This is a genomic window from Streptantibioticus silvisoli (assembly GCF_027947535.2).
GTDB lineage: Bacteria > Actinomycetota > Actinomycetes > Streptomycetales > Streptomycetaceae > Streptantibioticus_C > Streptantibioticus_C silvisoli.
On sequence record NZ_JAAGKO020000026.1, the window covers coordinates 57,672 to 115,342 of the forward strand.

General features: G+C 74.5%; 52 protein-coding genes and 1 riboswitch (2 of these 53 cut by a window edge). Of the genes, 41 read left to right on the top strand and 11 right to left on the bottom strand.

Going from position 1 to position 57,671, the window contains the following annotated elements:
• The 3 genes from POF43_RS18540 to nusB all read left to right on the top strand — a co-directional run.
• Positions 1-189 carry the 3' end of an aminopeptidase P family protein gene (locus tag POF43_RS18540; protein WP_271313200.1) on the top strand. The gene continues 918 nt to the left of window position 1, outside the view, so only the last 189 of its 1,107 coding nucleotides appear in the window; its start codon lies beyond the left edge, outside the window; the stop codon is at positions 187-189.
• Between the two features lie 63 nt (positions 190-252).
• A complete protein-coding gene (gene efp / locus POF43_RS18545) occupies positions 253-819 on the top strand; it encodes an elongation factor P (protein WP_271313201.1) in 567 nt (188 codons plus the stop codon).
• 2 nt (positions 820-821) lie between these two features.
• Positions 822-1,247, top strand: coding sequence for a transcription antitermination factor NusB (gene nusB / locus POF43_RS18550; RefSeq protein WP_271313202.1), 426 nt, complete (start codon positions 822-824; stop codon positions 1,245-1,247).
• Between the two features lie 137 nt (positions 1,248-1,384).
• Here nusB and bldD read toward each other — a convergent pair whose 3' ends face one another.
• Complete coding sequence (bldD, locus tag POF43_RS18555) at positions 1,385-1,885, bottom strand: transcriptional regulator BldD (protein WP_271313203.1); 501 nt, start codon at positions 1,883-1,885, stop codon at positions 1,385-1,387.
• 188 nt (positions 1,886-2,073) lie between these two features.
• Between bldD and pyrR the strand changes: the two genes are divergently transcribed.
• The 14 genes from pyrR (at position 2,074) to POF43_RS18625 (ending at position 19,038) form a co-directional block, all read left to right on the top strand.
• Positions 2,074-2,643, top strand: a complete 570-nt coding sequence (pyrR, locus tag POF43_RS18560; protein ID WP_271313204.1) for a bifunctional pyr operon transcriptional regulator/uracil phosphoribosyltransferase PyrR — start codon at positions 2,074-2,076, stop codon at positions 2,641-2,643.
• A gap of 90 nt (positions 2,644-2,733) precedes the next feature.
• On the top strand, positions 2,734-3,747 hold the full coding sequence (locus POF43_RS18565) for an aspartate carbamoyltransferase catalytic subunit (RefSeq protein WP_271313205.1): 1,014 nt from the start codon (positions 2,734-2,736) through the stop codon (positions 3,745-3,747).
• Positions 3,748-3,749: 2 nt separating this feature from the next.
• Positions 3,750-5,036 (top strand): dihydroorotase, encoded by a 1,287-nt coding sequence (locus POF43_RS18570; protein WP_271323647.1) that lies wholly within the window; start codon positions 3,750-3,752, stop codon positions 5,034-5,036.
• Positions 5,033-5,599 carry a PH-like domain-containing protein gene (locus POF43_RS18575; RefSeq protein WP_271313207.1) on the top strand — a complete coding sequence of 189 codons (567 nt, stop codon included), beginning with the start codon at positions 5,033-5,035 and terminating at the stop codon, positions 5,597-5,599. The genes POF43_RS18570 and POF43_RS18575 overlap by 4 nt, the downstream gene beginning before the upstream one ends.
• Positions 5,596-6,735 (top strand): glutamine-hydrolyzing carbamoyl-phosphate synthase small subunit, encoded by a 1,140-nt coding sequence (gene carA, locus POF43_RS18580; protein ID WP_271313208.1) that lies wholly within the window; start codon positions 5,596-5,598, stop codon positions 6,733-6,735. The genes POF43_RS18575 and carA overlap by 4 nt, the downstream gene beginning before the upstream one ends.
• Positions 6,728-10,045, top strand: a complete 3,318-nt coding sequence (gene carB / locus POF43_RS18585) for a carbamoyl-phosphate synthase large subunit (protein ID WP_271323648.1) — start codon at positions 6,728-6,730, stop codon at positions 10,043-10,045. Before carA ends, carB begins: the two co-directional genes overlap by 8 nt.
• Positions 10,046-10,128: 83 nt before the next feature.
• Positions 10,129-11,247, top strand: coding sequence for a quinone-dependent dihydroorotate dehydrogenase (locus tag POF43_RS18590; RefSeq protein WP_271323832.1), 1,119 nt, complete (start codon positions 10,129-10,131; stop codon positions 11,245-11,247).
• On the top strand, positions 11,244-12,092 hold the full coding sequence (pyrF, locus tag POF43_RS18595) for an orotidine-5'-phosphate decarboxylase (protein ID WP_271313211.1): 849 nt from the start codon (positions 11,244-11,246) through the stop codon (positions 12,090-12,092). Before POF43_RS18590 ends, pyrF begins: the two co-directional genes overlap by 4 nt.
• A gap of 251 nt (positions 12,093-12,343) precedes the next feature.
• Positions 12,344-12,667: an integration host factor gene (locus POF43_RS18600; RefSeq protein WP_271313212.1), complete on the top strand. Its 324-nt coding sequence runs from the start codon at positions 12,344-12,346 to the stop codon at positions 12,665-12,667.
• Between the two features lie 60 nt (positions 12,668-12,727).
• Entirely contained in the window at positions 12,728-13,324 is a 597-nt protein-coding gene (gmk, locus tag POF43_RS18605) for a guanylate kinase (RefSeq protein WP_271313213.1), read from the top strand.
• Positions 13,325-13,375: 51 nt separating this feature from the next.
• Positions 13,376-13,645 (top strand): DNA-directed RNA polymerase subunit omega, encoded by a 270-nt coding sequence (rpoZ, locus tag POF43_RS18610; protein WP_271313214.1) that lies wholly within the window; start codon positions 13,376-13,378, stop codon positions 13,643-13,645.
• Positions 13,646-13,779: 134 nt separating this feature from the next.
• Positions 13,780-14,991, top strand: a complete 1,212-nt coding sequence (gene coaBC, locus POF43_RS18615; RefSeq protein ID WP_271323831.1) for a bifunctional phosphopantothenoylcysteine decarboxylase/phosphopantothenate--cysteine ligase CoaBC — start codon at positions 13,780-13,782, stop codon at positions 14,989-14,991.
• Positions 14,992-15,279: 288 nt separating this feature from the next.
• Positions 15,280-16,488 carry a methionine adenosyltransferase gene (gene metK / locus POF43_RS18620; RefSeq protein WP_271313216.1) on the top strand — a complete coding sequence of 403 codons (1,209 nt, stop codon included), beginning with the start codon at positions 15,280-15,282 and terminating at the stop codon, positions 16,486-16,488.
• Positions 16,489-16,875: 387 nt separating this feature from the next.
• Positions 16,876-19,038, top strand: a complete 2,163-nt coding sequence (locus tag POF43_RS18625) for a primosomal protein N' (protein WP_271323830.1) — start codon at positions 16,876-16,878, stop codon at positions 19,036-19,038.
• 185 nt (positions 19,039-19,223) lie between these two features.
• On the opposite strand, the gene POF43_RS18630 is transcribed toward POF43_RS18625, so the two are convergent.
• Positions 19,224-19,766 (bottom strand): hypothetical protein, encoded by a 543-nt coding sequence (locus POF43_RS18630; RefSeq protein ID WP_271323829.1) that lies wholly within the window; start codon positions 19,764-19,766, stop codon positions 19,224-19,226.
• Positions 19,767-20,114: 348 nt separating this feature from the next.
• On the opposite strand from POF43_RS18630, the gene def reads away from it, so the two are divergent.
• The 6 genes from def to POF43_RS18660 all read left to right on the top strand — a co-directional run bounded on the left by def (position 20,115) and on the right by POF43_RS18660 (position 29,130).
• Positions 20,115-20,663 carry a peptide deformylase gene (gene def, locus POF43_RS18635; protein ID WP_271313219.1) on the top strand — a complete coding sequence of 183 codons (549 nt, stop codon included), beginning with the start codon at positions 20,115-20,117 and terminating at the stop codon, positions 20,661-20,663.
• A 368-nt stretch (positions 20,664-21,031) separates the two neighbouring features.
• Positions 21,032-21,970 carry a methionyl-tRNA formyltransferase gene (fmt, locus tag POF43_RS18640; RefSeq protein ID WP_282698941.1) on the top strand — a complete coding sequence of 313 codons (939 nt, stop codon included), beginning with the start codon at positions 21,032-21,034 and terminating at the stop codon, positions 21,968-21,970.
• A gap of 93 nt (positions 21,971-22,063) precedes the next feature.
• Positions 22,064-23,530, top strand: a complete 1,467-nt coding sequence (locus tag POF43_RS18645) for an RsmB/NOP family class I SAM-dependent RNA methyltransferase (protein WP_271325367.1) — start codon at positions 22,064-22,066, stop codon at positions 23,528-23,530.
• 270 nt (positions 23,531-23,800) lie between these two features.
• The gene (locus POF43_RS18650; RefSeq protein WP_271325366.1) at positions 23,801-24,631 is read left to right on the top strand and encodes a MerR family transcriptional regulator; all 831 of its coding nucleotides are present in this window, start codon (positions 23,801-23,803) and stop codon (positions 24,629-24,631) included.
• Positions 24,632-24,868: 237 nt separating this feature from the next.
• Complete coding sequence (locus tag POF43_RS18655; RefSeq protein ID WP_282704653.1) at positions 24,869-27,079, top strand: DUF4139 domain-containing protein; 2,211 nt, start codon at positions 24,869-24,871, stop codon at positions 27,077-27,079.
• A gap of 2 nt (positions 27,080-27,081) precedes the next feature.
• On the top strand, positions 27,082-29,130 hold the full coding sequence (locus tag POF43_RS18660; protein WP_308217746.1) for a mucoidy inhibitor MuiA family protein: 2,049 nt from the start codon (positions 27,082-27,084) through the stop codon (positions 29,128-29,130).
• 230 nt (positions 29,131-29,360) lie between these two features.
• Here POF43_RS18660 and POF43_RS18665 read toward each other — a convergent pair whose 3' ends face one another.
• The 3 genes from POF43_RS18665 to POF43_RS18675 all read right to left on the bottom strand — a co-directional run bounded on the left by POF43_RS18665 (position 29,361) and on the right by POF43_RS18675 (position 31,792).
• Complete coding sequence (locus POF43_RS18665; RefSeq protein WP_271324290.1) at positions 29,361-30,179, bottom strand: HAD family hydrolase; 819 nt, start codon at positions 30,177-30,179, stop codon at positions 29,361-29,363.
• Positions 30,173-30,967 carry an HAD family hydrolase gene (locus tag POF43_RS18670; protein WP_271317505.1) on the bottom strand — a complete coding sequence of 265 codons (795 nt, stop codon included), beginning with the start codon at positions 30,965-30,967 and terminating at the stop codon, positions 30,173-30,175. Before POF43_RS18670 ends, POF43_RS18665 begins: the two co-directional genes overlap by 7 nt.
• Before the next feature lie 81 nt (positions 30,968-31,048).
• Entirely contained in the window at positions 31,049-31,792 is a 744-nt protein-coding gene (locus POF43_RS18675) for a GntR family transcriptional regulator (RefSeq protein ID WP_271324291.1), read from the bottom strand.
• 159 nt (positions 31,793-31,951) lie between these two features.
• On the opposite strand from POF43_RS18675, the gene POF43_RS18680 reads away from it, so the two are divergent.
• A complete protein-coding gene (locus tag POF43_RS18680) occupies positions 31,952-32,950 on the top strand; it encodes a Gfo/Idh/MocA family protein (protein WP_271324292.1) in 999 nt (332 codons plus the stop codon).
• The gene (locus POF43_RS18685; protein WP_271317502.1) at positions 32,947-33,810 is read left to right on the top strand and encodes a TIM barrel protein; all 864 of its coding nucleotides are present in this window, start codon (positions 32,947-32,949) and stop codon (positions 33,808-33,810) included. Before POF43_RS18680 ends, POF43_RS18685 begins: the two co-directional genes overlap by 4 nt.
• Before the next feature lie 312 nt (positions 33,811-34,122).
• On the opposite strand, the gene POF43_RS18690 is transcribed toward POF43_RS18685, so the two are convergent.
• Together POF43_RS18690 and POF43_RS18695 are read right to left on the bottom strand one after the other, a co-directional pair.
• Positions 34,123-37,983, bottom strand: coding sequence for a SpoIIE family protein phosphatase (locus POF43_RS18690; RefSeq protein ID WP_271324392.1), 3,861 nt, complete (start codon positions 37,981-37,983; stop codon positions 34,123-34,125).
• A gap of 171 nt (positions 37,984-38,154) precedes the next feature.
• Entirely contained in the window at positions 38,155-38,478 is a 324-nt protein-coding gene (locus POF43_RS18695) for an STAS domain-containing protein (RefSeq protein ID WP_271324391.1), read from the bottom strand.
• Positions 38,479-38,680: 202 nt separating this feature from the next.
• Here POF43_RS18695 and POF43_RS18700 point away from each other — a divergent pair, with 202 nt between their 5' ends.
• From POF43_RS18700 to POF43_RS18710, 3 genes are all read left to right on the top strand, one after another.
• Complete coding sequence (locus POF43_RS18700) at positions 38,681-39,079, top strand: ATP-binding protein (RefSeq protein ID WP_271324390.1); 399 nt, start codon at positions 38,681-38,683, stop codon at positions 39,077-39,079.
• Between the two features lie 170 nt (positions 39,080-39,249).
• Positions 39,250-39,936: a ribulose-phosphate 3-epimerase gene (rpe, locus tag POF43_RS18705; protein WP_271324389.1), complete on the top strand. Its 687-nt coding sequence runs from the start codon at positions 39,250-39,252 to the stop codon at positions 39,934-39,936.
• Between the two features lie 340 nt (positions 39,937-40,276).
• Positions 40,277-41,323, top strand: a complete 1,047-nt coding sequence (locus POF43_RS18710; RefSeq protein WP_271316210.1) for a sugar-binding transcriptional regulator — start codon at positions 40,277-40,279, stop codon at positions 41,321-41,323.
• Positions 41,324-41,362: 39 nt separating this feature from the next.
• On the opposite strand, the gene pspAB is transcribed toward POF43_RS18710, so the two are convergent.
• Both pspAB and htpX read right to left on the bottom strand, forming a co-directional pair.
• The gene (gene pspAB, locus POF43_RS18715; protein ID WP_271316211.1) at positions 41,363-41,941 is read right to left on the bottom strand and encodes a PspA-associated protein PspAB; all 579 of its coding nucleotides are present in this window, start codon (positions 41,939-41,941) and stop codon (positions 41,363-41,365) included.
• Positions 41,942-42,298: 357 nt separating this feature from the next.
• The gene (gene htpX, locus POF43_RS18720; protein ID WP_271313836.1) at positions 42,299-43,201 is read right to left on the bottom strand and encodes a zinc metalloprotease HtpX; all 903 of its coding nucleotides are present in this window, start codon (positions 43,199-43,201) and stop codon (positions 42,299-42,301) included.
• A gap of 208 nt (positions 43,202-43,409) precedes the next feature.
• Here htpX and POF43_RS18725 point away from each other — a divergent pair, with 208 nt between their 5' ends.
• The 4 genes from POF43_RS18725 (at position 43,410) to POF43_RS18740 (ending at position 48,072) form a co-directional block, all read left to right on the top strand.
• A complete protein-coding gene (locus POF43_RS18725; protein ID WP_271313835.1) occupies positions 43,410-44,849 on the top strand; it encodes a GuaB1 family IMP dehydrogenase-related protein in 1,440 nt (479 codons plus the stop codon).
• A 7-nt stretch (positions 44,850-44,856) separates the two neighbouring features.
• Positions 44,857-45,312 (top strand): Lrp/AsnC family transcriptional regulator, encoded by a 456-nt coding sequence (locus POF43_RS18730; RefSeq protein ID WP_271313834.1) that lies wholly within the window; start codon positions 44,857-44,859, stop codon positions 45,310-45,312.
• Positions 45,313-45,525: 213 nt separating this feature from the next.
• The gene (locus POF43_RS18735; protein WP_271322864.1) at positions 45,526-46,323 is read left to right on the top strand and encodes a carbon-nitrogen hydrolase family protein; all 798 of its coding nucleotides are present in this window, start codon (positions 45,526-45,528) and stop codon (positions 46,321-46,323) included.
• Between the two features lie 51 nt (positions 46,324-46,374).
• On the top strand, positions 46,375-48,072 hold the full coding sequence (locus POF43_RS18740) for a flavin monoamine oxidase family protein (protein ID WP_271322865.1): 1,698 nt from the start codon (positions 46,375-46,377) through the stop codon (positions 48,070-48,072).
• A 39-nt stretch (positions 48,073-48,111) separates the two neighbouring features.
• On the opposite strand, the gene POF43_RS18745 is transcribed toward POF43_RS18740, so the two are convergent.
• Positions 48,112-48,801 (bottom strand): DUF5995 family protein, encoded by a 690-nt coding sequence (locus POF43_RS18745; protein WP_271313831.1) that lies wholly within the window; start codon positions 48,799-48,801, stop codon positions 48,112-48,114.
• Between the two features lie 357 nt (positions 48,802-49,158).
• Positions 49,159-49,289, top strand: a riboswitch (FMN riboswitch).
• 417 nt (positions 49,290-49,706) lie between these two features.
• On the opposite strand from POF43_RS18745, the gene POF43_RS18750 reads away from it, so the two are divergent.
• From POF43_RS18750 to POF43_RS18790, 9 genes are all read left to right on the top strand, one after another.
• Complete coding sequence (locus tag POF43_RS18750) at positions 49,707-50,312, top strand: riboflavin synthase (protein WP_271322867.1); 606 nt, start codon at positions 49,707-49,709, stop codon at positions 50,310-50,312.
• Positions 50,309-50,956 (top strand): nicotinamide riboside transporter PnuC, encoded by a 648-nt coding sequence (pnuC, locus tag POF43_RS18755; RefSeq protein WP_271322868.1) that lies wholly within the window; start codon positions 50,309-50,311, stop codon positions 50,954-50,956. Before POF43_RS18750 ends, pnuC begins: the two co-directional genes overlap by 4 nt.
• On the top strand, positions 50,953-52,353 hold the full coding sequence (gene ribB / locus POF43_RS18760; protein WP_271322869.1) for a 3,4-dihydroxy-2-butanone-4-phosphate synthase: 1,401 nt from the start codon (positions 50,953-50,955) through the stop codon (positions 52,351-52,353). The genes pnuC and ribB overlap by 4 nt, the downstream gene beginning before the upstream one ends.
• 55 nt (positions 52,354-52,408) lie before the next feature.
• Positions 52,409-52,894, top strand: coding sequence for a 6,7-dimethyl-8-ribityllumazine synthase (gene ribH / locus POF43_RS18765; protein ID WP_271313826.1), 486 nt, complete (start codon positions 52,409-52,411; stop codon positions 52,892-52,894).
• A gap of 33 nt (positions 52,895-52,927) precedes the next feature.
• The gene (locus tag POF43_RS18770; RefSeq protein ID WP_271313825.1) at positions 52,928-53,200 is read left to right on the top strand and encodes a phosphoribosyl-ATP diphosphatase; all 273 of its coding nucleotides are present in this window, start codon (positions 52,928-52,930) and stop codon (positions 53,198-53,200) included.
• 114 nt (positions 53,201-53,314) lie between these two features.
• A complete protein-coding gene (gene hisG, locus POF43_RS18775) occupies positions 53,315-54,163 on the top strand; it encodes an ATP phosphoribosyltransferase (RefSeq protein ID WP_271313824.1) in 849 nt (282 codons plus the stop codon).
• Positions 54,160-54,654 (top strand): PH domain-containing protein, encoded by a 495-nt coding sequence (locus POF43_RS18780; RefSeq protein ID WP_372516068.1) that lies wholly within the window; start codon positions 54,160-54,162, stop codon positions 54,652-54,654. Before hisG ends, POF43_RS18780 begins: the two co-directional genes overlap by 4 nt.
• A gap of 226 nt (positions 54,655-54,880) precedes the next feature.
• A complete protein-coding gene (locus POF43_RS18785; protein ID WP_271313823.1) occupies positions 54,881-56,209 on the top strand; it encodes a hemolysin family protein in 1,329 nt (442 codons plus the stop codon).
• On the top strand, positions 56,206-57,315 hold the full coding sequence (locus POF43_RS18790; RefSeq protein WP_271313822.1) for a hemolysin family protein: 1,110 nt from the start codon (positions 56,206-56,208) through the stop codon (positions 57,313-57,315). The genes POF43_RS18785 and POF43_RS18790 overlap by 4 nt, the downstream gene beginning before the upstream one ends.
• Before the next feature lie 25 nt (positions 57,316-57,340).
• On the opposite strand, the gene POF43_RS18795 is transcribed toward POF43_RS18790, so the two are convergent.
• Positions 57,341-57,671: the final stretch of an AAA family ATPase gene (locus POF43_RS18795; RefSeq protein WP_271322870.1), read on the bottom strand. Its footprint extends 1,646 nt past the window's final position; the window shows 331 of its 1,977 coding nt (coding positions 1,647-1,977); its start codon lies off the right edge, out of view; its stop codon occupies positions 57,341-57,343.

Genomic DNA, 57,671 nt, shown 5'->3' on the forward strand with positions numbered 1-57,671 from the left:
GAGGACCCTCGGATCACCCCGTCGGCCATGGGTAAACTGGACGCTTGTGTGCCGGTCACCATCGAACCGGGGGTTCACTTCCCCGGGCGGGGCGGGGTCCGGATCGACGACACACTCGTCGTGCGTCCCGTGGCGGACGGCGGTCCCGAGCTACTCACCATCACGACCAAGGAACTGCTCGCGCTGTAAGACGGTAGTGTCAGCGCGTCCCTTCCGGTCCCCGATGCAGCACATTCAGGAGAATCCGCAACCGTGGCCACCACGAACGACCTCAAGAACGGCCTGGTGCTCAAGCTCGACTCCGACCAGCTGTGGTCCGTCGTCGAGTTCCAGCACGTCAAGCCCGGCAAGGGCCCGGCCTTCGTCCGTACGAAGCTCAAGAACGTGCTCTCCGGCAAGGTGGTCGACAAGACCTTCAACGCCGGCGTGAAGGTCGAGACGGCCAACGTCGACAAGCGCGGCATGCAGTTCTCGTACAAGGACGGCGAGAGCTTCGTGTTCATGGACATGGACACGTTCGACCAGATCTACGTCACCCCCGAGGTCGTCGGCGACGCCGCCCACTTCCTGCTGGAGGGTTTCGAGGCGGTCGTCGCGATGTACGAGGGCTCCCCGCTGTACGTCGAGCTGCCGACCGCGGTCGAGCTGCTCATCGAGTACACCGAGCCGGGTGTGCAGGGCGACCGCTCCACCGGCGGCACCAAGCCGGCGAAGCTGGAGACCGGGTACGAGATCGGGGTGCCGCTCTTCATCACCACCGGCGAGAAGATCAAGGTCGACACCCGCTCGGGTGAGTACCTCGGCCGGGTGAACAGCTAACCGTGGCCTCCCGCAGCAAGGCCCGTATGCGGGCCTTCCAGATCCTGTTCGAGGCGGACCAGCGGGGCGCCAGGCCCGGCACCGTCATGGCGGACTGGATACGGCTCGGCCGCTCCGACGACCGTCAGCCGCAGGTGGCCGAGTACACCATGCACCTGGTCGAGGGGTACGAGGCGAACGCCGTCCGGGTGGACGAGCTGATCGCCACGTACGCCGTCGACTGGACGCTGGACCGGATGCCCGCGGTCGACCGCAACGTGCTGCGCCTCGGCGCGTACGAGCTGATCTGGGAGGACGAGATCCCGGACGCCGTCGTACTGGACGAGGCCGTGCAGCTGGTCAAGGAGTTCTCCACCGACGAGTCCCCGGCGTTCGTCAACGGGCTGCTGGCCCGGCTGAAGGACCTCAAGCCGACTCTGCGGCGCTGACGCGCCCGTCCCGCACGAGAGGCCCTGGAGCGCTGCTCCAGGGCCTCTCGCGTGTGCTGCGGTACTGGGCGCCACCGCTGCCGTGCGCGCCGTACAGCGCCCCGGGCGGGACGTTTCTGCGCCGGTGCCGTCCGGGATCAGCCCTCGTCGTGCTGGACCGCGCGGCGGGCGTCGGAGTCCAGCACGCCCCAGCCGATCAGCTGGTCGGTCAGGACCGACGGCGACTGGTCGTAGATCACCGCGAGGGTGCGCAGGTCGTCCTGCCGGATCGACAGCACCTTGCCGTTGTAGTCGCCGCGCTGGCTCTGGATGGTCGCCGCGTAGCGCTGGAGCGGGCCGGCCTTCTCGGACGGCACCTGCGACAGCCGCTCCAGGTCGAGCACGAGCTTCGGCGGAGGCTCGGCCGCGCCGCCGGGGGCGCTGCCGGGCAGCAGCTCCTGCACCGGGACCCCGTAGAAGTCGGCCAGCTCGGCGAGGCGCTGCACGGTCACCGCGCGGTCGCCACGCTCGTACGAGCCGACCACGACAGCCTTCCAACGGCCCTGGGACTTCTCCTCGACGCCGTGGAGGGAGAGACCCTGCTGCGTGCGGATGGCTCGGAGTTTGGCCCCGAGCTGTTTGGCGTAATCGCTGGACATAAGGCTCCCCGGATGGACACGTGGTAACTCACTGTGAGGTTACGCAGCGTAATTCGGGGTCGTCAAGCCGAACGGGTCATACCCCCCTCTGACCAGGCATGTCATGACTGCCTGCTAAAGTCGGGCACGGTAACCCAGACGTCCTTTAACGACCCGTCCCGTGAGGCGGGGAAGGAGGTCCCCGACCCATGGTCGAAGACCCTGTGGAACCGGCCCGTCCGGTCCTCGAAGCGCCCGACATCGCCCGGGTGCTCACCCGTATCACCCACGAGATCGTGGAACGCGCCAAGGGCGCCGACGACGTGGTACTGCTCGGCATCCCCACGCGCGGTGTCCACCTGGCCGACCGGCTCGCCGCCCGGCTGGCGAAGATCACCGGGCGCGACATCCCGGTCGGCTCGCTCGACATCACCATGTACCGCGACGACCTGCGCCTCGGCCCGGCCCGCGCGCTGGCCCGCACCGAGATCCCCGACGAGGGGGTCGACGGCCGCCTGGTGGTCCTCGTCGACGACGTGCTCTTCTCCGGCCGCACCATCCGCGCCGCCCTCGACGCGCTCGGCGACATCGGCCGGCCCCGCGCCGTCCAGCTCGCCGTCCTGGTCGACCGGGGGCACCGCCAACTGCCCATCCGCGCGGACTACGTCGGCAAGAACCTGCCGACGTCACTGCGCGAGACCGTCAAGGTCCAGCTGTCCGAGATCGACGGCCGCGACTGCGTCCTGCTCGGCACCGCACCCGGACACGGCGCCGCCTAGCGCCGCCCCGGGCCCGGCCGCGCGCGGACTCCGCCCGGCCGGGGCCGCTCCGCCGTACCCCCGCACCCGTACCCTCCGGAGTCACATCCGATGAAGCGCCACCTCATCTCGGCCGCGGACCTCACCCACGACGACGCCACGCTGATCCTCGACACCGCCGAGGAACTCGCCCGCATCGCCGGACGGTCCATCAAGAAACTGCCCACCCTGCGCGGCCGCACCGTCGTCAACCTGTTCTTCGAGGACTCCACCCGCACCCGCATCTCGTTCGAGGCGGCCGCCAAACGGCTGTCGGCGGACGTCATCAACTTCTCCGCCAAGGGCTCCTCCGTCTCCAAGGGCGAGTCCCTGAAGGACACCGCCCTGACCCTCCAGGCCATGGGCGCCGACGCGGTCGTCATCCGGCACCCGTCCTCCGGCGCGCCGCACCGGCTGGCGACCTCCGACTGGATCGGCGGCTCGGTCGTGAACGCCGGCGACGGCACCCACGAGCACCCCACCCAGGCACTGCTGGACGCCTTCACCATGCGCCGCCACCTGGCCGGCGGCCCCGGCGGCGGTCCCACCTTCCACCGCGGCCCCGGCGACGGCACCGGGCGCGACCTGGCCGGCCGCCGGATCACCGTGGTCGGCGACGTGCTGCACAGCCGGGTCGCCCGCTCCAACGTGGCGCTGCTGACCACGCTCGGCGCCCGGGTCACCCTGGTCGCGCCGCCCACCCTGCTGCCCATCGGCGTCGAACACTGGCCCTGCGAGGTCTCCTACGACCTCGACCGGGCGCTGGCCGGCTGCGACGCGGTGATGATGCTGCGGGTGCAGAGCGAGCGGATGAACGCCGCGTTCTTCCCCACCGAACGTGAGTACTCGCGCCGCTACGGCCTGGACGGCACCCGGATGGCCGCGCTGCCCGAGCACGCCATCGTCATGCACCCCGGCCCGATGAACCGCGGCATGGAGATCACCGCCGAGGTCGCCGACTCCGGCCGCTGCACCGCCGTCGAGCAGGTCGCCAACGGCGTCAGCGTCCGGATGGCCGTGCTGTACCTGCTGCTGGGCGGCAACGAGCCCGCCGTGACCACCCACCGCACCGAGGAGAGCAAGTAACCGTGAGCACCACTTTGATCCGCGGCGCCCAGGTACTCGGCGGTGAGACGCGGGACGTCCTGATCGACGGCGGACTCGTGGCCGCCGTCGGCACCGGCCTGGCCGCCGACGGAGCCGAGGTTTACGAAGCGGCCGGCCAGATCCTGCTGCCCGGCCTGGTCGACCTGCACACCCACCTGCGCGAGCCGGGCCGCGAGGACTCCGAGACCGTGCTGACCGGCACCCGCGCCGCCGCCCTCGGCGGCTTCACCGCGGTGCACGCCATGGCCAACACCTTCCCGGTCGCCGACACCGCCGGCGTCGTCGAGCAGGTCTGGCGGCTGGGCCGCGAGTCCGGCTACTGCGACGTGCAGCCGGTCGGCGCCGTCACCGTCGGGCTGGCCGGCAAGCAGCTGGCCGAACTCGGCGCGATGGCCGACTCCGCCGCCGGGGTACGCGTCTTCAGCGACGACGGCAAGTGCGTCGACGACGCGGTCATCATGCGCCGCGCCCTGGAGTACGTGAAGGCGTTCGACGGCGTCATCGCCCAGCACGCCCAGGAGCCCCGGCTGACCGAGGGCGCCCAGATGAACGAGGGCGTCGTCTCCGGTGAACTCGGCCTGCGCGGCTGGCCCGCGGTCGCCGAGGAGTCGGTCATCGCCCGCGACGTGCTGCTCGCCGCGCACGTCGGCTCCCGGGTGCACGTCTGCCACCTGTCCACAGCCGGCTCGGTGGAGATCGTGCGCTGGGCGAAGTCCAAGGGCTGGGACGTCACCGCCGAGGTCACCCCGCACCACCTGCTGCTCACCGACGAGCTGGTGCGCACCTACGACCCGGTCTACAAGGTCAACCCGCCGCTGCGCACCGAGGCCGACGTCCTGGCGCTGCGCGAGGCGCTGGCCGACGGCACCATCGACTGCGTCGCCACCGACCACGCCCCGCACCCGCACGAGGACAAGGACTGCGAGTGGGCCGCCGCCGCCATGGGCATGGTGGGCCTGGAGACCGCGCTGTCGGTCGTGCAGCACACCATGGTCGACACCGGCCTGCTGGACTGGGCCGGGGTGGCCGACCGGATGTCGTTCCGCCCGGCCGCCATCGGCCGCCTCGCCGGCCACGGCCGGCCCATCGCCGCCGGTGAGCCCGCCAACCTCACGCTGGTCGACCCGGCATACCGTGGAGTGGTGAACCCCGCCGGCTTCGCCTCCCGCAGCCGCAACACGCCCTACGAGGGCCGTGAGCTGCCGGGCCGGGTGACCGCCACCTTCCTGCGGGGCACGGCGACGGTCAGGGACGGGAAACTCGTATGAACATCACCACATCTCTCGCGGCCTCGGCGGCCAAGCACTCGGTGGGCATCGCCGACCTCAGCGGCCACATCGCGTGGCTCGTCGGCCTGCTGGTCCTCATCGCCGTGGTCTACCTGCTGATGTGGCGCGCCTGGCGCCGCCGCGCGGCGGGCCAGTCCGACCTGCCCGAGCTGCCCGCCGTCCCCGCCGACCCCGGCACCGCGCTGGCCGAGCTGTCCGGCCGCTACCACGCCAGCACCACGGCCGGCGACTGGCTGGACCGCATCGCCGCCCGTGACCTGGGCTCCCGCAGCCTGGTCGACCTCACCCTGACCGGCTCCGGCGTCGTGGTCCGGCGCCCGGCGGCCACCGACTTCTTCATCCCGGCCGCCGCCCTGCGCGGCGCCCGGCTCGACAACGGCATCGCCGGCAAGGTCGTCCCGGAGGGCGGCCTGCTGGTGATCACCTGGGCCCACGGCGACCGGCTGATCGACTCCGGTTTCCGCTCCGAGCACCCGGCCGAGCACGGCGCCTGGGTGCGGGCCCTGACCGACCTGACCAGCACCATGGAAGGGGTCCGATGACCACCGCCCAGCGTGGCAAGCGCGTCCCCGCCGTCCTCGTCCTCGAAGACGGCCGAAGCTTCCGCGGCACCGCCTACGGCGCCGTGGGGGAGACCTTCGGCGAAGCCGTCTTCTCCACCGGGATGACCGGCTACCAGGAGACGCTGACCGACCCGTCGTACCACCGCCAGGTCGTCGTGATGACCGCCCCGCACGTCGGCAACACCGGCGTCAACGACGAGGACTCCGAGTCCCGCCGCATCTGGGTGGCCGGCTACGTGGTCCGCGACCCGGCCCGGGTGCCGTCCAACTGGCGCTCGGTGCGCAGCCTGGACGAGGAGCTGACCGCCCAGGGCGTCGTCGGCATCCAGGGCATCGACACCCGCGCCCTCACCCGCCACCTGCGCGAACGCGGCGCCATGCGGGTCGGCATCTTCTCCGGCGCCGCCGAGGCGCTGGCCGACGAGGGCCTGCTGCTCACCAAGGTCCGGCAGGCCCCGGAGATGGCCGGCGCCGACCTGGCCGCCGAGGTCGCCACCCCCGAGCCCTACGTCGTACCTGCCGTCGGGACCAAGCGGTTCACCGTGGCCGCCCTCGACCTGGGCATCAAGGGCATGACCCCGCACCGGATGGCCGAACGCGGCATCGAGGTGCACGTCCTGCCCGGCACCGCCACCCTCGAGCAGGTCTACGCCGCCGGCCCCGACGGGGTCTTCCTGTCCAACGGCCCCGGCGACCCGGCCACCGCCGACCTCACCGTGGTCCGCGGCGTCCTGGAGCGGCGCACCCCGCTGTTCGGCATCTGCTTCGGCAACCAGATCCTCGGCCGCGCGCTGGGCTTCGGCACCTACAAGCTCAAGTACGGCCACCGCGGCATCAACCAGCCGGTGCGCGACCGCGCCACCGGCAAGGTGGAGATCACCGCGCACAACCACGGGTTCGCCGTCGACGCCCCGCTCGACCGGGACAGCGACACCGACTTCGGGCGGGCCAGGGTCTCCCACGTCTGCCTCAACGACGACGTGGTCGAGGGCCTGGAATGCCTCGACGCGCCCGCGTTCAGCGTTCAGTACCACCCAGAGGCGGCGGCCGGCCCGCACGACGCGGCCTACCTGTTCGACCGCTTCGCCAGCCTGATGGAGGGCCAGCGTGCCTAAGCGCACCGACATCCAGTCCGTCCTGGTCATCGGCTCCGGCCCGATCGTCATCGGCCAGGCGGCCGAGTTCGACTACTCCGGCACCCAGGCCTGCCGGGTGCTCAAGGCCGAGGGCCTGCGGGTCATCCTGGTCAACTCCAACCCGGCCACCATCATGACCGACCCGGAGATCGCCGACGCCACCTACGTCGAGCCGATCACCCCGGAGTTCGTCGAGAAGATCATCGCCAAGGAGCGCCCCGACGCCCTGCTGCCCACCCTCGGCGGGCAGACCGCGCTGAACACCGCGATCTCGCTGCACGAGTCCGGCGCCCTGGAGCGGCACGGTGTGGAGCTGATCGGCGCCAACGTCGAGGCCATCCACAAGGGCGAGGACCGCAACCTGTTCAAGGACGTGGTCGCCGCCGTCCACGCCCGCATCGGGCACGGCGAATCGGCACGCAGCGTCATCTGCCACACCATGGACGACGTGCTGGCCGGCGTCGGCACCCTCGGCGGCTACCCGGTGGTCGTGCGCCCGTCGTTCACCATGGGCGGCGCCGGCTCCGGCTTCGCCCACGACGAGGAGGAGCTGCGCCGCATCGCCGGCCAGGGCCTGACCCTGTCGCCGACCACCGAGGTGCTGCTGGAGGAGTCCATCCTGGGGTGGAAGGAGTACGAACTGGAGCTGATGCGCGACAAGAACGACAACGTCGTGGTCGTCTGCTCCATCGAGAACTTCGACCCGATGGGCGTGCACACCGGCGACTCCATCACCGTCGCCCCGGCGATGACCCTCACCGACCGCGAGTACCAGATCCTGCGCGACATCGGCATCGAGGTGATCCGCGAGGTCGGCGTCGACACCGGCGGCTGCAACATCCAGTTCGCCGTCGACCCCGAGGACGGCCGGGTCATCGTCATCGAGATGAACCCGCGCGTCTCGCGCTCCTCCGCGCTCGCCTCGAAGGCCACCGGCTTCCCGATCGCCAAGATCGCCGCCCGCCTCGCCGTCGGCTACACCCTCGACGAGATCCCCAACGACATCACCGCCTCCACCCCGGCCTCCTTCGAGCCGACGCTGGACTACGTGGTCGTCAAGGTGCCGCGGTTCGCCTTCGAGAAGTTCCCGGCCGCCGACCCGACGCTGACCACCACCATGAAGTCGGTCGGCGAGGCGATGGCCATCGGCCGCAACTTCCCCGAGGCGCTGAACAAGGCGCTGCGCTCGCTGGAGAAGAAGGGCTCGCAGTTCGACTTCAGCGCCGCCCCCGGACAGGCCGACGTCGCCGCGCTGCTGGCCACCGCGGCGATCCCCACCGACGGCCGGATCAACACCGTCATGCGGGCCATCCGCGCCGGTGCCACCCCGGCCGAGGTCTTCGACGCCACCCGGATCGACCCGTGGTTCGTCGACCAGCTCTTCCTGATCAGCGAGATCGCCGACGAACTGGCCGGCGCCGACACCCTCGACCCGGAACTGCTGCGGCACGCCAAGCGCCACGGCTTCTCCGACGTGCAGATCGCCGACGTGCGCGGCCTGCGCGAGGAGGTGGTCCGCGAGGTCCGCCAGACCCTCGGCATCCGCCCGGTCTACAAGACGGTCGACACCTGCGCCGCGGAGTTCGCCGCCCGCACCCCGTACTTCTACTCCTCCTACGACGAGGAGAGCGAGGTCGCGCCGCGCGAGAAGCCGGCCGTGCTGATCCTCGGCTCCGGCCCCAACCGCATCGGCCAGGGCATCGAGTTCGACTACTCCTGCGTCCACGCCTCCTTCGCGCTGTCGGCCGCCGGCTACGAGACCGTCATGGTCAACTGCAACCCCGAGACGGTCTCCACCGACTACGACACCTCCGACCGGCTGTACTTCGAGCCGCTCACCCTGGAGGACGTACTGGAGATCGTGCACGCCGAGACCCAGGCCGGACCGGTGGCCGGCGTCATCGTCCAGCTCGGCGGCCAGACCCCGCTGGGCCTGGCGCAGGCGCTCAAGGACAACGGCGTACCGGTCGTCGGCACCTCACCGGAGGCCATCCACCTCGCCGAGGACCGCGGCGCCTTCGGCCGGGTGCTCGCCGAGGCCGGCCTGCCCGCCCCCAAGCACGGCACCGCCACCTCCTTCCCCGGTGCCAAGGCCATCGCCGACGAGATCGGCTACCCGGTGCTGGTGCGGCCCTCCTACGTGCTGGGCGGCCGCGGCATGGAGATCGTCTACGACGAGACCCGGCTCAAGACGTACATCGAGGAGTCCACCGAGATCAGCGCGGACCGCCCGGTGCTGGTCGACCGGTTCCTCGACGACGCCATCGAGATCGACGTCGACGCGCTCTACGACGGCACCGAGCTCTACCTCGGCGGCGTCATGGAGCACATCGAGGAGGCCGGCATCCACTCCGGCGACTCCGCCTGCGCCCTGCCGCCGATAACGCTGGGCGGCCACGACATCAAGCGGCTGCGCACCTCCACCGAGGCCATCGCGGCGGGCGTCGGGGTCATCGGCCTGATCAACATCCAGTTCGCGCTGGCCGGCGACATCCTCTACGTCCTGGAGGCCAACCCGCGCGCCTCGCGGACCGTGCCGTTCACCTCCAAGGCGACCGCCGTGCCGCTGGCCAAGGCCGCCGCCCGCATCTCGCTGGGCGCCACCGTCGCCGAACTGCGCGCCGAGGGCCTGCTGCCGGCCGCCGGCGACGGCGGCGACCTGCCGCTGGACGCGCCGATCTCGGTGAAGGAGGCGGTGCTGCCCTGGAGCCGGTTCCGCGACGCCTCCGGCCGCGGCGTCGACACCATCCTCGGCCCGGAGATGCGCTCCACCGGCGAGGTGATGGGCATCGACGCGGTCTTCGGCACCGCCTACGCCAAGTCGCAGGCCGCCGCCTACGGCGCGCTGCCCACCAAGGGCCGCGCCTTCGTCTCGGTCGCCAACCGCGACAAGCGCGCCATGGTCTTCCCGGCCCGCGCGCTGGTCGAGCACGGCTTCGAGCTGCTGGCCACCTCCGGCACCGCCGAGATCCTGCGGCGCAACGGCATCGAGGCCACCGTGGTGCGCAAGCAGAGCGAGGGCCCCGGCCCGGACGGCGAGCCGACCGTCGTGCAGCTCATCCACGACGGCCGCATCGACCTCATCGTCAACACCCCGTACGGCACCGGCGGGCGGCTGGACGGCTACGACATCCGTACTGCGGCGGTGGCCCGCGGCGTGCCGTGCCTGACCACCGTGCAGGCGCTGGCCGCCGCCGTCCAGGGCATCGACGCCCTCAACCGCGGCCAGATCGAGGTGCGTTCACTCCAGGAACACGCGCGACATCTGATCGCGGGCCGCGAGGGATGACGTCACGGGAGGGGGACACCGGCCGGTGTCCCCCTCCCGCACGAGAGCCCGCCGTCCCCCGTCACGAAAGCGCCCCCCCTGACATGTATGACATCCTCTTCCGGCTGTTCTTCCGCCGGATGGACCCCGAACGCGCCCACCACCTGGCGTTCGGCTGGATCCGGCTCGCCGCGCGGGTGCCGGTGCTGCGCGGGCTGCTGGCCGCGGTGTTCGCGCCGCGCGACCCCGCGCTGAAGGTGACCGCCTTCGGGTTGCAGATGAGCGGCCCGTTCGGCATGGCGGCCGGCTTCGACAAGAACGCGGTCGGCATCGACGGGCTGGCCATGCTCGGCTTCGACCACGTCGAGATCGGCACCGTCACCGGGGCACCGCAGCCCGGCAACCCGCCCAAGCGGCTGTTCCGCCTGCTGGCCGACCGGGCGCTGATCAACCGGATGGGCTTCAACAACGACGGCTCGGCCGCCGTCGCCCACCGGCTGGCCACCCGCACCCCCGCCTTCCGGCCCACCGTCGGCGTCAACATCGGCAAGACCAAGGTCGTCGCCGAGGACGACGCCGTCGCCGACTACGTGACGTCCGCCGAACGGCTCGCCGGGCACGCCGACTACCTGGTCGTCAACGTCAGCTCCCCCAACACGCCCGGGCTGCGCGACCTTCAGGCCGTCGACCGGCTGCGCCCGCTGCTGAGCGCGGTACGCGCCGCCGCCGACCGCGCGGTGCCGGACCGCCGGGTGCCGCTGCTGGTCAAGATCGCCCCCGACCTGGCCGACGCCGACATCGACACGGTCGCCGACCTCGCCGTGGAACTCGGCCTGGACGGCGTCATCGCCACCAACACCACCATCGCCCGCGACAGCCTCGGCCTGCGCTCCCCGGCCGCGCTGACCGCCGAGACCGGCGGCCTGTCCGGCGCGCCGCTCAAGGACCGCTCCACCGAGGTGCTGCGCCGGCTGTACGCCCGGGTCGGCGACCGGATCACCCTGGTGGGCGTCGGCGGCGTGGACAGCGCCGACGACGCGTGGGAGCGCGTCCTGGCCGGCGCGACCCTGGTCCAGGGCTACAGCGCCTTCATCTACCGCGGCCCGTTCTGGGCCCGGCGGGTCCGCCGCGGGCTGGCCGCCCGGCTGGCCGACAGCCCCTACCCGACGCTCGCCGCCGCGGTCGGCGCCGGGGTCGGCCGTCCCGAGGAGGACCCCCGATGACCCTCGCACCCTTCGGCACCCGGCTGCGCCGGGCCATGGACACCCGCGGCCCGCTGTGCGTGGGCATCGACCCGCACGCGGCGCTGCTGGCCGACTGGGGGCTGCCGGACGACGCCCGGGGCCTGGAGCGGTTCGCGCTGACCGTGGTGGAGGCGCTGGCCGACCGGGTGGCGGTGCTCAAGCCGCAGTCGGCGTTCTTCGAACGGTTCGGCTCGCGCGGCGTCGCGGTGCTGGAGCGCGCCGTCGCCGAGGCCCGGCAGGCCGGGGCGCTGGTGCTGATGGACGCCAAGCGCGGCGACATCGGCTCGACGATGGCCGCCTACGCCGCCACCTACCTCGACCCCGGCAGCCCGCTGTTCTGCGACGCGGTCACCGTCAGCCCCTACCTCGGCTACGGCAGCCTGCGCCCGGCGGTGCAGGCGGCCCGCGCGTCCGGCACCGGACTGTTCGTGCTGGCGCTCACCTCGAACCCGGAGGGCGCCCAGGTGCAGCGTGCGGTGACCGCCGGCGGTCCGACGGTGGCCGGTGCGGTCCTTCAGGCGCTGCGGGCGGAGAACGCCGGTGAGCGGCCGCTGGGGTCGTTCGGCGCGGTGGTCGGCGCCACGCTGGGCGGCACGGTGGCCGGCGCCGGCGTCGACCTCGACACCGGCGGCCCGCTGCTGGCCCCCGGCATCGGCGCGCAGGGGGCGACCCCGGCGGACCTGCCGGCCGTCTTCGGCGACGCGCTGCGCAACGTGCTGCCCACCGTCAGCCGTGATGTTTTGCGCCACGGACCCGATCTGGCCGCCCTGCGATCGGCGGCTCAACAGGTCGCTGTCGAAATCCACGCGGTCACCGCGGCCTGAACCGGCCCCCCGTCTGGCCGGAAACATGCGGTCGATCCGGGTGTTATGTCCGCCGATGTCCGCTAGGATCGCCGCGGGATGGAGTCTGACCAGGACTTTTCGTTCGTTCTCGCTGACGGGGGGCCTCGGGAGCGCTAGTCTCCGACGAGAGAACGCAGGGAAGCGCGTTGCTCGTTGCTCCGTGCGAGCGGAACAACTAGGTTCCACACCGGTCAAGTATCCGACAGTTCTACATCCGAGGTGACGTAGGCGTGGCTCTTCCGCCCCTTACCCCTGAACAGCGCGCTGCCGCGCTTGAGAAGGCCGCCGCGGCTCGCCGGGAGCGCGCCGAGGTCAAGAATCGTCTCAAGCACTCCGGCGCCTCGCTGCATGAGGTCATCAAGTCCGGCCAGGAAAATGATGTCATCGGCAAGATGAAGGTCTCCGCCCTTCTGGAGAGTCTGCCGGGCGTGGGCAAGGTCCGCGCCAAGCAGATCATGGAACGCCTCGGCATTTCCGAGAGCCGTCGCGTCCGTGGTCTCGGCTCGAACCAGATCGCCTCCCTGGAGCGCGAGTTCGGCGGCGGCGCGGCCTGACCGCGCTGCCCGCGCGGCCGGGGATTTTCCGCTCGCGCGGGGAACCGCGATAATCAGTGCATGGCCGCACACACCGGGGGGTCGCAGACCCCCGTGCCCCCGGGCACGAAACCGCGACTGACCGTGCTCTCCGGCCCCTCCGGGGTCGGCAAGAGCACGGTCGTCGCGTTTCTGCGCAAACTGCACCCCGACATCTGGCTGTCCGTCTCGGTCACCACCCGCAAGCCGCGCCCCGGCGAGCGGCACGGGGTGGAGTACCACTTCGTCGACCATGACGAGTTCGACAAGCTGGTCGCCAACGGCGAGCTGCTGGAGTCGGCCGAGTTCGCCGGCAACCGGTACGGCACCCCCCGGCTGGCCGTCGAGCAGCACCTCGCGGCCGGTGAGCCGGTCCTGCTGGAGATCGACCTGCAGGGCGCCCGCCAGGTCCGCGAGTCCATGCCCGACGCCCACCTGGTCTTCCTCGCCCCGCCCGGCTGGGACGAACTGGTCCGCCGGCTCACCGGCCGCGGCACCGAGTCGCCGCAGGTGATCGCCCGCCGCCTGGAGGCCGCCAGGATCGAGCTGGCCGCCGAGTCGGAGTTCGACGTCACCCTTGTCAACACCTCCGTCGAGGACGTAGTGCGCGAGCTGCTAGCCTTGATGACGCGTATCTGAAGGGGATCTGGATCCCCGGAACCCCAGCAGAGACCAAGAGAAAGGCACAGTGTGTCCTCTTCCATCACCACGCCCGAGGGCATCATCAACCCGCCGATTGATGAGCTGCTCGAGGCCACCGACTCCAAGTACAGCCTGGTGATCTACGCGGCCAAGCGCGCCCGCCAGATCAACGCGTACTACTCGCAGCTCGGCGAGGGCCTGCTGGAGTACGTCGGCCCGCTGGTGGACACCCACGTCCACGAGAAGCCGCTGTCGATCGCGCTGCGCGAGATCAACGCCGGCCTGCTCACCTCCGAGGCCGTCGAGGGCCCCCAGTAGCGGCAGACGTCACTTCGGCACACCCCGCGGGTGTGTCTTCCAGGGCCCGGCGGATGTCCGCTGGGCCTTTTGGTGTTCACTGGCGACGACGACGGGGACCCGCAGGCGGGCCCCGAACGACATCGGGAGTCGTGATGGACAAGCCACGGGTGGTCCTCGGGGTCAGCGGCGGTATCGCCGCCTACAAGGCCTGCGAACTGCTGCGGCGGCTGACCGAGTCCGGCCACGACGTGCGCGTGGTGCCCACCGACAGCGCCCTGCACTTCGTCGGGGAGGCCACCTGGTCCGCGCTGTCCGGCCACCCGGTCTCCACCCGGGTGTGGGACGACGTCCACCAGGTGCCGCACGTGCGCATCGGTCAGCAGGCCGACCTCGTGGTGGTCGCCCCCGCCACCGCCGACACGCTGGCCCGCGCCGCCCACGGCCTCGCCGACGACCTGCTGACCAACACCCTGCTGACCGCCCGCTGCCCGGTGGTCTTCGCCCCCGCGATGCACACCGAGATGTGGGAGCACCCCGCCACCCGGGAGAACGTCGCCACCCTGCGCCGCCGCGGCTGCCTGGTGATCGAACCGGCCGTCGGCCGCCTGACCGGCGCCGACACCGGCAAGGGCCGGCTGCCGGACCCCGCCGAGATCTTCGAGTTCTGCCGCCGCGTCCTGGCCCGCGGCGCCCTCGCCGCCCAGGACGCCGCCGACCTGGCCGGCCGGCACGTGGTCGTCAGCGCCGGCGGCACCCGCGAACCCCTCGACCCGGTCCGCTTCCTCGGCAACCGCTCCTCCGGCAAGCAGGGCTACGCGCTGGCCCGGGCCGCCCTCGCCCGCGGCGCCCGGGTCACCCTGGTGTCCGCCAACGCCGCGCTGCCCGGCCCGGCCGGCGCCGACGTGGTCGCGGTCGGCACCGCGCTCCAGCTGCGCGAGGCCGTGCTGAAGGCCGCCGCCGACGCGGACGCGGTGGTGATGGCCGCGGCGGTCGCCGACTTCCGGCCCGCCGCCTACGCGGCCGGCAAGATCAAGAAGAAGGACGGCCAGGAGCCGGCGCCGGTCGCGCTGGTGCGCAACCCCGACGTCCTCGCCGAACTGTCCGCCTCCCGCCCCCGCCCCGGCCAGGTCGTGGTGGGCTTCGCCGCCGAGACCGACGACGTCCTGGCCAACGGCCGCGCCAAGCTCGCCCGCAAGGGCTGCGACCTGCTCGTCGTCAACGAGGTGGGCGAGCGGCTCACCTTCGGCGCCGAGGAGAACGAGGCCGTCGTGCTGGACCGCGACGGCGCCGAGACCCCGGTGCCGTACGGACCCAAGGACGCGCTGGCCGACGTGGTCTGGGACCTGGTGGTCCGCCGCTGGTGACGTGACCCCGTCACCCGCCTCGGGCCCCGCCCGGCCCGCCGGTCAGCCGGACGGCCCTGCCGTTCCTTAGCGGAATCCGGTCCCGCCCGGGGCCCGCGGGCAGGCCGCGGGGGCGTCGGAGGGGCGATACGTCATTCTCTAGGGTTTCGATCACATTCGATCCAGTACTCGAGATGACATGCCGCTTTCTGGACACGACCGATAAACTGGCCGTCGTCCGGTGGGGTGCAGCCCTGCGTCCGGACACCCAATATCAGCCAGCAGCCGCTGCAACCCCCAGGGAGCGATGTGTCCCGCCGCTTGTTCACCTCGGAGTCCGTGACCGAGGGACACCCAGACAAGATCGCCGACCAGATCAGCGACAGCATCCTCGACGCCCTGCTCAAGGACGATCCGACCTCCCGCGTCGCGGTCGAGACGCTGATCACCACCGGCCTGGTCCACGTCGCCGGAGAGGTCACCACGAAGGCGTACGCCGACGTGGCGACCCTGGTGCGCAACACCGTCCTCGGCATCGGGTACGACAGCTCCAAGAAGGGCTTCGACGGCGCCTCGTGCGGCGTGTCGGTGTCCATCGGCTCGCAGTCCCCCGACATCGCGCAGGGCGTGGACAGCGCCCACGAGCACCGCGTCGAGGGCGACGAGGACGAACTGGACCGGCAGGGCGCCGGCGACCAGGGTCTGATGTTCGGCTACGCGTGCGACGAGACGCCCGAGTTCATGCCGCTGCCGATCACCCTGGCCCACCGGTTGTCCAAGCGCCTCACCGACGTCCGCAAGAACGGGACCATCCCCTACCTGCGTCCCGACGGCAAGACCCAGGTCACCATCGAGTACGACGGTGACAAGGCCGTGCGCCTCGACACCGTCGTGGTCTCCTCGCAGCACGCCTCCGACATCGACCTGGACTCGCTGCTCGCCCCCGACATCCGCGAGTTCGTCGTGGAGCCCGAGCTCCAGGCGCTGCTGGAGTCCGGCATCAAGCTGGAGACCGACGGCTACCGGCTGCTGGTCAACCCCACCGGCCGGTTCGAGATCGGCGGCCCGATGGGCGACGCCGGCCTGACCGGACGCAAGATCATCATCGACACCTACGGCGGCATGGCCCGGCACGGCGGCGGTGCCTTCTCCGGCAAGGACCCGTCCAAGGTCGACCGCTCCGCCGCGTACGCGATGCGCTGGGTCGCCAAGAACGTGGTGGCCGCCGGCCTCGCCTCGCGCTGCGAGGTCCAGGTCGCCTACGCCATCGGCAAGGCCGAGCCGGTCGGCCTGTTCATCGAGACCTTCGGCACCGCCAAGGCCGAGGTCGACAAGATCGAGCACGCCATCTCCGAGGTCTTCGACCTGCGCCCGGCCGCCATCATCCGCGACCTGGACCTGCTGCGCCCGATCTACGCCCAGACCGCCGCCTACGGCCACTTCGGCCGTGAGCTGCCGGACTTCACCTGGGAGCGCACCGACCGCGTCGACGCCCTGCGCGCCGCCGTCGGCCTGTAGTACCGAGTACCGCCCGGCCCGCACCGGCCGGCCCGCACGTGCCCGGCCACCCGGCCCGGCCGGACCGCTTGGCGGGGTCCGGCCGGGCCGGGTGCTGTTCGGGGGCGCTGGCTCCGGAAACCCTTGAGCCGGCCGGACCGAGTGCCGTTCGGCGGCGCCGGGTGGAAACCCTGATCCGGGGTGCTGTCCGGAGAAGGTGCCGGGTGGAAATCCCGGTCCGGCCGATCCGGGGTGCCGTCCGGGGGCGGCGCCGGGCGGAAACCCGGGGTGAAACGCGCCGCGGACCGCACCGGCCGCACCGGCCGCCCGTGCGTCGCCCGCTCCCCGGCCCCGGCAGGGGGCGCCGCTCCGCGGCCGGGTGTCGCAGGGGTCTGATAGGACTGAGCCGTGAGCAGCGAGAACGACCGGACCGGGTCCGGTGCGGCCGCGCCGGGGGATGTCGCGGGGGAGCAGCTCGCCCTGATCCGGGACACGGTCCGCAAGGCCAAGGAACCGCGGGCCAGACCGCGCACCTGGCGGGGGGCCAAGCTGGCCGACCCCCTGCCGGTCGCCCGCGTGCTGGTGGACAAGGGCCTGCTGCACCTCGACCAGTACTTCGACTACGCCGTGCCCGAGGCGATGGACGCCGACGCCCAGCCCGGCGTCCGGGTCCGGGTGCGGTTCGGCGCCCGGGTGGTACGCGGCCGCCGCGAGGGCGGCGAACTGCACGACGGCTTCGTGGTGGACCGCCTCACCCATTCGGATTACTCCGGCCCGCTCGCGCCGCTGGCCCAGGTGCTCTCCCCGGAACCCGTGCTCGGCCCCGACCTGCTGCGGCTGTGCCGGGCGGTCGCCGACCGGTACGCCGGTGCGCTCGCCGACGTCGTCCAGCTGGCCGTGCCGCCGCGCCGGGTCCGCCCGGAGGGCCGGCCGTCCGCCGACCCGCTGCCGCCGCCCGCCGCCCCGCCGCCCGGCAGCTGGACCCGGTATCGCGACGGCACCGGTTACCTCGACGCCCTGGCGGCCGGCGCCGCACCGCGCGCGGTGTGGACCGCGCTGCCCGGACCGCACTGGCCCCGGGAACTGGCCACCGCCCTGGCCGCCGCACTGGCCGGCGGACGCGGCGCGCTCGCGGTGCTGCCGGACCGCCGCAGCGTCGCCCGGGTCGACGAGGCGCTGACCGACCTGCTCGGTGCGGGGCGGCACGTCGTGCTCACCGCCGACAGCGGCCCCGAGGAGCGCTACCGCAGCTGGCTCGCCGTCAACCGCGGCGCGGTCCGCGCGGTCGTCGGCACCCGGGCGGCGATGTTCGCGCCGGTGCGCGGCCTGGGCCTCGCCGCCCTCTGGGACGACGGCGACTCCAGCCACGCCGAACCGCACGCCCCGCAGCCGCACGCCCGCGACGTGCTGCTGCTGCGCGCCGCCGACGAGGGCGCCGCGTTCCTGCTCGGCGGGCCCTCGGTCACCGTCGAGGGCGCCCAGCTGGTCGACAGCCGCTGGGCCTCCCCGCTGGCCGCCGACCGCGACCAGGTACGCCGCGCGGCACCCCTGGTGCGTACCGTCGGCGACGCCGACCAGGCCCGCGACTCCGCCGCCCGCACCGCCCGGCTGCCCACGCTGGCCTGGGGGGTCACCCGGGACGCGCTGCGGCACGGCCCGGTGCTGGTCCAGGTGCCCCGGCGCGGATACGTGCCCCGGCTGGCGTGCGAACGCTGCCGGGAGGCCGCCCGCTGCGGCCGGTGCGCCGGACCGCTGGAGCTGGGCGAGTCCGGCCCGGCGGCCGGCGGCACGCTGCACTGCGGCTGGTGCGGCCGGCCCGAGGCCGGCTGGCACTGCGCCGCCTGCGGGGCGACCCGGCTGCGCGCCCAGGTGGTCGGCGCCCGCCGCACCGCCGACGAACTCGGCCGGGCCTTCCCCGGCGTGCCGGTGCGCACCTCCGGCCGGGACGCGGTGCTCGACCGGGTGCCCGGCGAACCGGCCCTGGTCATCGCCACCCCGGGCGCCGAACCGGTCGCGGCCGGCGGCTACGCGGCGGCGCTGCTGCTGGACGGCTGGGCGCTGCTCGGCCGCCCCGACCTGCGGGCCGGCGAGGAGGCGCTGCGCCGCTGGCTGGTCGCCGCCAGCCTGGTCCGCCCCGCGAGCGGGAACGGCACCGTCGTGGTGGTCGCCGAGCCCACGCTGCGCCCGGTGCAGGCGCTGGTGCGCTGGGACCCGGCCGGCCACGCGGTGCGCGAACTGGCCGAACGCGCGGAGCTGGGCTTCCCGCCGGTCTCCCGGATGGCGTCGGTCACCGGCACCCCGGCCGCCGTCGCCGACCTGCTGCGTACCGTCGAACTGCCCGACGGCGCCGACGTCCTGGGCCCGGTGCCGTTGCCGGTGGCACCGCCCGGCAGCCCGCGCCGCACCGGTGAACCACCGCCGGGGGAGCGGTGGGACCGGGTGCTGCTGCGGGTGCGGCCGGGCACCGGCGGCGCGCTGGCCGCCGCCCTGAAGACGGCGCAGATCGCCCGCATCGCCCGCAAGGCCGCCGACCCGGTCCGCGTTCGCGTCGACCCGCCGGACATCGGCTGACGCGGGTCGCCCCCGGGGCCGGCCCGCGGCCGTGCGGTGCGGCCGCGCCGGGAGCGGCTTCCGCCCGGGGGAGCGGTGCGTGCCGCGCCGGCGTCACCCGACACGCGCCGGCCGTCCGGCGCCGCCCGGCGTCCCCGTTGCGCGTGAGCCGCCAGCCGCCAGCCGCCAGCCGTGAGCCGTTGACGTCAGCCGTTGCGCGGGCCGGGGAAGGCGCCGCCGGAGAGGCTGTCGTCGCGGGCCGACTGCGCCGGGGGGCCGGCGAGCGGCGGCGGGGTCAGGGCCGAGGAGACCGAACGCGCGGCGGGGACAGTCGCGGCGGCGGTGGCCGTCACGGTGCCGGACGGGTGGGCGCCCTCCTCCCGGGCCGCGGCGGAGGCGGCCGCCCGGCGCGCGCCGTACCGGCGGTGCACCGCCTGTTTGGTCACGCCCAGCGCGGAGCCGACCGCGTCCCAGGAGAAGCCGAGGGAGCGGTCGAACTCGACGGCCGCGGTGACCAGGGTCTCCACGCTGTCGCGCAGCTCCTGCGCCAGGCGGACGGTCGGGGCGGGCGCCCGGCCGTAGACGACGAAGCCCTGCGAGGGGCCGCTGCGCCGCGGGCGGTAGACGTTGCCCAACTGGGCGGTGAGGGTGCGCAGCGCGTCCACCTGCCGGCGGACCCGTTCGATGTCCCGTACCAGGAGGTGAAGGCTGGCCCGTGCCTGGGCGTCGTGGGTTGCGTGGTCGGCCATGAACAAGCCTCTCGGAACCGGTGTCATATCGGTCAGTGGGTCACAACGGGCGGTACGGGAGGGGCCTGCCGGGCGGACCGCTCACCGGTCCGGAGCCGGCGGACCGTCAACCCGGTGGCCCGGTGTGGGTCAAGCTCATTTGACCAACGCGTCAGGCTGCCGCGGGGTCACGCGCAAGGGGCGTGCCGACGTGCGCAGGGGGCGCGCGGCATCCGGTACGCCCCCTGGCACGCCCTCACCGGCGGTCCGGGCCGCATAGACTGGCGGGCCCCGGAGCCGGCAGGGCGTCCCCGCCCGGCCCGCACCGGTCAACGTTCCGCCGTGCCGTCCCTCGTCAGGAGCCCGCCCTTGTCCGTCCTGCCGATCCGCATGTTCGGCGACCCGGTGCTGCGCATGAAGGCCCAGCCGGTCACCGTCTTCGACAAAGAGCTGCGCACCCTGGTCAAGGACCTCACCGAGACGATGATCGACGCCCCGGGCGCCGGCCTCGCCGCGCCCCAACTCGGCGTCTCCCTGCGGGTGTTCACCTACCACGTCGACGGTGAGACCGGGCACCTGGTCAACCCCGACCTGACGCTCACCGACGAGGAGCAGTTCGGCCCCGAGGGCTGCCTGTCGCTGCCGGGCCTGAAGTACGACTGCGGCCGCGCCTTCGGCGTGGTGGCCAAGGGCTTCACCATGTACGGCGACCCGGTCACCATCGAGGGCACCCAGCTGCTGTCCCGCGCCATCCAGCACGAGACCGACCACCTCGACGGCATCATCTTCATCGACCGCCTCGACCCCGAGCTGCGCAAGGCGGCGCTCAAGGCGATCCGCGAGGCCGAATGGGCCGACGGCACACCCCCACCGGTGAAGCTCTCCCCGCACGGCGGCACCTTCGGCACCGCCCGCTGACCCCGCCCGGGGAGGTACCCGGGGCGACGGGCGATCCGGTCCGTCGACCGGCCGCACCGTCCGGATCACGCGCGGCGGCCCGGCCGACCGGCCGCACCGCCGGCGCCGACCGCCGATACCGTCCGTCGACCGGCCGCACCGCCGGCCGACCGCCCGCACCGTCAGCCGGCAGCCCGCGCGCCGGGCCCGCCCCCGCGCCGCCCGCCCGCCGTACCGTCGGCACCGGCGTTCCGTACCGCCGACGTCCCGTACCGCCGGCGCCAAGGTCCCCTACCGCCGGCGCCGAGATCCCGTACCGTCCGGGCCGGCCCCCCGCCGACCGGCCGCACCCGTGGCCCCCTCCGTTGAAGAAAGGCACCCCACCCACCATGAGGCTCGTCTTCGCCGGCACCCCCGAGGTCGCCGTTCCCGCCCTGGACGCGCTGCTGGCCGCCGGCCGGCACGAGGTGGTCGCGGTCGTCACCCGGCCCGACGCGCCGGCCGGCCGCGGCCGCAGGCTGGCCGCCAGCCCGGTCGCCCAGCGTGCCGAGGAGGCCGGCATCGAGGTGCTCAAGCCGAAGCGGCCGCGCGAGGAGGACTTCCTGGCCCGGCTGCGCGAGATCGCCCCCGACTGCTGCCCGGTCGTCGCCTACGGCGCGCTGCTGCCCAAGGCCGCCCTGGACATCCCGGTCCACGGCTGGGTCAACCTGCACTTCTCGCTGCTGCCCGCCTGGCGCGGCGCCGCGCCGGTGCAGCACGCGGTCATCGCCGGCGACGAGGTCACCGGCGCCTCGACGTTCCTCATCGAGGAGGGGCTGGACTCCGGGCCGGTCTACGGCGTGCTCACCGAGGCGGTCGGCCCGCGCGACACCAGCGGCGCGCTGCTGGAACGGCTGGCCGGCTCCGGCGCCGGACTGCTGACCGCCACCATGGACGGCATCGCCGACGGCACCCTGGTGGCCCGCGAGCAGCCCGCCGACGGCGTCTCGCTCGCCCCGAAGATCGCCGTGGAGGACGCCCGCGTCGACTGGACCGCGCCGGCCCTGCGCGTCGACCGGCTGATCCGCGGCTGCACCCCGGCCCCCGGCGCCTGGACCCTGCACCACGGCGAACGCCTCAAGCTCGCCCCGGTCCGCCCGGCCCCCGGGTTCGACGGCCCGGCCCCGGCCCCCGGTGAGCTGGTGGTCGGCAAGAACTCCGTGCACGTCGGCACCGGTTCGCACCCGGTGGAGCTGACCGACGTGCAGGCGCAGGGCAAGAAGCTGATGCGGGCCGCCGACTGGGCCCGCGGCGTCCGGCTGGCGTCCGGCGACCGGCTGGGGGAGTGACCGCGCCGACGCCGTAGCCTGGAACGCGCGGGGCGAGCCGTCACCGGCGGTCCCGCGCGCCGAACCCGCCGACATCCGGAGCACCTTCCCGCTGTGAACGACCAGCCACGCCGCCGCCGCCCCCAGCACTCGTCACGGCCCGGTTCCGGCCCCCGCAAGCCCTACCGCAGCCCGTCCCCCGACCCGGTGCGCCGGCTCGCCTGGGACGCGCTGCGCGCGGTGGACGAACGCGACGCCTACGCCAACCTGGTGCTGCCCGCCCTGCTGCGCGAGGCGGAGAAGAAGGGCCCGTTCGACCGCCGCGACGCCGCGCTGGCCACCGAACTCGTCTACGGCACCCTGCGCCGCCGGGGCACCTACGACGCGGTCATCGCCGCCTGCGTCGACCGGCCGCTGCGCGAGGTCGACCCGCCGGTGCTCGATGTCCTCTCCCTCGGCGCCCACCAGCTGCTCGGCACCCGCATCCCCACGCACGCCGCGGTCTCCGCCACGGTGGAGCTGGCCCGCGAGGTCGTCGGCGACGGCCGGTCGAAGTTCGTCAACGCGGTGCTGCGCAAGATCGCCGCCGACGATCTCGACGGCTGGCTGTCCCGCGTCGCGCCGCCCTACGACGAGGACGCCGAGGACCACCTCGCCGTCGTGCACTCCCACCCGCGCTGGGTGGTCTCCGCGCTGTGGGACGCCCTCGGCGGCGGCCGGGCCGGCATCGAGGAGTTGCTCACCGCCGACAACGAACGCCCGCAGGTCACCCTGGTCGCCCGCCCCGGCCGCTCCACCGTCGACGAACTCGCCGACGCCGTGGGGGAGTTCGCGGAGCCGGGGCAGTGGTCGCCGTACGCGCTGCGACTGGCCGACGGCGGCGACCCGGCGGCGCTGGACGCGGTGCGCGAGGGCCGGGCCGGCGTCCAGGACGAGGGCAGTCAGCTGGTCGCCCTGGCCCTGGCGGCCGCGCCGCTGGACGGCCCGGACCGCCGCTGGCTGGACGCCTGCGCGGGCCCCGGCGGCAAGGCGGCGCTGCTGGCCGCACTGGCCGCCGGCCGCGGTGCCGCGGTGGTCGCCTCCGAGAAGCTGCCGCACCGCGCCCGGCTGGTCGCCCGCACCCTGGCCGGCAACCCCGGCCCGTACCAGGTCGTCACCGCCGACGGCACCCGCCCCGCCTGGCGCGAGGGTGCCTTCGACCGGGTGCTGGTCGACGTGCCGTGCAGCGGTCTGGGCGCGCTGCGCCGCCGCCCGGAGTCCCGCTGGCGGCGCCGGCCGCAGGACGTGGCCGCCTTCGGCCCGCTCCAGCGCGACCTGCTGCGGTCGGCGCTGCGCGCGGTACGGGTCGGCGGCGTCGTCGGCTACGCCACCTGCTCCCCGCACCCGGCCGAGACCCGCGTCGTGGTCGACGACGTGCTGCGCGGCCGCTCCGGCACCCCGGCGGCGGCGGCCGAACTCATCGACGCCCGCCCCCTCATGCCCGGCGTCCCCGACCTCGGCGACGGCCCCGACGTCCAGCTGTGGCCGCACCGGCACGGCACCGACGCGATGTACCTGGCACTGCTGCGGCGCACCGCGTAGCGGCGGGGGAGGGCCCCCGCCGGGCACCGGCCGTCACTTCCGGTGCGGTGCTGCGCCGGTGCGGCGAGGCGGCGGTGCGGTGCTGCGGCGGCGGTCCGGCGGGGTCCGGTGAGGCCCCGGTGCGGTGCTGCGGCGGCAACCCGGCGGGGTCCGGTGAGGCGGCACGGGGACGCGGCGGGTCGCCTCCTCCGGTGGGCTGTTGACCTTCACCCTCGGGGAAGCCGCACAGTGGTCGGGACCGGGCACCGCCCGGAGCGAGGGAGCCCGTCCATGAGCCTGGTCAGCATCGGTGAGTTCTCCCGGCTGTCGCGACTGTCACCCAAGGCGCTGCGGCTGTACGACGAACTCGGACTGCTGGTGCCGGCGCGCGTCGACCCCGCTACCGGCTACCGCTGGTACGCGGCGTCGCAACGGGACCAGGCCCGCCTGGTGGCGGCGCTGCGCCGGATCGGCGTACCGCTGGCCCGGATCAGGGACCTGCTGGCCCTGGAACCGGCCTCGGCCGCGGAGCTCGTCCGCACCTATTGGGCCGGGGCCGAGGCCGAGCACGCCGCCCGGCGGGACCTCATCGGGCACCTCGTCGACCACCTTCACGGAGAGAAGCCCGCCATGTACGAGGTCGCCGTCCGCGACATTCCCGCCCGCAGCCTGCTCAGCCTCATGCGGCGCGTGCACGAGGACGAACTGGAGGAGCGGACCCGGGAGCTGTTCATCCACCGGCTGTTCGGCGGCGGTGTGCCGCGGATCGAGGGGATCGCCGGAGCACCGTTCACGATCCACCACGGGCAGGTGAGCGGGGACAGCGACGGCCCGGTGGAATGGTGCTGGCCCGTCCCCGGCGATCGGGCGGACGAGGTAGCCGCCGGATTCCCCGATCTCACGCTGCGCACCGAGCCCGCGCACCAGGAGGCGTTCGTCCGCCAGGGCGTGCCGGGGCGGTGGGTCGGCGGGGCCCAGGTGGAGATCGCCGTGGAGGCCCTGTTCGCCTGGGCCGGGGAGCGAGGACGCCAGCCGGCCGGGGGCGTGCGCAGCGTGCTGGTGCCCAACCCCGCCAACAAGGGAGCCGGGCCGGACTGCGAGTTCGCCGTGGCACTGCGCTGAACCGGCCGCGCGGCACGCCGCACCCCCGGCGCGCTCCCGCCGCCACATCGCTCCGGCACCGCAGCATCCCCCGCCGCACCGCTGCACCCCTTAAACGCCGCGCCCCCGCCGCCGCACCGCTCCCGCAGGCCGCGCGTGCCGGCTCCCGTTCACCGGGCGCCGGTGATCGTCACGGAGTCGCTCGCCGACCGCCTTCGGGCTAAGGTGCGTCGGGAACGGCCGGCAGGGGGAGGCACGATGGACGTGACCGTGCGTGACACCGCGAAGGACACACCGCCGACGGGGTCCACGCTGGAGTCCGTGGTGGTGTACGCGGCGGGAGCGGTGTGCGTCCGGCGGGCCCGGTGCGTGCTCGCGGCGGGCGCGGGCGGCACCGTGCGGATCGACGGCCTGCCGGTCACGCTCGACGAACACACCCTGCGCGCCCGGGTGGTGTCCGGTCCGGCCGGCCTGCGGGTGACCGACGTACGCGCCGACCTGGCCGTGACGACCCGGCGCGGGGACCGGCTGCCGGGCCTGCGGCTGGACCTGGAGGACGCCGAGGACCAGGTGTCCCGGCTGGCCGACCGGCGCGACCGGCTCGCGGCGGAGGTCACCGAGGTCGCGGCCTTCCGCGCCGAGCCGCCGCAGCCCCGGCGCGGCGAACCGCCGCGCTGGGCACCCATCGAGTCGATCCTGACGCTGGCCGGTTTCGTCGACACCCGCCTCGCCCTGCTGCACGACCGGCTGCGCGCCGCCGAGGACGAACTCGCCCGCGCCGAGCACGACGCCGACGTCCTGCGCCACCGCCTGGAGCAGGCGTCCACCGCGCTGCGCACCGATCGCGCCCGTCCGGTCCTCACCGCGGTCCTGACCCTGGCCCACGACCCCTCCGCAAGCGCCCCCGACGCCGCAAGTCCCTCCGCCGGCCCCGGCGACCCCGCCCCCGCGACCTCCCGCGACGTCCCCCCGGACTCCGTGGCCGCGGACGTGGAGGTGAACGCGGGCGTGGACCTGAACGCGGACGCGGAGCTGGAGCTGGAGCTGGAGTACCGCGTGCCCGGGGCCAGTTGGGCGCCGGTCTACCAGTTGCGGCTGGCCGGCGGCGGTACCGGGGACAGCACGCTGGTGATGCGCGCCAGCGTGGCCCAGCGCACCGGCGAGGACTGGACCGGCGTGCGGCTGGGGCTGTCCACCGCCGACCTGCTGCGCCGCGCGGACCTGCCGGAACTGCGGTCCCTGCGGATCGGCCGCGGCCAGCCGGAACCGCGCACCCACGGCTGGCGGGAACCGCCGGCCGGTCTGGCGGAGCTGTTCACCGGCTACGACACCGCCGTCGCCGCCCGCCCGGCCGACGAGCGGTCCGCCGCCCTCCCGGTGTCCCTGCCGCCGGCGTTCCGCCCGCCGCCCGCGCCGGCCGCCTACGGCGCGGCGTCCCCGGCCGCCGTGGACCGGCCCGACGAGGACGACGGGCCGCTGATGGCCGGTGGTTCGCCCGGCGGCCCCGTGCGGGCCCCGGCGCCGGTCGCCGCCGCCGCGCCGCGCGCCGCGCGCCACCACGCCAAGCGGTACGGGCCGATCGCTCCCGGCGGTGCCCCGCCCGCCGGAGCGCCGGCCGACGCGCCGCCCGCCGACGACCTGCTCGACTACGCCCGCCTCACCCTGGCCGGCCCGGACGCGCCGCGCGCCCGCGGCACCCTGCGCCCGGACCCGGCGAGCCCCGACGCGGTCGTCGCCGAGTACCGCGGCCGGGCGGAAGCGGTGCGGCGGCTGGCCCGGCCGGCCCACGCGGCGGACGTGCGGGAGTCGGCCGGCGCCTTCGACTACCGCTTCGACACGGCCGCCCCGGTGGACGTCGTGGCGGACGGCGCCTGGCACACCGTGCCGGTCTGCGAGATCCCGGCACGCACCGAGTCCGCCTACGTGTGCGTGCCCGCGGTGGACCCGGCGGTCTACGGCACCGTGCTGGTGACCAACACCTCCGCGCACGCGCTGCTCGCCGGCCCCGCCGACGTCGTGGTGGACGGCGACTTCGTGCTCACCGCCGCGCTGCCCACCCTCGCCCCGGGCGAACGGCAGGCGGTCGGCGTCGGCGTGGTCGAGAGCGTGCGGGTGGCCCGCCGCACCCACATGCGCGAGTCCACCGCGGGCCTGCGCGGCGGTACGACGGTGCTCGACCACACCGTGGAGGTCGAGATCGCCAACCGCCTTCCGCACCCGGTGACCGTCGAGGTGCGCGAACGGATACCGGTCTCCGCCGACAAGGACGTCCGGGTCGAGGAACACCGCGCCACCCCGCCGTGGGCCGCGCCCGACGAGCCGTTGGCCGGCCAGGACGACGCCCTGGTCCGTGGTGCCCGGGTCTGGCACGCCGAGGTGGCCGCCGGCCGCACGACCACGCTGAACGGCGGCTACGAGATACGCCTGCCGGCCGGCAAGGCGGTCGTCGGCGGGAACCGGAGGAGCTGACCATGACCGACACGCACCCCCAGGACCCCGGCTTCGACGCCGCGGCCGCCCGCAACGCCGGGTCCGCCGACGGCACGCCGACCGGCAGCGCGCCGGGCGACAACGGTTCCGGGGCCGCCGGCCGCGGCGACAACGGGTCCGGGGCCCCGCCGTTCGACGCCGCAGCCTCCGTCGAGCGGGCCTTCGGCGCTCCCGGCTCCCGCCGCACCGGCCGGGAAACCCCCGCGACCGGCGGTGAAGGCGTCACCGGCACCCCCGACGGCCTCCCGGGCACCCCTGACGGCACCCCCGACCGCTTCCCGGGCACCCCCGACGGCACCTCCGGCGATCAGCCGGCTTCCGACGGCACCCCCGGCTCCGCCGCCGACGCCGACATCACCTCCGGCGACCAGCCGGGCACCGGCACCGGCGGCGGCAACGGCACCGCCGGCCCCGCTGAAACCGGCGGCGCCGCTGCCGCCGTGTCCCTGCCGATCACCGCTGTGACCTGCCTGGAGGACCGCGCCCAGGTCGAACGGTCCGGCACCGTGCGGCTCGCCGCCGGGGTGGTGCGGCTGCGGGTCGGGCCGGTCACGCCGCTGGCCGTCGACCGTTCGCTGCGCGCCGAGCTGTCCGCCCCGGACGGCGACCGGGCCGGCGCGGTGGCCCACGTGGTCGACGCCCGCGTGGTGCGCGCGTACACCCCCGCGCCGCCCGGTGAACCGGCCGCCGGCGCCTCGCAGTTGAGCCGTGACGTCGAGGAACTGGAACGCGGCGTCCGCGACACCCGCCGGCAGCGGCAGCGGGTGGAGAGCCGGCTCGCCGTCATCCGCCAGGCCAAGGCCGACCTGCACCGCGACATCGTGCAGGGCGCCGGGGCCGGCGACGCCGACCCGGAGCGCTGGGCCGACCGGCTCGACCGCGTCGACGAGGAGGCCGAACCCCGGGTCGCCGAACTGCACCGGCTGGGGCGGCGGTTGAAGGACCTGGAGGAGGAACTGGACGAGGCTCGGAGGGCGTTGGAGGCCACCGAGGGCGAACCGCTCCGGCTGACCGCGTACCTGGAGCTGGTCGTCGAGGCCGAGCGGGCCGGCGAGGCCCGGCTGAGCGTCGTCCACCTGGTGCCGTGCGCGCTGTGGCGGCCCGCCTACCGCGCGACCCTGGCGGGCGACCGGGGGTCGGTGCTGGTGGAGACCGACGCCTTCGTCTGGCAGGACACCGGTGAGGATTGGCACGGCGTGCGGCTGTCGCTGTCGACCGCCCGGCCCACCCTCGCCGCGAGCCCGCCGCGCCTGACCGAGGACGTGCTCACCGTGCGGGAGCGCTCGGCGGAGGAACGCCGCACCGTCGAGGTCGACCTGCGCGAGGAGGAGATCCGCACCACCGGCGGTCCCTCGCCGGCCGGCGCGGACGACGCGGTGCTGCCCGGCCTGCACGACGGCGGCGAGGTCCGGGTGCTGACCGCGCCGCACCCGGTCGACGTCGCCTCCGACCGGCGGCCGCACCGGGTGCGCCTGTCGTCGTTCACCGCGCCCTGCCGCACCGAGGACACCTGCGCGCCGGAGCTGTCGCCGCTGGTGGTGACCACCGCGCGGTTCACCAACACCGCCGGGCACGTGCTGCTGGCCGGGCCGGTCGACCTGCTGCGCGGCAGCGGCTTCACCGGCCGGGGCCGGCTGGAGTTCGCCGGCGCCGGTGCGCAGGTCCGGCTGGCGTTCGGCAGCGAGGACACCTTCCGCGTCGTGCGCCACGTCGAGGAGAGCCGCGACACCGCCGGCCTGACCGGCATCAACCAGCGCACCGTGATCACCCGCGAGGTGCGGCTGTTCGTCTCCCGCCTCGACGCCTCCGACGACACCGCCGAACGGGAGGTCGTGGTCCGCGAACGCGTGCCGGTCTCCGAGGTCTCCGCCGTCGAGGTCCGGCTGCGCCAGGACGCGTGCCGCCCGGCACCGGACGAGACCGACGCCGACGGGGTGGTCCGCTACACCCTGCGCCTGCCGCCCGGCGCCCGGCGCGAGATCACCCTCGTCTACGACCTCACCGCTTCCGGCGCCGTCGTCGGCCTGTGACGGGTGGTGGGTGACGGGTGACGGCTGGCGGCTGGCGGCGGTGGCGGGTACCGTTCCGCCGTCGCTGCGCCGGACCGGCACCGCTCCGTTGCTGACGGCGGCCGGCCCGTACCGTCCGGCGGCCCCGGCGGTGGCCCGCCGCCCGCGCCCGTTCCGTCCGGCGACCCCGGTGCCCGTACCGTCCGGCGTCCCCGCCGGCCCGCACCACCCCCGGACGCGGGTTTCTCCGGTCAGCGGACGCGGTCGCCGATGACGTGCTCGACCAGGTCGGCCACCGCGCCGCCCGCGCACGGGCCGACCACCAGGCCGGCGGCGGCGCGTACCTGCGGGTGGCCGTCGCCCACCGCGGCGCCGAGCCCGGCGGTGCGGAGCATGTCGGTGTCGTTGGGGTTGTCGCCGATGGCCGCGATCCGGTCCAGCGCGACCCCCTCCCGCTCGGCCAGCACCCGCAGCGCGGGGCCCTTGCCGGCGCCGGGCGGCAGCATCTCCAGGTAGGTCGCCTCCGACTGGAGCAGCCGGACGTCCGGGCAGTACCGGGCCGCCAGTCGCGCCAGCGGTTCCAGACCCGGCCGCTCGGCGATCAGCATCACCTTGGTCGGCGCCTGCCGCGGCTCGTCCTCGCGCAGTTCGATCCGGTCCCGGCCGGCGTACTCGGCCAGCACGGGCGCCTGCCGCAGCACGAAGGCCCGCTCTCCGGCGAACGCGATCGCGCCGACCCCGTGCGGCAGCGCCGGCACCAGCCGGTCGCGGAGCGGCTGCCAGGAGGCGCCCAGGTCCAGGTCGAGCAGCCGGGCGCCGGAGTGCCGGTCGGTGATCCGGGCGCCGTTGCAGACGATCATCGGTGTGGTCAGGCCGAGTTCGCGGTGGTAGAGGCCGGCCGAGACCTCGTTGCGGCCGGTGGCGACCACCACCGTGCCGCCCAGTTCCCGGTAGCGGCGCAACGCCTCGGCGCTGCGCCGCACGATCCGCAGGTCCCGGTCGACGAGCGTGCCGTCGAGGTCGGTGACGATCCAGTCGTAGGCCAGGCCCGGTACGGCGGACGTCAGCACGCGCTCCCCTCCGTCCCGGTGGTGGCCTCGGCCAGCAGCGCGCGCAGGCCGTCCGGACCGGCGACGACCGCGTCCGGCTCGGCCCGCACCGGGTAGGGCCGGTCGTAGGTGCCGGGGGCCTCCATCAAGATGGTGGCGCCGACCCCGGCGCGGCGGCCGCACAGCACGTCACGGTCGTAGTTGTCGCCGACGTACCAGCACCCCGGCGGCTCGACGCCGAGGGCGCGGGCGGCCAGCCGGATCATCTCCGGGTTGGGTTTGCGCACCCCCGCCTCGTCGCTGTAGACCTGCGCCGCGATCCGCTCGGCGAAGCCGTGCGCCGCCAGGAAGTCGCGGTGCACCGGGCCGGACAGCGCGTTGCTGACGATGGCCACCGGGACGCCGGCGCGCTCGGCGGCGCCGAGGAGCCGGTCCGTGCCGGGCCGGGCGACCCGGTGCTGCCGCAGTTCGGCCACCCGGCGGCACAGCGGCCCGGCGTGCGCCGCCACGTGGGCGCGGGCGGCGGCCGGCCAGTCGGCGGCCACGAACTCGGTCCAGAACCGGTGGTGGGACATCTCCTCGGGCGCCGCCGGCCGCGACATCGCGTTCCGCCAGTGCGCGTCGGCGGCGGCGCCGGCCCGCAGGTCGGCCTCGATGTGCCCGGCGTCCGGCCCGCCGCAGCCGGCCGCGGTCAGCGACCGGTGGACTTCGGCGGCCAGCTCCGCCGCCCAGCCGGGCCGCGGGGTGCCCGTGACGACCACCCCGCCGAAGTCGAGCAGCAGTGCGGTGGGTCGGGGCAACGGGCCCATGTCGCGGTCCTCTTCCTGGTTGCTGCGGGACCGCGGGCCGCCGGGCCCGCGCGGGTGCGGGCGGCGCGGCGCGGGCCGGGGTCAGTGCGCGGCGACCGTCATCTCGAACGAGTAGCGGGTGGCGCGGTAGACGTGCGCGCCGTACTCCACCGGACGGCCCGAACTGTCGTACGCGGTACGGGTCATGGTCAGCAGGGTGGCGCCGCGGGACTCGCCGAGCAGCCGGGCCTCGGCGGCGGTGGCCCGGCGGGCGCCGATGGTCTGCGCGGCGGTGCTCAGGTCCGTGCCGGACCGGCGCAGCAACTGGTAGAGGCCCTGCTCGGACAGCGCCTGCTCCGACAGCTCCAGCAGGCCGGCCGGCAGGTGGTTGCGCATCAGGGCGATCGGCTGGTCGTCGGCGTACCGCAGCCGCCGCACGGCGACCACCTCCAGGCCCTCGGCGACCCGCAGCGCCGCCGCGACCTCGGCGGAGGCCGGCACCGTCTCGATGGACAGCACGTCGGTGCGCGGCCGGCGGTCCTCGCGCTCCAGGTCCTCGTACAGGCTGGTGAGTTCGACCTGCCGGCGGATGCGGTTGGTGACCACCTGGGTGCCCACCCCGCGCTTGCGGGCCAGCAGTCCCTTGTCCACCAGGTGCTGCATGGCCTGGCGCATGGTCGGCCGGGACAGTCCGAACTGGTCGGCCATGGCGATCTCGTTGCTCAGCCGGGTGCCGGGCGGCAGGACGCCGGTCTCGATGAGTTCCTGCAACTGCTGGGCGACCTGGAAGTACAGCGGCACCGGACTGCTCCGGTCGATGGTGATCAGCTTCGCGAACGACTCCACGTCACCCTCCTGGGGACTGTTCTCAACCGCGTCAGTATGCCTCATGGCCGGTTAAGCTCTGAACGTCCATATGTCATAACAAACACTTGCCCTGCGGGCTGCCGGAGGGTAGAAAGCAGGGGAGCCGCTCCCAGGTCCCCGCACGAAAGGCCCCCGCATATGCGTATCGGACTCATCGGTACCGGGCGTATCGGCGCGTTCCACGCCGAGACCCTGGCCGGCCTGCCGGCCGTGACCGGGGTCGTGGTCCACGACGCCGACGAACGCTCCGCGCGCGCCGTGGCGGACCGGATCGGCGCGACCCGCGCCGCGGACCTCGACGGGCTGCTGGGCTCCGGCGTGGACGGCGTGGTCATCGCCGCGCCCACCTTCGCCCACGCCGAACTCATCCTGGCCGCGGCCCGCGCCGGACTGCCGGTCTTCTGCGAGAAGCCGGTGGCCGGCACCCTCCAGGAGACCGACGCGGTCCTCGCGGCGCTCGACGGCACCGGCGTCCCGCTGCACATCGGCTTCCAGCGCCGCTTCGACGCCGGATACCTCGCGGTGCGCGAAGCGGTCGCCGACGGACGGCTCGGCTGGACCCACACCCTGCGCGCCTGCACCTCCGACCCGGCCCCGCCGCACGCCGGCTACATCCCCGGCTCCGGCGGCATCTTCCGCGACTGCTCGGTGCACGACTACGACATCGTGCGCTGGGTCACCGGCCGCGAGGTCGTCGAGGTCTACGCCACCGGCGCCAACCGCGGCGAGGAGTTCTTCGCCGCGGCCGGCGACGTCGACACCGGCGTCACCCTGCTCACCCTGGACGACGGCACCCTCGCCACCTGCACCGCGACCCGCTACAACGGCGCCGGCTACGACGTGCGCCTGGAGGTCTGCGGCTCCCGGGGCACGCTGGTCGCCGGCCTGACCGACCACAGCCCGCTGACCTCCGCCGAGGGCGCCGCCTGGCCCGCCGGCACGCCCCACCCCGGCTTCATGGAGCGCTTCCTCGACGCCTACCGCGCCGAACTCAGCGCGTTCACCGAGGTGGTGGCCGGCACCCGGCCCAGCCCCTGCACCGGCCGGGACGCCCGCGCCGCGCTCGCCGTCGCCGACGCCGCGACCCGCTCCCGCGCCGAGGGCCGCCCGGTGCGGCTGGCGACGGTGGCGGCGTGATCCGCCTCGCCGGCGCCCCCATCTCCTGGGGTGTGTGCGAAGTGCCCGGCTGGGGGCACCAGATGGCGGCCGGCCGGGTGCTGGCGGAGATGCGCCGGGCGGGGCTGACCGCCACCGAGTTCGGCCCCGGCGGCTTCCTGCCCGCCGACCCCGCCGAACGCGCCGCGCTGCTGGCCGCCCACGGCCTGGAGGCGGTCGGCGGCTTCGTGCCCGCCGTCCTGCACGACCCCGGCCACGACCCGCTGCCCGGCGTCCGGCACGCCCTGGCCGGCTTCGGCACCGCCGGCACCCTCGTGCTGGCCGCCGCCACCGGCACCGACGGCTACGACACGCGGCCCGAGCTGACCGAGAAGGGCTGGGCGGCGCTGCTGGGCAACCTCGACCGGATCGCCGCGTACGCCGCCGGAGCGGGCGTCACCACGGTCCTGCACCCGCACGTCGGCACCATGGTGGAAGGCCGTGCCGAGGTCGACCGGGTCCTCGACGGCAGCGGCGTCCCGCTGTGCCTGGACACCGGCCACCTGCTGGTCGGCGGCACCGACCCCGCCGACCTGGCCCGCCGGGTCCCCGACCGCGTCGCGCACGTGCACCTCAAGGACGTCGACGCCGTACTGGCCGCCCGCGTCCGGGCCGGCGACCTCACCTACACCGACGCCGTGCGCGGCGGGATGTACCGCCCGCTCGGCCGGGGCGACGTCGACATCGCCGGCATCGTCGCCTCGCTCACCGCGGCCGGCTACGACGGCTGGTACGTCATGGAGCAGGACACCGTGCTGGACACCGGCCCCGCCGAGGGCGCCGGCCCGCTCGCCGACGTCACCGCCGGCCTGGACTACCTGCGCGCCGCCGTCCCCGGCTGAACGCGGCGCACCGGGGGCGGAAGGCGCCTTCGCGGCAGGCGGCGGGGGAGGCCGTCACCGGAGCCGGTCAGGGGGGCGGGGACGACCGCGCGGCGCCTTCGCGGCAGGCGGCGGGGGCGGCTGTCACCGGAGCCGGTCACCGTTCCCCGGGACCGGCCAAGGCTCCGTCGACACCGGCCACCGGTCGGCCAGCGCCCGCGCCAGCGCCGGCGCCACCGCTGGCGCCGCCCACCCCCCGCCCGGCGAACACCCCCCGCCCGCCGAACACCCCCCGCCCCCCGAACTCCCCACCGCCAGCGGCCTGTTCGCCCCTCAGGGCTGGTGGTAGACCAGCAGGGCGACGTCGTCCGCGTGGTGGCCCTCGGCGAGCAGTTCGGCGCAGACGTGGTCGACGACGGCGTCCGGGGTGAGGTGGAGGCTGCCGGCGAGGGCGGCGGCGGCCCGGTCGATGCCGGCGTCGATGACCTCGCGGCGCCGTTCGACCAGGCCGTCGGTGTAGAGCAGCAGGTGCGAGCCGGCGGGAATCGGGGTGGCCGCCTCGGCGCGGGCCCGGCCGGTGGGGACGGCCAGCGGCGCCGACTGCGCGTCCTCCAGGCGGCGCACGGCCGCGCCCGGCTCGGCGACGAGCGCCGGCGGGTGCCCGGCGCTGCTGTACCGCACGGTCCGGGCGGCCGGATCGATCACGGCGCAGAACACCGTGCTGCAGAAGGCGCCGGGCAGCAGGTCGCTGAACCGGTCCAGCGCCTCCAGTACGCGGGCGGGGCCGTTGTTCTCCAGCAGCAGCGCGCGGGCGGCGCTGCGCAGCTGGCCCATCGTGCTGGCCGCCGACAGGCCGCGGCCGACCACGTCGCCGACCACGATTCCGTAGCGCCGGCCGGGCAGTTCCACCACGTCGTACCAGTCGCCGCCGACCTCCAGGGTGGAGCTGGCCGGGTCGTAGCGGACGGCGAACCCGGCGGGCAGCCCGGTCGGTCCGAGGATGGCGCGTTGCAGCGCGAGGGCGACCCGGCGCTGCTCGTCGTTGGCCCGGGCGCGGCCCAGCGCGCGCTGGAGGTGGCCGGTGAGCTGGACCATCAGCGTCCGGTCGGCGAGCGGGAACGGGCGCGGGCGGTCGAACTCCAGCCACAGCAGCGCCTGGTGGACGCCGTCGTAGACGGGGGCGCCGACCGCCGGGACCGCGGTGTCCGGCCACCCGGAGGCGGTGTCGTGGCCGGCCGCGGTGAACAGGATGCCGGAGCGGGCCTGCTCGACGGCGTCCGGCGGCGGCAGGGCGGGACCCGACGGCGTGCCGGGCCCGGTGGTGGCGGTGGTCTCCACGGCACCGGAGGCGTTCCAGCGCAGCAGGGACAGCCGCTGGCCCTGCCAGACGTCGCGCAGTTCGGCGAGCCCGACCCCGAGGACCTCGGCGCTGTCGTCGACCGCGGTGAGCAGCCCGGCGAGGCGGGCGACGGCGGCGTCGCGTTCCGCGGCGAGGTGCTGGGCGGTGACGTCGCGCAGCGTGCCGACCAGCAGCTGGCCCCCGCCGCCCTGGTCGCGCAGCGAGTCCAGCGACACGTCGACCCACAGCCGGTGTCCGTCCAGGTGCCGCAGCGGCAGGACGAAGCGGCCGCGTCCCTCGGCCCGCACGGTGGCGATGCCGGCCTCGACGAGGGCGAACCCCTCCGGGTCCTGCTCGGCCGTCGGCCACCACGGGTGCGGGACCGGCCAGGGCAGCTGGGGCGCCTGGTAACCGAGCAGTTCGGTGAACCCCTCGTTGATCTCGATGACGGCCAGGCTCTCGTCCGCGACGAAGAAGCCGTCCTGCATGGCGTTGACCAGGGCGGTGCGCCAGGCCGACTCGTGGTTGCGCAGCCGCGCGAGGTCGAGGTTGGCGCGGACCCGGGCCAGCAGGTCCGTCGAGGAGAACGGCTTGGCCAGGTAGTCGTCGGCGCCGGCCGCCAACCCCTCGACCGCGGCCTCCTCACCGGCGCGGGCGGACAGGAAGACCACCGGGGTGTGGGCGGTGGCGGGGTCGGCGCGCAGGGCCCGCAGCAGCGCGAAGCCGTCGAGGCCCGGCATCATGACGTCGGTGAGGACGAGGTCCGGGCGCAGCCGCCGGGCCAGGCGCAGCGCCTGAAGGCCGTCGGCGGCCACGGTGACCGCGTAACCGGGCTCCAGCAGCCCCGCCAGGTACAGCCGCAGGTCGGCGTTGTCCTCGGCGATGAGCACGGTGCTGGTCCCGGTGGGCGCGGGCGGCCCCGGGAGCCCGTGGCCGGCGGTGGCGCCTGCGGGGCCGGCGGAGGCTGCGGGGGCGGTCGAGTCGGCGGGGGCCGCGCGGTCCGGCTCGCTCCAGCGGACGGCCTCGGCGGCGTAGTGCGCGGCGGCGTCGCGGCCGCGGACCGGCCCGGCCGGTGCCGCGGCGGTGCGGGCCGGCAGGCGCACGGTGAACGTCGTGCCCCGGCCGGGCCGGCTGGCCGCCGTGGCGTGGCCGTCGTGCAGCGCGGCGAGTTCGCGGACCAGCGCGAGGCCGATGCCGGAACCCTCGTGGGACCTGCCGGCCGCTCCCCGTACCTGCCGGAAGCGCTCGAAGACGTGCGGGAGTTCGTCCTGCGCGATCCCCACCCCGGTGTCGCTCACCGTCAGCTCGACGGTCTCGGGCGTGATCCGCAGGGCGAGCCGGACCTCGCCGTTCAGCGTGAACTTCACCGCGTTGGACAGCAGGTTGAGGACGATCTGCTCCCACAGCTCCGGGTCGACCAGGACGGCGCCCGGGTCCGGCGGGCAGTCGACGGTGAACCGCAGTCCGGCGCGCTGCACGGCCGGGGCGAAGGACTGGGCGATCCCCCGGGTCAGGGAGCCGAGTTCGACCGCCACCGGCTCGGGCCGCAGCTGGCCGTCCTCGATGCGGCTGAAGTCCAGCAGGGTGTCGACCAGCCTGCGCAGCCGCCCCGCGTTGCGGTGGATGATCTCCAGGCGCTCGCGCTGGGCGGGGGCGAGCGGGTGCGCATCGTCGGACAGGCCGTCGCGGGCCGGTCCGCTGATCAGGGTCAGTGGTGTGCGCAGCTCGTGGCTGACCCCGGTGAAGAACTTCGTCTTCGCGCGGTCGAGTTCGGCCAGCTCCTCGGCCCGGCGCAGCTGGACGGCCTGGGCCCCGGCGTCGGTGACGGCGGCCGTCAGATGGTCGGCGGAGAGGCTGAGGAACTCCCGGTAGGGGGCGTCGAGCACGAGGTTCGGGCTGACGCCGAGCACCACCACGCCGCGCGGTCCGTCGCCGCCGGCCGCGCCGAGCGGGAGCGCGACCGCGGTGTCGGCGCCGCCGGCCGGCTCCGCGTCCGGCGCCGTCGTGGCAGGCGGTCCCAGGGCCAGGCCGGTGCGGGTCTGCGGCACGCCCGTGGCGAGCGCCTGCCGGATCCAGTCGGCGTCGTCCTCCGCACCGTCCTGCGGCCGCGCCGGGGTCGGCAGGCGGATGTCGGCGGGCAGGACCGCCGGGCCGGGCCGCGGTGCGCCGAACGCGGCGACGCACCGGGCCCGGTCGCCGTCCTGCGCCAGCAGGTAGACGGCGCCGAACGGCACGTCCTCGTGGTGGGCGTCGAGCACGCGTGCCGCGGCGGCGCACGCCTGGCGGACGTCGGACACCTGGGTGGACCGGGCCTCGCCGAGTTCGCGCAGGGTGCGCATCCGGCGGGCGCCGAGCACCTGGCGGGTGGTCTCGGTGACGACGGTGAACACCCCGCCCACCCCGCCGCCGGACGCGGGGATCGCGCTGTAGGCGAAGGTGAAGTGGACCGCCTCGTCGAAGCCGTTGCGCTGGAGCAGCAGCCGCAGGTCCTCGTGGTAGGTCGACTCGCCGCACCGCATGACCTTGGTGATCATCCCCCCGACCACCGGCCACGCGTCGGACCAGACCTCCCGGCACGGCAGGCCCAGGGCGGGGTGCCGGGCGCCCAGGATCGGGACGAAGGCGTCGTTGTAGACCATCGACAGCTCCGGTCCCCACATGACCATCATGGGGAAGGGGGAGTTCAGGCAGACGCCCACCGCGGTACGCAGCTCCGGGCTCCACCCGCGCACCGCGCCCAGGGCGGTGGCCGACCAGTCGGTGTCCGCCATCAGGCGGTTCACCCCGCTGTCGGAGGCCGCCGCCAGCGATTGCGGCGGCAGGTCGCGGGCGTCCCCGGACGGGGTCTGCGACACCACAGCATCCGCCTCCCCTGCCTTGCCTGTTCCCTGCCTACATCCTGCCCCGCCCGCTCACCCGGCCCGGGCGCGTCATCGCGGGCGGGGCCCCGGTCGCGTCACCGGTCCGGTCCAGGCGCCCGCCCGCCGCGGGGGCGCCGCGGTCGGCTCGCCGGGTACGCCGCCCGGTCAGGGGCGCGGGGAACCGGCCTGGGCGGCCCGGACGCTGGGGTAGAGGCGCAGCACCGAGTCGACGCCGATCAGCTCGAACAGCCGGGTCACCACCGGTGGGGCCGCCGCGATCCGCAGGTCGGTGCGCTGGTGGGTGCTGAGCACCAGCCGCAGGAAGGTGGAGTCCCCGAACGTGATGCCCCCGGCGTCCAGGATCACCCCGGGGTGTCCGGCGGTGGCGGCGTCCAGGTCGGCGGCCAGCGGGCCGAGGGTGTCGGCGTCCAGATCGCCCGTCGGGGCGACGACCGGCAGGGACGCCGGAGCGCCCTCGTTCGTAGACATGGAGGGGATTATGTCGAAGAACCTGGGCATCCGACCAGAAGCGATGTCCCCTGCTGCGGCGAGGCGACGCGGAACCCGTACCGGCGGGACCCGCGGCCCACCGCGCCGGAGACCGCGTCGAGGAACGGAGTACCCGCCCGGGTAACGTGGACGGCGAAGCAGCCGCCCGGGCGTCGTTGCTGAACCCTACGGAGACGGTGCGGTGCGAACGAGCGAAGTCTACGGGCGCGAGCCGGGCACCATCGCGGCCGCACGCCTGCTCACCACGGCTTTCCTCGCCCGCGTCGGCGAGCGGATCGCGCGCCCGCTCCCGCAGCGCACGATCGACAACGCCCGACTGGTCGTCAGCGAACTGGTGACCAACGCCGTGAAGTACACCACCGGGGCGTACGGCATCGACCTGGAACTGGTGGACGGGCACGTCCTGATCACCGTCTGGGACACCTCACCGCAGGCGATCACCCCCATGGCCCCCGACCCCGGCCGCGTCGGGCAGCACGGCATGGAGATCGTGCTGGCCCTCTACGGCAGCTTCGACGCCGTCACCACCCCCACCGGCAAGCGGATCACCGTCCGGGTCGATCTGAGCGCGGCGGCTTGAGCGGTACGGCTGCCCGAGGGGTGCGGCTGGGTGCCGCGGCTCGAACGGCGGCTGGGCGTCGCGGCCCGAGCGACGCGCGCCGGCCGGCGGGAAGGCCGCCCGCGCCGGTGTGATCGGGCCGTACCGGTGGCGGGGCGTGCCGGTGCCGGGCGTTCGGCCATAATGGGCATATGCCCGCGCAGATCAACCCCAGCATTCTGTCCGCCGACTTCGCCCGGCTCGCCGACGAGGCCGAGGCCGTCGGCGGCGCCGACTGGCTGCACGTCGACGTCATGGACAACCACTTCGTGCCCAACCTGACCCTGGGTGTGCCCGTCGTGGAGTCGCTGCGCAAGGCCACCGGCACCCCGCTCGACTGCCACCTGATGATCGAGGACCCGGACCGCTGGGCGCCGGCCTTCGTCGAGGCGGGCGCCGGGTCGGTCACCTTCCACGTGGAGGCCGCCGCCGCGCCGGTCCGGCTGGCCCGCGAGATCCGCGCCAAGGGCGCCCGCGCTGCGATGGCCCTGAAGCCCGCCACCGCGATCGAGCCCTACGAGGACCTGCTGCCGGAACTCGACATGCTTCTGGTGATGACGGTTGAACCGGGCTTCGGCGGCCAGGCGTTCCTCGACATCATGCTGCCCAAGATCCGCCGCACCCGGGAGCTGATCTCCCGGCACGGACTCGACCTGTGGGTCCAGGTCGACGGCGGTGTGTCCGCCGAGACCATCGAGCGCTGCGCCGAGGCCGGCGCCGACGTCTTCGTCGCCGGTTCCGCGGTCTACGGCGCCGACGACCCGGCCCGCGCGGTCGCCGCCCTGCGTGCGCAGGCCGACGCCGCCACCGCCCGCGCCCCCTGGGCCTGCGCCCACTGACACCCGGTCCGCGCGGCGCCCTGCCTCCGGTGCGGCGGACGGCCTGCGCTGCGGCGGCCGGGCGGGAACGGGCGCGGGTGCGGCGGCCGGGTGCGGGGTGCGCCGGGAGCGGTGCGGGGTGCGGTGCCGCGGTCGCGGTCGGGCCGTCCGGCGCCGCTCCGCCGGGCGTGCGGGGGTGGCCGGCGGGACCGGCCGGGGCGCGGTGCCGCGCCGTTTTCCCGTATGTTGGCTCATGGATGGAACATGGCGGTCGCAGACCGGAAACACCCATCACATCCATGGCGCCGCACGGGCGACCCAGCGCCCGATCATCTGCAAAGATGAGCGCGTAGGTAATCAGATGAGCACTGGGGAGGGTGACGTGACCACAGGCCGCTCACCGGTCCGCATGGGCCCCGCCGAAATGGTGCAGGCGGCGGCGATGGCCCGCCGTTTCTACCTGGAGGGCAAGTCCAAGATCCAGATCGCCGAGGAGTTCGGCGTCAGCCGCTTCAAGGTGGCCCGGGTCCTGGAGTCCGCGCTGGAACGGGATCTGGTCCGCATCGAGATCCGGGTCCCCGCCGAACTCGACGCCGAACGCTCCGACGCGCTGCGCGCCCGCTACGGCCTGCGCAACGCCGTCGTCGTGGAGTCCCCGACCGACCGCGCCGAACTGGCCGGCGACGCCCCCGACCCGGAGAACCTCGGGGTGGTCGCCGCGGGACTGCTCGGCGAACTGGTCAACGAGGGCGACGTCCTCGGGCTGGCCTGGGGCCGTTCCATCATCACCATGGCCAACGCCCTGGAGTCCCTGCCGCCCTGCACGGTCGTCCAGCTCACCGGGGTCTACGACGCCGGCACCGCGGAACGCGGCTCGGTCGAGGCGGTCCGCCGTGCCGCCCAGGTCGCCGGCGGCGAGGCGCACCCGATGTACGCGCCCATGGTGCTGCCGGACGCCGCCACCGCCGCCGCCCTGCGCCAGCAGACCGGCATCGCCGCCGCCATGAGCTACTTCGACAAGGTCACCGTCGCCGTGGTCTCGATCGGTTCGTGGGAACCGCGGGTCTCCACCGTCTACGACGCGCTGTCCGACGCCGAGCGCAAGCACTACGCCGAGCTGGGCGTCGCGGCCGAGATGTCCTCGCACCTGTTCGCCGCCGACGGCCGCCGCGTCGGTCACGACCTGCGCGACCGCTGCATAACCGTCGACACCGACCGGCTGCGCCGGGTCCCCGAGGTCGTCGCCATCGCCGGCGGCATCCGCAAGGCCAACGCGGTGGGCGCCGTACTGCGGTCCGGGCTGGTCACCAGCCTGGTCACCGACACCGCCGCCGCCGACCACCTGCTCAACCGGCAGGCGCCCGCCGCCCGCCCCGCGCTGGACCGCGCCGACCCCGGCGAGGCGTGAGGGCCCCGGCCGGCGTCGCCGCCACCCGCTCCCGGCCGGTCACAGGCCGGGAGCGCCCCACACCGGGAACCAGCGGCTCAGGTCGTCCTCGACCTTGAGGTCGTTGACGATCATGGCCTTGACCTGGAGTTCCACCGCGTTGTCCCGCTTCTCGCCGGCCCGCGGCGCGAACGGGTAGAAGGTGCCGCGCTTGTAGAGGTAGACCAGCGCCAGCGACTTGCCCTCCGCGTCGCGGAACGTCACCAGCGAGCACAGCAGCTGCGGGCCGAAGCCGCCCTCCTGGAGGATGGTGTTGACCGCGTGCAGGTCGTTGACCAGCCCGGCGATGTCGTCGGCGGAGTGCCGCGAGTGCAGCCAGGTGTAGCCGTAGGAGTCCCGCACGAACTCCACCGGCACCCCGCCGCCCGGCACGTCGGCGTCCAGCAGCCCCTGCACCTCCTCACGGGCCTGTGCGAACGCGCCGCCCTCCACCGCGGCGAAGCACACCGAGCCCTCACCGGTCGGGCTGTACCCGGCCGCCGCGGTCAGGGTGACGGCCGCCGACGGCAGGCCGAAGAGCTGGTCGAGGTCCGGGCGCACCGGCTTGCTGCGGCCCAGCAGGGTGTCGAGGAAGCCCACGGGAGAGACGCTCCTGGTCGAGACGGGGAAAGCCGGAAAGGGGGCCGGGAGAGGCCGGGGGAGGCCGGCGGGAGCCCGGACGGAGGAGGGGAGTCGGGAGGAAGCCGGACGGGGGAGGGGAGCCGGGCGCCGGGGCCGGTTGGGGACCGGTGGATCGCCCGCCGACCGACGGTACCGGGGAACCGGCCGCCTGCCGAGCCTCTCGGTGGATGATCGGCTCGGAAGATGATCCGATCATCCACCCACGCCCCACCCGCAGCCCCGCACCCGCAGCCCCGCACCGGCCAGGCCCGCACCGCACCCCACCGCTCCGGCAGGCCCCGCCACCCCGGCAAGGCCCGCCCGCCTCCTCCCCCGTCAGCGGTTCAGCTCGGCGGAGATGCGGCCCAGCTGCTCCAGCCGCTTGTCCAGCGACGGGTGGGTGGACAGCAGGTTCGCCAGGCCCTGCTTCGAGGCGATCGCCGGGGTGAAGAAGAACGCGTTGAACGGCTGCGCCTTGCGCAGGTCCTCGGTCGGGATGCTCGCCATCGAACCGGTGACCTTGGTCAGCGCCGACGCCAGTGCCGAGGGCCGGCCGGTCAGCTGGGCGGCGGAACGGTCCGCCGACAGCTCGCGGTAGCGCGACAGCATCCGGGTCAGCAGGAAGCTGATCGCGTAGACCGCGACACTCACCCCGGTGACGATCAGCGCGATCGGCACCGCGTTGCTGTCCCGGCTGTCGCGGCCGCTCAGGCCGCCCCACAGCGCGATCCGGGTGATGATGCCGGCCAGCACGCCCAGGAACGACGCGATGGTCATCACCACGACGTCCTTGTGCGCCACGTGCGACAGCTCGTGGGCCAGGACGCCCTCCAGCTCCTCCGCCTCCAGCCGGCGCAGCAGGCCGGTGGTGGCGCAGATCACCGCGCGGTCGGCGTTGCGGCCGGTGGCGAAGGCGTTCGGGATGTCGGACTGCGCCACCGCGACCTTCGGCTTCGGCATGTCGGCCAGCGCGCACAGCCGGTCGATGACCCCGTGCAGCTGCGGATACTCCTCCGGGGTCACCTCGCGGGCGCCCATGCTGAACGTGGCGATCTTGTCGCTGAACCAGAACTGCGCGATGAACAGCCCGCCGGCGATCACCGCGATCCACGGCCAGGCGCTGCCCAGCACCACCAGCAGTACGCCGACGAAGACCACGTACAGCAGCCCGATGAAGAACATGGTCAGCACCATGCGGGTCGACAGCCCCCGGTCAGGAGCGAAGCGTGTGCGGTTCATGTCCCCTCCCGGGGGTCCTGGGCCCGGCCGGTCCGCCGGTGGCGGACGCCTGCGTCGATTGTCCCTCCACGGGGGACGGATGGCGGCCCCCGGGCGGCGGCGCGCCGTAACGGGATCCCCGTCTCGGATCTTGTCCCGAGAACGCTTTGCGAACCCCGGAGGTTCCTCCGAACCGGTTTTGCCCTCCCGGCGTGTGAAAATCAAGTACGTGCGATTCCTCAATGACACCCGGCCGCCGTACGACCTCACCTACGACGACGTCTTCATGGTCCCCTCCCGGTCCGCGGTGGTCTCGCGGCAGGCGGTCGACCTCGACTCACCGGACGGCAGCGGCACCACGATCCCGCTGGTCGTGGCCAACATGACCGCGGTCGCCGGCCGCCGGATGGCCGAGACCGTGGCCCGGCGCGGTGGTCTGACGATCATCCCGCAGGACATCCCGATCCCGGTGGTGGCCGACGTCATCGCCTGGGTCAAGGGCCGCCACCTGGTGCTCGACACCCCCATCACGCTCGCCCCGCACGCCACCGTCGCCGACGCCATCGGCCTGCTGTCGAAGCGGGCGCACGGCGCCGGGATCGTGGTGGAGGACGGCCGCCCGATCGGCGTGGTCACCGAGTCCGACCTGGCCGGCGTCGACCGGTTCACCCAGCTCACCGAGGTGATGTCGCGCGACCTGCTCGTGCTGGACGACGCCATAGACCCGCGGGAGGCCTTCAACCGGCTGGAGGACGGCCGCCGCAAGCTCGCCCCCGCGGTGGACGCCGCCGGCCGGCTCACCGGCATCCTCACCCGCACCGCCGCCCTGCGCGCCACCCTCTACACCCCGGCCACCGACGCCGGCGGCCGGCTGCGGATCGGCGCCGCGATCGGCATCAACGGCGACGTGGCCGGCAAGGCGAAGGCCCTGCTGGCGGCCGGCGCCGACGTCCTGGTGGTCGACACCGCCCACGGCCACCAGGAGTCGATGCTCGCCGCGGTCGCCGCCGTGCGCGCCCTGGACCCGGCCGTCCCGGTGGTGGCCGGCAACGTGGTGTCCGCCGACGGGGTCCGCGACCTGGTCGAGGCGGGCGCCGACATCGTCAAGGTCGGGGTCGGCCCCGGCGCGATGTGCACCACCCGCATGATGACCGGCGTCGGGCGCCCGCAGTTCTCCGCCGTCCTGGAGTGCGCCGCCGCGGCCCGCGCGCTGGGCCGGCACGTGTGGGCCGACGGCGGGGTGCGCCACCCCCGGGACGTGGCGATGGCGCTGGCCGCCGGCGCCTCCAACGTGATGGTCGGTTCGTGGTTCGCCGGCACCCACGAGTCGCCCGGCGACCTCCAGCAGGACGCCGGCGGGCGGCTGTACAAGGAGAGCTTCGGGATGGCCTCGGCCCGCGCGGTCCGCAACCGCACCGCCGAGGAGGGCGCCTACGACCGGGCCCGCAAGGCGCTGTTCGAGGAGGGCATCTCCACCTCCCGGATGTACCTCGACCCGGCCCGCCCCGGGGTGGAGGACCTGATCGACTCGATCATCGCCGGGGTGCGCAGCTCCTTCACCTACGCCGGGGCCGCCTCGTTGCAGGAGTTCCACGAGCGGGCGGTGGTCGGCGTGCAGAGCGCGTCCGGCTTCGCGGAGGGCAAGCCGCTGCACTCCAGCTGGACCTGAGGCGGCGATGAAGCTCGACCGCCTCGACGAGTCCATCGTCCACGCGCTGGCCTCGGACGCCCGCCGCTCCTACGCCGACATCGGCACCGCCGTCGGCCTGTCCGCCCCCGCCGTCAAACGCCGCGTCGACCGGCTGCTGGCGGCGGGCGTCATCACCGGCTTCACCGTCCGCGTCGACCAGGCCGCCCTGGGCTGGGAGACCGAGGCGTTCGTCGAGCTGTACTGCCGCCACAACACCTCGCCGTCCGACATCCGGCGCGGCCTGTCGCGCTACCCGGAGGTCGTCGCCGCCTCCACCGTCACCGGTGAGGCCGACGCCGTGGTGCACATCTACGCCGAGGACGTCCGGCACTTCGAACGGGTGCTGGAGCGCATCGCCGGCGAGCCGTTCGTGGAGCGCACCAAGTCCGTGCTGGTGCTGTCCCCGCTGCTGCGCCGTCACAGCATGGGGGCGCCTTCGTAACGCGCCGGGAGCACGCAACGAATCGCCGCCGGGCGCCCGAAAGACGCAACGGATCGCGCCCGGCGACGCAACGGCCGAGCCTTGCCGCCCAGGTCGGCGCGGTCGTACCGTCGAGTCGTCATACCGACGCATGCCCACGAGCCGCCGGACGGCCGCGCCGAGCACCGCGCGGCCCGGCGGCGCACCCGACGACCGACAGCGACCCGAGGATTCATGAAGCCGTTGCGTATCGCGCTGTACCAGGGCCCGGCCGGCGTTCCCCGCGACACGGCGGTGAGCCTGGACGCGCTCGACGAGGCGGCCGGGCGTGCCGCGGCCGGCGGGGCGGGGCTGCTGGCGGCGGCCGAGATGTACCTGACCGGGTACGCGGTCGACGCGCCGGCCGCGGTCGCCGAGCCGGCCGACGGCCCCGGGGCGCGGCGGGTCGCGGCCATCGCGGCCCGGCACGGGATCGCGGTGGTCTACGGCTACCCGGAGCGGGACGGCGACGCGGTGTACAACTCCGCCCAGCTGATCGGCCCGGACGGCACCCGGCTGGCCAACTACCGCAAGACGCACCTGTTCGGCGACTTCGAGAGCGCGCACTTCCGGCCCGGCGACACCCCGGTCGTGCAGGCGGAGCTGGGCGGACTGACCGTCGGCCTGCTGATCTGCTACGACGTGGAGTTCCCCGAGGCCGTGCGGGCGCACGCGCTGGCCGGCACCGACCTGCTGCTGGTGCCCACCGCGCTGATGCGGCCCTACGACTTCGTACCGCTGACCCTGGTGCCCGCCCGCGCCTACGAAAGCCAGCTGTACGTCGCCTACGCCAACCGGTGCGGCCCGGAGGGCGAGTTCGACTTCACCGGGCTCAGCTGCCTGTCCGCGCCGGACGGCGTCACGCGCGCCCGGGCCGGGGCCGGCCCCGACCTGGTGTTCGGCGACGCCGACCCCGCGCTGCTGGCGGCCTCCCGCACCGAGCTGCCGTACCTGCGCGACCGGCGGGCACCGCTGTACCGCTCGCTGGTCTGACGGCCGCGGGGGCCGCCCGCGTTCCACCGTGATCCAAGGAGAACCACCCTCATGACCTCCACCGTGCCCACCACCGTCCACGACGAGCTGGGGCCGGAGGCGGCCCGCCCCGTGACCATGTTCGGGCCGGACTTCCCCTACGCCTACGACGACTTCCTGGCCCACCCGGCCGGCCTGGGCTCGGTGCCGGCCGCCGCGTACGGCACCGAGGTCGCGGTGGTCGGCGGCGGTCTGTCCGGCGTCGTCGCGGCGTACGAGCTGATGCGGATGGGCCTGCGGCCGGTGCTGTACGAGGCCGACCGGATCGGCGGGCGGCTGCGCACCGTCGGCTTCGACGGCTGCGAGGGGCTGACCGCGGAGATGGGTGCGATGCGGTTCCCGCCCAGCTCCACCGCCTTCCAGCACTACGTGGACCTGGTGGGCCTGCGGACCCGGCCGTTCCCCAACCCGCTGTCGCCGGAGACCCCCTCGACGGTGGTGGACCTGAAGGGCACCTCGCACTACGCGCGGACGCTGGACGACCTGCCGGACGTCTACCACCAGGTGATGGACGCCTGGAACGCCTGCCTGGAGGGCGGCGCGCGGTTCTCCGAGATGCACGCGGCGATCCGGGTGCGGGACGTGGCGAAGATCCGGGAGATCTGGTCGGAGCTGGTGGCGCGGCTGGACAACCAGACGTTCTACGGCTTCCTGTGCGACTCGCCGGCCTTCGCCAGCTTCCGGCACCGGGAGATCTTCGGCCAGGTCGGCTTCGGCACCGGCGGCTGGGACACCGACTTCCCGAACTCGATCCTGGAGATCCTGCGCGTCGTCTACACCGGCGCCGACGACGAGCACCGCGGCATCGTCGGCGGCAGCCAGCAGCTGCCGCTGCGGCTGTGGGACGCGCAGCCGGCGGACGCGGCCCACTGGCCGGCCGGCACCTCGCTGTCCTCGCTGCACGGCGGCACCCCGCGACCGGCGGTCACCCGGCTGCACCGCACCGCCGGCAACCGCACCACGGTCACCGACGCCTCCGGCGACATCCGCTCCTACCGCGCGGTGGTCTTCACCGCGCAGAGCTGGATGCTGCTGTCGAAGATCGACTGCGACGACTCGCTCTTCCCCATCGACCACTGGACGGCGATGGAACGCACCCACTACATGGAGTCGTCGAAGCTGTTCGTACCGGTCGACCGGCCGTTCTGGCTCGACCCCGACCCGCGCACCGGCCGCGACACCATGAGCATGACGCTCACCGACCGGATGACCCGCGGCACCTACCTGCTCGACGACGGCCCCGACAAGCCGGCGGTCATCTGCCTGTCGTACACCTGGTGCGACGACAGCCTCAAGTGGCTGCCACTGTCGGCGACCGAGCGGATGGAGGTCATGCTCAAGTCGCTCGGCGAGATCTACCCCGGCGTCGACATCCGCAGCCACGTCATCGGCAACCCGGTGACGGTCTCCTGGGAGAACGAGCCGTACTTCATGGGCGCGTTCAAGGCCAACCTGCCCGGCCACTACCGCTACCAGCGGCGGCTGTTCACCCACTTCATGCAGGACCGGCTGCCCGCCGACCAGCGCGGCGTCTTCCTGGCCGGCGACGACATCTCCTGGACCGCCGGCTGGGCCGAGGGCGCCGTGCAGACCGCCCTCAACGCGGTCTGGGGCGTCATGACCCACCTCGGCGGCGGCACCGACCCGGCCAACCCCGGCCCCGGCGACGTCTTCGACACGATCTGCCCGGTGGAGCTGCCGGAGGACTGACGGCGGTGGGCGCCGGCGCCCGCGGGCACCGGCGCCGGGTCACAGCGGGGTGAGCAGGCAGCGGTTGACCAGGCCGACGCCGGTGTCCAGCCCGTGCGCGAACTCCGCGTACAGGCCGGGCAGTTCGCGCAGCCGCCAGAGCAGGCCGGCCGCGGACCAGGCGGCGGTGCGGGCGGCGTCCAGGCTCCACACGCCGGCGAGGTGGGTGAGGGGATCGGCCAGCTCCAGCAGGTCGGGGCCGGGCATCAGCTCCTCGCGGACGCGTTCCTCGATGGCCGCCAGCACGTCGCCGACGCGTTCGAAGTCCCGTTCCACGTCGGCCGGTTGCAGCCCCAGCAGGTGGCAGGTGTCGACCACGGCGAGCGCGAGGTCGTGGCCGACGTGGGCGTTGACCCCGGCCAGGGCGAACTGCAGCGGGCGCACCGCGCGGTGGTGGCGGGCGGCGAACAGCGGGCGCCAGCAGGCCGGTGCCCGGCGGCCCTCGGCGTCGGCCTCCACCGCCGACAGGTAGCGCAGCGCGAACGCCGCGCCCAGTTCGGCGGTGCGGTGCGGATGCCGGAACCAGCCCTCGTCCACCCGCCGGGTCAGCTCGCGGGTCACCGACAGGTAGACCCGGTTGAAGACCGCGACCCCGTCGCGGTCCGGCAGGCCGGCCGACAGCGCCCGCATCCGCGCCGCCACCGCCGCCACCCGCGAGGAGGCGGGCACCAGGCGCTCACTGGAGGTCATGCGGGCCAGCCTCCCAGCGCCCGGCGCGCGGCGGCGCGCGGCACGGCCCCGGTTCGTCCCAACGAGCGGCTCTATACATTCCAGCTGACGACTGTCATGCTGACGGCCATAAGAGCAACGGTGGTGCGGTCCCACGGGACCGTCACCCGGCGGTCGGGGGGAGACCGCGGCCGGTGCGGCCCTGGGCCGCCGCCGATGCTCCGGGAGCACGTCCGGAGACTGGGACCGGGCGTGCTTCCGCACGTCGGGGCCGGTGCGCCGGCCGGCCGCCCCGGGCGATCCTGTGAGCGGTGCCACAACAGGCCGCCGACCGCCCCGCGACCGGGCATGGCACACTGAAGGCGTACCAGTGACGTTCAGCGCACTCCGGGGTCGGTGCAATTCCGAACCGGCGGTTACAGTCCGCGACCCGTCCGCAGCCAGCGGACGGTTGAGCAGGTGGGATTCCTGCACCGACGGTTAAAGTCCGGATGGGAGGCAGTGCGCGGCGGCACCGGACCGTTCGTCCGCCGCTGCCGGTGGGCCTCGCGACGCGTTGCGCCGTGACCGCCCCGCCGCCCCGGTTCCGACGTCGACGGTCCGGTCGCACGCTCGGTTTCCCAGCGATCCCCGGAGTCCGTGCCCGACGAGGCAGGAGGACCCGGGTGGCGACCCCCGCGCATCCCGAAGCGCCGTACCGCGGCGCCGCAGCGCCATGTCCGCACCCCGCGCGCCGCCGCGTCCCCGCGGCCGCCCGCGCCCTGCCGCCGGCCGGCCGGCGCCCGTGCGACCACCCCCGCGGCCCGCTGAGCGACCGCACCCCCCGCGTACCGCGGGTGCCCACGTCCACCGGCGCGGCCGGGCCCCGGCACCGCGCCGCCGCGCGCGCCGCCGCCCGCACCCGCCTGCCCAAGGAGAGCTGACCTGTGTTCACCGGAATCGTCGAGGAACTGGGCGAGGTCACCGCGGTCGAGGACCTCGCCGACGCGTCCCGCTTCACCCTGCGCGGACCGCTCGTCACCGAGGGGGCCGGGCACGGGGACTCCATCGCGGTCAACGGCGTGTGCCTGACCGTCGTCAGCACCGCGGACGGCACCTTCACCGCCGACGTGATGGCCGAGACCCTCAAGCGCTCCAGCCTCGGCGCCCTGCGCCCCGGCTCCCGGGTCAACCTCGAACGCCCGATGGCGCTCGGCGGCCGGCTCGGCGGCCACCTGGTCCAGGGCCACGTCGACGGCACCGGCACCATCGTGGAACGCGTCCCGGCCGAGCACTGGGAGATCGTCCGCGTCTCGCTGCCGGCCGAACTGTCGCGCTACGTCGTGGAGAAGGGCTCGATCACGGTGGACGGCATCAGCCTCACCGTCGTCGAGGCCAACGCCGGCGACTTCACCGTCAGCCTGATCCCCACCACGCTCGCGCTGACCACCCTGGGCCGCAAGGGCCCCGGCGACCCGGTCAACCTGGAGGTCGACGTGCTGGCCAAGTACGTCGAGCGGCTGCTCGGCGACCGCGCGGGGACCGGCGCGTGAGCACCGTCGACTCCCTCAACTCGGTCGCGTTCTCCGTCTTCGGCGAACACGTCAAGTGGGCTGACATGACCGGCAACCTGCTGGGACTGGCCGGCCTCGCCCTCGGCTGGCGCCGCTCGGTGACCGCCTGGCCGGTCCAACTGCTGTCCGGCGCCGTCCTGGTGATCGCCTACTGGTCCGCCCACCTGACCGGCGGCGTCGGCAAGCAGCTGCTGGTCGTGGTGACCGCGCTGTGGGGCTGGTACCGCTGGCAGCGCGGCCGGCACGACGACGGCGGCGTCCAGGTGCGGTTCGCCAGCTGGCCGGAACGCGCCGTGCTGATCGGCAGCACGGTGGTCGGCACCCTCGCGGTGGTCGCGCTGTTCACCGCCTTCCCCTCGCTGTCGTGGAACCCGTGGCCGGACGCCTACATCTTCGTCGGCACCCTCGCCGCGATGTACGCGATGGCCCGCGGCTGGGTCGAGTTCTGGTTCGCCTGGCTCGCCGTCGACGTCGTCGGCGTGCCGCTGGCCTGGAGCGGCGACCTGAAGTTCTCCGCCCTGGTCTACGTCGTCTACTTCGTCCTGGTGGTCGCCGGGCTGCGCTCCTGGTGGCTGCGCACCCGCGAACACCGCGGACCCCTCCCGGAAGGAGCGCCGGCATGAGCACCGCGCCGGACACCTGCCAGCCCGTCAGCGGGATCCTCGACCCCATCGAGCGGGCGATCGCCGACATCGCGGCCGGCCGGCCCGTCGTCGTGGTCGACGACGAGAACCGGGAGAACGAGGGCGACCTGGTCTTCGCCGCCGAACTCGCCACCCCGCAGCTGGTCGCCTTCATGATGACCGAGGCCCGCGGCCTGATCTGCGCGCCGATGACCGGTGCGGACCTCGACCGGCTCGACCTGCCGCAGATGGTCGCCCGCAACGACGAACCGATGCGCACCGCCTTCACCGTCAGCGTCGACGCCGCCCCCGCGCACGGCACCACCACCGGCATCTCCGCCGCCGACCGGGCGGTGACCCTGCGGGCGCTGGCCGACCCGGCGAGCGCCGCCGCCGACTTCGTGCGCCCCGGCCACGTCTTCCCGCTGCGCGCCCGGGCCGAGGGCGTGCTCGCCCGGGCCGGCCACACCGAGGCCGGCGTCGACCTCGCCCGGCTCGCCGGCCTGCGCCCGGCCGCGGTGATCTGCGAGATCGCCAACGACGACGGCACCATGGCCCGGCTGCCCGACCTGGTGCTGTTCGCCCGCAAGCACGGCCTGGCGCTGATCTCCATCGAGGACCTCATCGCGTACCGCCGCGCCGAGCCCGCCGTCCCGGTCCCGGCGGACCTCGCCCCCGCCGCGACCGCCGTGGCCGCCGCGACCGCCGTGGCCGCCGCTGCCGCCGCGACCGCTGCCGACGCCGACGCCGGTGCCGCGGACGCCGTGCCGAGCGTGCGCCGTGAGGCCGTCACCCGGCTGCCCACCGCCTACGGCGACTTCCGCGCCTACGGCTACCGCAGCGGGCCGGACGGCGTCGAGCACATCGCCCTGGTGGCCGGTGAGATCGGCGACGGCCGCGACGTGCTGGTGCGGGTGCACTCCGAATGCCTCACCGGTGACGTCTTCGGCTCCCAGCGCTGCGACTGCGGACCGCAGTTGCGCGCCTCGCTGGAACGCGTCGCCGCCGAGGGCCGCGGCGTGGTGGTCTACCTGCGCGGGCACGAGGGACGCGGCATCGGCCTGCTGCACAAGCTGCGCGCCTACGAACTCCAGGAACGCGGCCGCGACACCCTGGACGCCAACCTCGAACTCGGCCTGCCCGCCGACGCGCGCGACTACGGCGCCGGCGCCCGCATCCTGGCCGACCTCGGGGTGGCATCGGTCCGGCTGATGACCAACAACCCCGACAAGGTCGCCGCCCTGGAGCGCAACGGCCTGCCGGTCACCGCCCGCGAGCCGATGCCGGTGCGCGCCGGCGAGCACAACGTCCGCTACCTGCGCACCAAGCGCGACCGCATGGGCCACGACCTGCCGTGGCTGGAGACCGGCCAGACCGGCGTGTGCGGCAACCAGTGACCGCCGAGCACGGCACGAACCACCGACCCAGCACCCGTACCACCGAGGAGAGACGTTGAGCGGCAAGGGCGCCCCGGAACTGACCGTCAAGAACTGCGCCGACCTGCGGGTCGCGGTGATCGCCGCCCAGTGGCACGAGAAGGTGATGGACGGCCTGGTCGGCGGCGCGCTGCGCGCCCTGGGCGAGCTGGGCATCGACGAGCCGACCGTGCTGCGGGTACCGGGCAGCTTCGAACTGCCGGTGGTCGCCAAGGTGCTGGCCGGCCGCGGCTACGACGCGGTGGTCGCGCTCGGCGTGGTCATCCGCGGCGGCACCCCGCACTTCGACTACGTCTGCCAGGGCGTCACCAACGGCCTGACCCAGGTGTCGGTGGACACCGGCGTCCCGGTCGGCTTCGGCCTGCTCACCTGCGACACCGAACAGCAGGCGCTGGACCGGGCCGGACTGCCCGGCTCGGCGGAGGACAAGGGGCACGAGGCGGTCACCGCCGCCGTCTCCACCGCCGCCACGCTGCGTTCGGTCTCCGAACCGTGGCGCTGACCGGCGGCGACGGACCGTTACGCTAGGAGCACCATGGCCAACAAGACATTCGAGCAGCTCTTCAGCGAACTCAGCGACAAGGCAGCCACCGGGGACCCCGCCACCTCCCGCACCGCGGAACTGGTGGGGGCCGGGGTGCACGCCATCGGCAAGAAGGTGGTCGAGGAGGCCGCCGAGGTGTGGATGGCGGCGGAGCACGAGGGCGCCGACCGGACCGCCGAGGAGATCTCCCAGCTGCTGTACCACCTTCAGGTGATGATGGTCGCCCGGGGAATCTCACTGGACGACGTATACGCTCACCTGTAAGCCTATGCGGAAGGCGCCGTGTCCGGCGGCGCCTCCCCCTCCCGGACCGGCGACCGCGCCGGCCCGGCCCCGCCGACCACGAACCCGTACCGAACCGCGAAGGATCCGCTCCCCATGCTGCGCATCGCCGTCCCCAACAAGGGTGCACTCTCCGAGCCCGCCTCGGCGATGCTCCATGAGGCCGGATACCGCCAGCGCAAGGACCGCAGGGAACTGGTGCTCGTCGACGGGCAGAACCAGGTCGAGTTCTTCTTCCTGCGGCCGCGCGACATCGCCACCTACGTCGGCTCCGGCCGGCTCGACATCGGCATCACCGGCCGCGACCTGCTGCTGGACTCCGGCGCCGGCGCCGAGGAGATCCTCCAGCTCGGCTTCGGCTCCTCCACCTTCCGCTACGCCACCCGGCCCGACACCGTCACCGACGTGTCGCGGTTCGGCGGGCTGACCATCGCCACCTCCTTCCCCGGCCTGGTGGAGAAGCACCTGGCCGAGCACGGGGTGCAGGCGGCCGTGGTGCAGCTGGAGGGCGCGGTGGAGACCGCCATCCAGCTCGGCGTCGCCCAGGTCATCGCCGACGTGGTCGAGACCGGCACCACCTTGCGGCAGGCCGGCCTGGAGATCATCGGCGAGCCCATCCTGCAGTCCGAGGCGGTCGTCATCCGGCAGATCGGCGCCGAGGCGGAGGACCCCAAGGTCCGCCAGTTCCTGCGCCGCATGCAGGGCGTCCTGGTCGCCCGCCGCTACGTGATGATGGACTACGACATCCGCGCCGAGAAGGTCGAGCAGGCCGTCGCGCTCACCCCCGGCCTGGAGTCGCCGACCATCTCCCCGCTGCACCACGAGGGCTGGGTCGCGGTCCGTTCCATGGTCCCCACCGGCGAGGCCCAGCGGATCATGGACGACCTGTACGACCTCGGCGCCCGCGCCATCCTCACCACCGGCATCCACGCCTGCCGGCTGTGACCGGCGGGGCCGCCGGGGAACCGCCCGCCGACGTGCCGGGCGCCGACCGGCTCACCCCGCTGCCGGTGACGTTCCGCCCGGTGCGCACCCGGCTGGTCCTGCTCTCGGTGGGCTTCGCCGTCCTGGTGACGTTCACCACCGTCGCCCTGCTGATGCCGCCGCCCTACGCGGCGGCCGCCCGGGTCGAGATGCCGCCGGCCGGGCTGCTGATCTGTGCGCTCATGGTGCTGCTCAGCCGCCCCAAGGTGGTCGCCGCCCCGGACGGCGTCACCGTGGTGAACCTGCTGGTCAAACGCCGTCTGGCCTGGGCCGAGGTGCTCGGCGTGCACCTGCGCAGCGGCGACCCGTGGGTCTACCTCGACCTGGCCGACGGCACCAGCATGGCCGCCATGGGCATCCAGCCCGGCAACGGCAAGCGGCTCGCCCGGCGCGACGCGGCCCGGCTGCGGGACCTCGCCGAGGCCTACGGCACCGGGCATCCGGACGCCTGACCCCCCGGGCAGCCCACCGGACCTCCCCTCCCGGCGGTCCGTTCACTACTCTGGTACGGCGCGGCGCCGTCAGCGCCCGTCCCACCGCCAGATCCGCCCGCGAGTATTCCGGGCGCGCGGGGGACCACCACGATTCAAGGAGTGACTCCTTCCCGGCGATGGACGAACCGTCCTGTAGTACCTGCGCCGCCCCCACGCCCAGCGCTCATCGCGTGGCGGTGGCGGCATGACCGCACTGCTGCCGCTCGCCGCGGCCTTCCTGCTCATCCTGGCCAACGGATTCTTCGTCGCCGCCGAGTTCGGCCTGGTGACGGTGGAACGCCCGGAGGCCGAGCGGGCCGCCGCCGAGGGCGACCGCCGTGCCGACAGCGTGGTCGCCGCGTTGCGCAAGCTGTCCTTCCAGCTGTCCGGCACCCAGCTCGGCATCACCATCACCTCGCTGGTCGTCGGCATGCTCGCCGAACCGGCCCTGGGCCACCTGCTGGCCGGCCCGCTGGTCGCCGTCGGCCTGCCGCACGCCTGGGCGCCCGGGGTGGCGGTCGTCGTCGGCATGCTGGTGGCCTCCGCCGTCCAGATGGTGATCGGCGAACTCGTCCCGAAGAACTGGGCCGTCTCGCGCCCGCTGGAGGTCGCCCGCGTGGTGGCCGGCCCGCAGCGGGTCTTCAGCCGGATCTTCCGGCCCGTCATCGAGCTGCTCAACGGCGCCGCGAACCGGCTGGTCCGGGCGCTGGGCGTGGAGCCCACCGACGAGCTGGCCTCCGCCCGCACGCCCACCGAACTGGTCTCCCTCGCCCGGCACTCCGCCCGGGCCGGCGCCATCGAGGAGGACACCGCGGACCTGTTCGTGCGCACCCTCAACCTCGGCGAGCTCACCGCGCAGTCGGTGATGACCGCCCGGGTCAAGGTCAGCGCGCTGGAGGACACCACCACCGCCGCCGACGTGCTCAACCTGACCCGGGCCACCGGCCTGTCCCGCTTCCCGGTCTACCGCGAGCGGCTGGACGAGGTCGTCGGCATGGTCACCCTCAAGGACGCGCTGTCGGTCGAACCGCACCTGCGCGACCGCACCCCGGTCGGCCGGATCGCGGTGGCACCGCTGCTGGTCCCGGAGACCCTGCCGGTGCAGAGCCTGCTGGAGCAGCTGCGCAGCCAGCAGCCGATCGCGGTGGTGGTCGACGAGTACGGCGGCACCGCCGGCGTCGTCACGCTGGAGGACATCGTCGAGGAGCTGGTCGGCGAGGTCCGCGACGAGCACGACGACGAGGACGACGGGCTGCCGGAACTGTCGCAGGCCCCCGCCCAGGACGGTCACCCCGCCTGGGACGCCGACGGCAGCTGCCGGGTCGACATCCTCGCCCGGATAGGCCTCGACGTGCCGCAGGGCCCGTACGAGACCGTGGCCGGGCTGGTCGCCGACCACCTCGGCCGCATCCCGGTGCCCGGCGACACCGCCGCGCTGCCCGGCTGGCGGCTGCGGGTGCTCGACGTCGGCCACCACCGCGCCGAACGCGTTCGGCTTGTCCGTCACCCGGCCGGGCAGGAGTCCGAACGATGAGTGTTCTGCAACTGCTGCTGGCCCTGCTGCTGGTGCTGGTCAACGGCTTCTTCGTCGGCGCCGAGTTCGCCATGGTCTCGGTGCGCCGCAGCCAGATCGAACCGCTGGCCCGCGAGGTCCGCCGGGCCCGCACCGTGCTGCACGGGCTGCAGAACCTGCCGCAGATGATGGCCGCCGCCCAGTTCGGCGTCACCGTCTGCTCGCTGACCCTGGGCGCTGTCGCCGAGCCGACCGTCACCAAGCTGCTGGAGCCGGTGTTCGCCGCCACCGGCCTGCCCGCCGGCCTGGTCCACCCGATCGGCTACGTCATCGCGCTGGCCCTGGTGGTCTTCCTCCACCTGGTCATCGGCGAGCTCGTGCCGAAGAACCTGGCGATGGCCGCCCCGGAGAAGGCCGCGCTGTGGCTGGGCCCCGGCCTGGTCGCGTTCGCCGGCGTCTTCAAGCCGGTCATCGTGGTGCTCGGCGCGTCCGCCCGGCTGATCCTGCGCCTGTTCCGGGTCGAGCCGAAGGACGAGGTCGAGGCGGTCTTCACCAGCGAGCAGCTGACCTACCTGGTGGAGGACTCCGGCCAGGCCGGGCTGCTCGACCCCGGTGAGCAGGAACGGCTGTCCGACGCGCTGGAGCTGGGCAGCCGCCCGGTCACCGACGTGCTGCTGGAGCCGGACAAGCTGGTCACCCTCAGCCCGTCGGTCACCCCGGCCGAGGTCGAACGGCTGACCGTCGCCACCGGGTACTCGCGCTTCCCGATCCAGGGCCCCGACGGCGACTTCCTCGGCTACCTGCACGTCAAGGACGTGCTGGAACTCCAGGACAGCGACGAGGCCGGCCGGCCGGTGCCGGCCCGGCTGTGGCGCCGGATGGCCACGCTGCGCGGCGACCTGCCGCTGGACGACGCGCTCACCGCGATGCGGCGTGCCGCCTCCCACCTGGCCGCGGTGGCCGGGCCGGACGGCGCGGTGCTGGGCCTGGTGGCGCTGGAGGACGTGCTGGAGGTGCTGGTCGGCGAGGTGCACGACCCCTCGCACCGCAAGGCCGACCCGATGCCGGCCCCGCTGGTGGCCGCCCGCCGCAAGGCCGCGGCCACCTCCTCGGCGCTGGCCCGCTGACGCCGCACCGGGGCCGCCGCCGCCGTCACCCGGTCGGCGGCAGCCCCGGTCCCCGCCCGGCCAGCACCTCGCCGTAGGCCTGCATCAGGTCCGGCAGCCGCAGCGTCGACAGGTCGGCGCGGTCCGGCGTGCCGGGGTAGCCCGACAGCCGCAGGTCGCGGTAGGCGCAGCTCTTCTCGTACAGGGTGCGCAGGAAGCGGCCGTTGCCCAGCTCGTCGATCCACGTCTCGGCGACCACGTGGCGGCTGATGCTGCGCAGTTCGTCCAGCGCCTCGGGGTCCCAGCGGTCGCCGCCCTCGGTGGCCAGCGCCTCACCGATGCGGGTCAGCTCCGGCGGCCGGTAGCTGGGGAAGTCG

Excerpts from the sequence above, each read along its gene's own strand:
- coaBC (WP_271323831.1), top strand. The coding sequence starts at position 13,780 with ATGGACAAGCCACGGGTGGTCCTCGGGGTCAGCGGCGGTATCGCCGCC.
- fmt (WP_282698941.1), top strand. The coding sequence starts at position 21,032 with ATGAGGCTCGTCTTCGCCGGCACCCCCGAGGTCGCCGTTCCCGCCCTG.
- POF43_RS18735 (WP_271322864.1), top strand. The coding sequence starts at position 45,526 with ATGAAGCCGTTGCGTATCGCGCTGTACCAGGGCCCGGCCGGCGTTCCC.
- ribB (WP_271322869.1), top strand. The coding sequence starts at position 50,953 with ATGAGCACCGCGCCGGACACCTGCCAGCCCGTCAGCGGGATCCTCGAC.
- htpX (WP_271313836.1), bottom strand. The coding sequence starts at position 43,201 with ATGAACCGCACACGCTTCGCTCCTGACCGGGGGCTGTCGACCCGCATG.
- POF43_RS18575 (WP_271313207.1), top strand. The coding sequence starts at position 5,033 with ATGAACATCACCACATCTCTCGCGGCCTCGGCGGCCAAGCACTCGGTG.
- carA (WP_271313208.1), top strand. The coding sequence starts at position 5,596 with ATGACCACCGCCCAGCGTGGCAAGCGCGTCCCCGCCGTCCTCGTCCTC.
- POF43_RS18710 (WP_271316210.1), top strand. The coding sequence starts at position 40,277 with ATGAGCACTGGGGAGGGTGACGTGACCACAGGCCGCTCACCGGTCCGC.
- gmk (WP_271313213.1), top strand. The coding sequence starts at position 12,728 with ATGGCCGCACACACCGGGGGGTCGCAGACCCCCGTGCCCCCGGGCACG.
- POF43_RS18770 (WP_271313825.1), top strand. The coding sequence starts at position 52,928 with ATGGCCAACAAGACATTCGAGCAGCTCTTCAGCGAACTCAGCGACAAG.
- POF43_RS18745 (WP_271313831.1), bottom strand. The coding sequence starts at position 48,801 with ATGACCTCCAGTGAGCGCCTGGTGCCCGCCTCCTCGCGGGTGGCGGCG.
- POF43_RS18630 (WP_271323829.1), bottom strand. The coding sequence starts at position 19,766 with ATGGCCGACCACGCAACCCACGACGCCCAGGCACGGGCCAGCCTTCAC.
- POF43_RS18790 (WP_271313822.1), top strand. The coding sequence starts at position 56,206 with ATGAGTGTTCTGCAACTGCTGCTGGCCCTGCTGCTGGTGCTGGTCAAC.
- POF43_RS18730 (WP_271313834.1), top strand. The coding sequence starts at position 44,857 with ATGAAGCTCGACCGCCTCGACGAGTCCATCGTCCACGCGCTGGCCTCG.
- POF43_RS18565 (WP_271313205.1), top strand. The coding sequence starts at position 2,734 with ATGAAGCGCCACCTCATCTCGGCCGCGGACCTCACCCACGACGACGCC.
- pyrF (WP_271313211.1), top strand. The coding sequence starts at position 11,244 with ATGACCCTCGCACCCTTCGGCACCCGGCTGCGCCGGGCCATGGACACC.
- POF43_RS18660 (WP_308217746.1), top strand. The coding sequence starts at position 27,082 with ATGACCGACACGCACCCCCAGGACCCCGGCTTCGACGCCGCGGCCGCC.
- hisG (WP_271313824.1), top strand. The coding sequence starts at position 53,315 with ATGCTGCGCATCGCCGTCCCCAACAAGGGTGCACTCTCCGAGCCCGCC.
- POF43_RS18655 (WP_282704653.1), top strand. The coding sequence starts at position 24,869 with ATGGACGTGACCGTGCGTGACACCGCGAAGGACACACCGCCGACGGGG.
- POF43_RS18670 (WP_271317505.1), bottom strand. The coding sequence starts at position 30,967 with ATGGGCCCGTTGCCCCGACCCACCGCACTGCTGCTCGACTTCGGCGGG.
- POF43_RS18785 (WP_271313823.1), top strand. The coding sequence starts at position 54,881 with ATGACCGCACTGCTGCCGCTCGCCGCGGCCTTCCTGCTCATCCTGGCC.
- POF43_RS18680 (WP_271324292.1), top strand. The coding sequence starts at position 31,952 with ATGCGTATCGGACTCATCGGTACCGGGCGTATCGGCGCGTTCCACGCC.
- pyrR (WP_271313204.1), top strand. The coding sequence starts at position 2,074 with ATGGTCGAAGACCCTGTGGAACCGGCCCGTCCGGTCCTCGAAGCGCCC.
- POF43_RS18695 (WP_271324391.1), bottom strand. The coding sequence starts at position 38,478 with ATGTCTACGAACGAGGGCGCTCCGGCGTCCCTGCCGGTCGTCGCCCCG.
- bldD (WP_271313203.1), bottom strand. The coding sequence starts at position 1,885 with ATGTCCAGCGATTACGCCAAACAGCTCGGGGCCAAACTCCGAGCCATC.
- POF43_RS18650 (WP_271325366.1), top strand. The coding sequence starts at position 23,801 with ATGAGCCTGGTCAGCATCGGTGAGTTCTCCCGGCTGTCGCGACTGTCA.
- POF43_RS18740 (WP_271322865.1), top strand. The coding sequence starts at position 46,375 with ATGACCTCCACCGTGCCCACCACCGTCCACGACGAGCTGGGGCCGGAG.
- POF43_RS18590 (WP_271323832.1), top strand. The coding sequence starts at position 10,129 with ATGTATGACATCCTCTTCCGGCTGTTCTTCCGCCGGATGGACCCCGAA.
- rpe (WP_271324389.1), top strand. The coding sequence starts at position 39,250 with ATGCCCGCGCAGATCAACCCCAGCATTCTGTCCGCCGACTTCGCCCGG.